Below are 55383 nucleotides of genomic sequence, written 5' to 3' on the forward strand. Positions count from 1 at the left end.
CCGGGCCGAGCAGCGCGAAGGGCGCGAAGCCCGCGACGAGGCCGGTGCCGACACCGATGTGGTACTGGGCCGCCAGCACGTCGCGGACGGCACCGAGCTGTCCGTGCGTGTAGACGACGCCCTTCGCCGGTCCGGTCGACCCGGAGGTGAACAGGATCGCGGCCGGGGCGTCGGGCGCCGGCACCGTGGGCAGCACGGAACCGTGCGCCAGCCGACGGGCACCCCGCCGGGCGACGTCGACGAGCGTGTGCTCGACGCGCAGTGCACGCCGTGCGGGCGCGGGCAGCAGGACGGTCGCGATGCGCCGCCCCGGCCAGCCGAGTGCACGAGCGGCTCCGAGTCCGGGCAGCGCACCGATGATCCAGTCCGGCCGGGCTCCCCGCACCGCACGGGTCAGGCCACGCAGACCGAGTCCGGCGTCCGCCACCACGACGACCGCGCCGATCCGCACGCAGGCGTACAGGACGGCCGTCAGGTCGGCTCCCGGCGTGACGAGGAGCGAGACACGGTCACCGCTCCGGACACCGAGCTCGTCCAGCCCGGCGGCGATCTCGTCCACCCGACGTGCGAGCAGGCGCCACGTGATCGTGCGGGGACCGCCGGCCGCGGCCATCTCGACCAGGGCGGGCTCGTCGCTGTCGCGCAGGTCCTCGAGCGCGGCGCCGAGCGGGCGGCTCACGCTGCTCGTGTGCTGCACTCCGGCCGGGAGGCCCGTGGTGACCGACGCAGGCACGTGTCCGTCCGGCAGGCGGTCGCCGATCCAGTCGAACACCGCGCCCGCCACGTCGGCGTCGTCGGGCAGCAGGTGGCCGGCACCCTCGAACCGGTGCACGTCGGCCTGTGGCAGCCGCTCGGACAGGTCGTCGAGGTAGCGCTCCAGGAACACCGGGTCGCGGGGACCCCAGAGCAGCAGCGCCGGGACGTCGAGCGCAGCGACCCCGGCCGCGATCCGGTCGAGCTCCGGCGCACTCCGGTGCCGGGCGTCGACGGGGATGTCCGCCACGAACCCGCCGATGCCACCACGACGTGCCGCACCGCGGTAGGGGGCACGGTAGCCGTCGGCCACGGCGCGGTCGAGCTTCGGGTGCGCGATGCCGAGTGTCGTCTCGAGGAACGCCGGCGTCACGACGGTCGCACGGCCGAGCAGCCCCGGCCCCAGGGCGAGCCGCAGCGGCGCCGGGATCGGGGCGTCGTCGGGCTGGTGCACGGCGGTGTTGCACGTCATCACGGCAGCCAGGACACCGGGGTGGTCGACCGCCCAGCCGAGCGACACCACGCCGCCCCAGTCGTGGCCGAGGGTGACGACCGGGCCGGTCAGCCCGAGTTCGTCGGTCAGGGCTCCGAGGTCTGCGACGCGCTGCGGCAGCCCCCGTTCCACCCCGGTGCGCTCCGAGAAGCCCATGTCGAGCTGGTCGACGGCGACCACGCGCCAGGCCGGGCCACCGGCCCGTGCGACCTCGAGCGAGGTGCGGAGCACCGACCGCCACAGGTACGACCACGTGGGGTTGCCGTGCACGCACAGGATGGTGCCGACCGGTTCCACGCCGAGCGCGGCCAGGGACCCGGCCGTGTCGAGGAGGTGCCAGGTGCGCGCGGCGCGATCTGTTCCTCTTGTCCGCTCTGCAGACCACGCGGGGACCGTGACCAGGCGCGACCAGGCCGGGTCGAGTCCGGGCAGGGAGGGCGGCTGCGTCGCCGGAGCCGTGCTCGCGGCGACGCGGGGCAGCCGGGACCTCACCAGTGCAGTTCCATCATCGCCGTGTTGATGCCGGAACCGACGCCGCCCAGGAACACGCGGTCACCGCGACGGATGCCGCCGGACTCGACCTCGTCGGCCAGGGTGATCGGGATCGACGCCGGGCCGACGTTGCCGAAGCGCTGGTAGGTGGTGGGGACCTTGTCGCGCGGGATGCCGATGGCCTCGACGAACGCGTTGGTGTGCACGTCGGAGACCTGGTGCAGCACGTAGCGGTCCATGTCGGCCCAGTCGAAGTGGGCGCGGGCCTCGGTCCAGGCCGCGACGACGAGCTCCATGCCGCCCTTGAGCAGCATCTTGGCGTCCGTGAACATGCCGTCCACGCTGCCGACGCACAGGTCGTACCACTGGGTCGCCGCGCGGGTGACGCCGCCGACGATCCGGTGGCCTTCGGGGTGCAGGTCCGCCGGGCCGAGCACGGCGGCCGCGGCGCCGGACCCGAGGGTCAGGCTCGCGAACTCGCTCATGAAGTCCTTGCGGTTCCGGCCACCCTGGTTCAGGCGGTCGATGGTGTTGAGCTGCACCTGGTCGGCGTCCTCGCCGTCGACGACGAGCGCGTACTTGATCTGCCCGGAGTCGATCATGCCCGCGGCGACGCTCATCGCGTTGACGAATCCCAGGCACGCGTTCGCGATGTCGAAGTTGATCGCGGACGACGGCAGACCGAGCCCGTGGTGCAGGCGCACGGCGACCGACGGCTCGAGGTGCGGACGGGTCACCGAGGTGTTGATGAGCAGCCCGATCTCGTCCGGACGCACCCCCGCCTCGGCCATGGCACGACGGCCGGCGTCGATGGCGGCGTCCTGGAAGGTCTGGCCCTCACCCCAGTTGCGGCGCTCGATCACACCGGCGACCCGCTCGAGCAGTCCCATCGGCAGACGGAGGCGGCGGAGCACGCCGCGCAGCCGCGCTTCGATGTCCGCAGAGGTCGTCACGCGTTCGGCGGTCGTCGTCGCCACGGACAGCAGCGAGACGTTGTGGTGCTTCGCCGTGGCGTTGCCGGGCTGCTCGGGTTCGCTGCTCGGCGTCCGTTCACTGCCTGCACGTTCACCGCTCGCTGCCCGGTCGACCGGCCGTTCCGTCATGATCGTCACCGATACATACTTCCCCATCCGGGCTGTGTGTGCGATCCGGATACGCCGAATCGCACCCGCCGCGCCGCAACGTACTGCACATCGAGCTCGACTCGCCCTTGCACGACGGCAGCCACGACCTCGAGATTGTGGTCGAGGACAAGGCCGGCAACGAACCTGACCACTGCGCCGAGCTCGGCGGTTGGCTCGTCGCAGCGCTGAGTGCTCTCGGCCTGGGTGTCGTCCTGCGGCTGCTCGGGCGTCGCCGCCGCGAACGCGACGTGCGCGGCGACTGAACCGAGGCCAGAGACGGAAGGCCCGGCTCGCGCTCCCCTCGCGGGGGACGCGGGCCGGGCCTCCCGTCCGTCAGCTCTCCGACTGGAGCGGCTCCTTGGGAAGCTTCCGCAGCTTCGCCCGACGCTTCCGGCGTTCGGGGATCATGGAGCGCATCTCCTCGAGTTTGCCGAAGCACAGCAGGCGGTCGCCGGGTTCGAGAGCGACGCCGCTGCGCGGGTTCGGGATGACGTTCGAGCCGCGGTGCAGGGTGAGCACCGTGATGTCGCGGTCCCAGAGTCCGGACTCCTTGATGGTCTTGCCGACCAGATCGGCGTTCGTGTGCACGAGGAGCTCGGCGACCCCGTACCCCGTCGACACCGACAGGCGCTGCCGGACGTCGATCTCCGGGAACGCGACCTGGTTCGCCATGAAGTCGATGATCGCGCCCGCGATGTCGAGACCGGTCGCGCGCTCGACTCCCTCGAGCCCCGGTGACGAGTTGACCTCCATCACCAGCGGCCCGTCGTTGCCCTCGAGCATGTCGACGCCCGCGACCTTGAGGCCCATGATCTGCGCCGAGCGCACGGCCACGGCCTCGTACTCGGGCGACAGCGTGACCTTCTCGACGGTGCCGCCGCGGTGCACGTTCGACCGGAACTCGTCGCCGGACGCCGTCCGGCGCATCGCGGCCACGACGCGGTCGCCGACGACGAGCGCACGGATGTCCCGGCCGCGGCTCTCCGAGATGAACGACTGGATCAGGACGTTCTGCTTGGTGGAGTGCAGGGTCTCGACGATCGACTCGGCGACCTTCGCCTCCGGTGCCAGGATCACGCCGATGCCCTGCGTGCCCTCGAGGAGCTTGATGACGACGGGCGCGCCACCGACCCGTTCGATCGCCCCGCGCACGTCGTTGCGGCCGGCCACGAAGGTCGTCGCCGGCATGCCGATGTCGTGTCGTGACAGGATCTGGTTCGCACGGAGCTTGTCGCGCGAGTTCGTGATGCCGTTCGCGGTGTTCGGCGTGTACACGTCCATCTGCTCGAACTGCCGCACGACGGCGGTGCCGTAGTAGGTGATCGAGTTGCCGATCCGGGGCAGCACTGCGTCGTAGTCGGACAGGAGCTTGCCGCGGTAGAGCAGGTCCGGGTCGTCGCCGGACAGGTCGATCGCGAAGCGCAGGGTGTTCAGGACCTTGACGTCGTGGCCGCGGTCGAGCGCTGCGGCACGGAGGCGCTGGGTCGAGTACGCCTGCGGGGCGCGGGACAGGATGGCGAGTTTCATCGAGGGGTTCTCCGCGGGGTGGGATCGACGGCGACGGTCCATCCAAGCACGCGAACACCGCTCTCGGGCGTACGACAAGATGGGGCCATGGCCCGTGCTCCGAAGTCCCCCGACGGCGGGCTCGTCGTCGCCGGCTGGCGCGAGTGGGCCGGCCTGCCGGACCTCGGCCTGCCGTGGATCAAGGTCAAGCTCGACACCGGTGCACGCAGCTCGGCACTGCACGCGTTCGACCTCGAGGAACTGCCCGGCGACCGGGTCCGGTTCTCGGTGCACCCCTGGCAGGACACCGATGCCGACGCCGTCACGATCGAGTGCGACGTGCACGACCGGCGCATCATCCGCAGCTCGACCGGGCACACCCAGGAGCGCATCGTCGTGCTCACCACGATCGCCCTGGCCGGGCGCGCGGTCGTGTCCGAGGTCACCCTGAGCAACCGCGACCAGATGGGGTTCCGGATGCTCGTCGGGCGCGAGGCCCTGCGGCAGGGCTTCCTCGTCGATCCTGCGAGGTCCTTCATGGCTGGTCGGGCGCCGAAGGAGATCCGGCGCCGCAACCGCGGGCGAGCCTGATCGCTGCTCGCCTCGCGGCACGGGCCGTGGACGCGACCGGTCGACGGTCTGGAGGCGCGGTGCGGGGCCGCCACGGGCCTCCCGTCCGTCTCGGCGACCGCCCATGGCGCGGGCTGGGTCAGCGACCGAGGTGACGGCCGAGGAAGGCGAGCTGCTGCGGCGCCAGGCGGCGCCAGTAGCCGTGCGTGTGGGCGCCGGGCTCGAAGCCCCCGGCGGGCGGCGTCGCGAAACCGTCGACGTAGGCGTGGGCCGCAGGAGCGAACCCGTCACCGTTGCCGCAGTCGACACGGACCGCGATGCCGTCCAGCGCGCGCTGCCGACCGAGGACGGTGTTCGCGCGGAAGTCGGCCGCGTCGTCGAAGGCTCCGCGCGCGGTGTCCGCAGCCGATGTCCAGAGCGCCGGGCTGATCGCCGACACCGCGCGGACGCGGGATGCACCGAGCACCCCGCCGAGCCGGAGCGCACCGAACCCGCCCATCGAGTACCCGGTCAGCGCGAGCCGGTCGGTGTCGAACCCGCGCCGTGCGATCCGGGGCAGGAACTCGTCGACCACCATCGCCGCAGGGTCGTCCCCGTCCGAGCGGTGGTGCCAGTACCGGTTGCCGCCGTCGATCGAGGCGATCGCGAAGGGCGCCCCACCGTCTGCGATGTGCGCCGCGAGGAACCGGTCCCAGCCGAGCTCCCGCCCGAAGAACGCCGCGTGGTCGTCGCCGTAGCCGTGCAGTGCGACGGCCACCGGCAGCGGGGTGTCCGACTCCGGAGCGGCGATGGTCCAGCCGACCGTGCGCCCCGCGCGGGCCGCCGACACAAAGGTGCCGGAGACCGAGGGGACCGGGTCGACGTCGGGGATCGTGCCGTCGGCACCGTTGAGCCCGAGCACGCGGTACATCGTCGACCGGCCGGGCAGGAGGTCGAGGTCCACCGCCTCGGCGGCTGCACCCGCGGCGACGATGCCGACTCCCCGATCAGCAGCGACCGACGGGTGATCGTCGACGCACGCGAACGGGTCATCCGAGGGGCACCGTTCCGTCAGAGGTCACGCGCTGCATGACGAGGGTCGAGGAGAGTCGCTGCACACCGGGCAAGATACCCAGCGTGGCGTCGGAGAACCCGGGACGCTGACAAGCGGTCAGGCTGCTGCGACGAGCGCGGCGGCGACCGTGCGCGCCGTCGCCGTGCCGACCGACGGATCGCGCAGACGCATCGCGAGGTACCCGGAGACGACGAGCAGCAGCTGGTCGGCCAGGGCGCCGGCGCGCTCGCCGACGACGGGTGCGGCACGTTCGGTCAACCGGCTCCGGAGCGCACCGGTCTCGCGGTCGAGCACCTCGTGCACCTCGGCGGGGGCGTCCGCGTACTCGGCAGCGGTCCCGAGGAACGCGCACCAACGCGAGCCGGCGGCGGTCGACCGGTAGTCGTCGAGCGCGTCGAACACCGCGAGCAGGCGCCCACGATCGTCCGGAGCGGCCTCGACCGCGCGGTCCCACGTGGCGAGCCAGTCGTCGTGCCGGCGGTCGAGGGCCGCGGCGACCAGGGCTTCCTTGCTCGCGTAGCCGCGGTAGAGCGTGGCGCTCGAGATCCCGGCGCGGTCGAGCACGGCGTCGATCGGGGTGGCGGCGATGCCGCACGTGAAGAAGAGCTCCTCGGCCGCGTCGAGCAGCCGCTGCTCGGTTCCTGGACGCATCGCCATGCAAGCACCCTAGGCTCTCAAAAGTGAAACGATCGTTTTCGTTACGACAGTGGGTCCTCCTCGGCAGCGGGCTGGCCCTGATCGCCGCGACGTACGGGCTGGTACGCCTGGCGTTCGGCCTCTTCCTGCCCGACGTCCAACGCGACCTCGGCCTGCGCCCGGACGCTGCTGGGTGGGTCTCCTCGGGGGCCTCGGCGATGTACTGCATCGGCGCGGTGGTCGGGTTCCTGGTCGCCGCACGCGTTCCCCGGGTGCTCGTCGCCGCAGCCGCCGCGGTCGCCGGGGTCGGTGCGCTCACGATGGCAGCGGCGCCGGGGCCGTGGCCCTTCGGGATCGCCGCCGTGGTCGCCTCCACCGGGGCCGGGCTCGCCTCCCCGGCCCTCGTGCAGCTCGTGTCACGCGTGGTGCCCGGTTCCGCGCAGGGAACGGCGCAGGCGGTCGTCAACTCGGGGACCGGTCCGGGGCTGGTCGCCGCCGGGGCGCTCGCACTCGTGCTCCTGCCGGACTGGCGGACGGCCTGGACGTGGTCCGGGGTCTTCGCGCTCGTCGTCGGCATCGTGCTGCTCACGGTGTCCCGTCGGAGCGGGTCCGGCGGCGACCGGCCAGCCGCACCGGGGACGGCGTGGTTCGCAGCACACCGACGGGTCATCGCGCTCGCGCTGCTCTTCGGCGCCGGGTCGGCGGTCGTGTGGACGTACGGCCGCTCCGCGCTGGTCGACGCGGGCGCGCCCGTCGTGGTGTCGGTGTCGGCGTGGATCGCGCTCGGGTTCGGCGGTGCTGCGGTCGCCGTGACGGCACGGTGGACGAGCGGACTCCGCGCACGGACGCTCTGGGCGCTGACCGCGGGCGCCGTGGCGGTGGCGGTCGTCGCACTCGGTACCGCGCCGCAGTCCACGGCGCTGGCAATGCTGGCGTGTGCGGTGTTCGGTTGGGGCTACACGGCCGCGACCGGCGCGTTGATCGCCTGGACGACCGAACTCGACGCTGCGCGGTCGTCGGCCGGGACGTCGATGCTCTTCGTCGCGCTCGTGCTCGGGCAGGCCGTGGGAGCGGCGGCAGCGGGAGCGCTCGTCAGTACGGCGGGCTACGCGGCGACGTTCCTGGTCGGGGCGGGCGTCACCGCGGCGAGCGCCGTGCCCGCCGCGGTCGGCAGGCGCGGAGGCCCTCCGCACGGTGACGCCGCCGTCACAGGAGCGGACGCAGCTCGATCTTCCGGTTGCACGCCTGCGACGCCTCGTACGCCACACGGAGCGCGGTCTCGGCGTCCGGCAGCTCCATGACCCAGAACCCCGCGACGAACTCGGAGCTGTCGGCCACCAGTCCGGGCGTGGTGTCCGAACCGCCACCGCGGGCGTCGACGACGGTGCCGTCGGCGGGCGCGGACACCCCGGCGGCGAACACGACGGCGTCACCCAGGCGTTCGTTCAGGGCGTCGACCGCAGTGGCCTCGGCCTCGGTGGCGGACTCCGTCCGACCGGCGGCGACGGCCTGCCCGTCGTCGAAGACGTTGACGAGGAACTGCACGGTGACTCCCCTGCTCGTTGGCGGGAGGCTACTCCCCGACCACCCGCTTCCGTGACGCTCCGTGACGGGCGACCGGACCGCGAACCCTGGGACGTGCCTACGCTCCCTCCGACGGCGACCCGGCCGCCCAGGACCACGGAGTACCCGATGCCCCACGACACCATCGCTCGTCGAGTCGACGAGTTCAACGCCGGCTTCACCGCGCAGATCGGCCCCGAGCTCAGCGCCGTGTTCGACCGGGAACAGGCCGACCTGCGTGCCGACGGCGTCCCCGACGGCGTCCTCGCCGTCGGGGACGACGCGCCGGATGCTCCGCTGCTGGACGCGACGGGCGCCGCCACCTCGCTGGGCGCCGCGCGTTCTGACACGCCGACCGTGCTGGTGTTCTACCGCGGCGCCTGGTGCCCGTACTGCAACCTCACGCTCCGCACCTACCAGCAGGAGCTGCTCCCCGCACTGCGGGGACGCGGGGCACGCCTCGTCGCCGTCTCGCCGCAGACCCCCGAGGGCACCGAGCTGTCGATCGCGAACGGCGAGCTGGCGTTCCCGGTCCTGTCCGACCCGGAGAACGTGCTCGCCGGTCGGTTCGGCGTCGTCACGGCACCGAGCCCGGAGGCTCGAGCAGCCCACACGGAGCTCGGGTTCGACGTCGCCGACAGCAACGCCGACAGAACCGCCGCGATCCCGTTCCCCTCGGTCTTCGTCATCGACGAACACGGTGTGGTCCGGTTCGTGGACGTGCACGTCGACTACACGACGCGCACCGAGGTCGCGACGGTCCTCGAGGCCCTCGACGGCCTGGACGAGGGCGGCACCCGCTAGCGTTCTCTGCATGGGGACGACGACGGAGTGGTCGCGGCTGCCCGTGGGGCGCCGCGAGCACCGGCAGGACGCCGTGCTCGCGCTCGTGCTCGCCGCGGGCCTGGCCGTCACCACGGTCCTGTACGGGTCGGCCGGGACCTACGGCGACGACCAGGCGGCCTGGTGGGTCTCGGCGCTGATGATCGTCGCGAACGCCGTCCCGATCGCGTTCCGCCGCCGGTTCCCGATGTCGGCCGCCGTGGTGTCCGCGCTGGCGTTCGCGGCCACGCAGCTGCTGCAGGTGCCCGAGGTGTTCCTGGTCAACTTCACCCTGTTCATCTCGCTGTACTCGGTCGGCGCGTGGTGCTCCGACCGGATGCGTGCCGAGGCGGTCCGGTGGGTCGTCATCGGCGGGATGTTCGCGTGGCTGTTCATCGCGATCTCGTTCGGGTGGGCGGTGCCGAACGCGCTGCCGAACGACGAGGGTTCCCTCATCCCGCCGTACATCGCGTACTCGCTGCTGAACATCGTGATCAACGTCATCTACTTCGGTGCCGCCTGGTACGCGGGCAACCGGGCGTGGGCCTCGGCGGTTGCCCGGCACCAGCTCGACGAACGCACCGCGGAGCTCGCGGCCGAACGGGAGCGCAGCGCCGCCCAGGCCGTGACGATCGAGCGCGTCCGGATCGCCCGCGAACTGCACGACGTCGTCGCCCACCACGTGTCCCTGATGGGCGTGCAGGCCGGCGCTGCCCGACGGGTCATCGACCGTGATCCCGCCCAGGCGACGGCGTCGCTCGGCGTGGTCGAGGAGAGCGCGCGCACGGCAGTGGAGGAGCTCCGGCGGATGCTCGGCACCCTGCGGTCGGCAGACGAACCGGGGGCCGGCGACCATGGTGTCGGGGACGCTCCGAGCACCGAGGGCATCGCACGCATCGCCGAGCTCGCCGAGTCCGCCAGGGTCGCCGGTCACCCGACGGAGTACGTGGTCGTGGGCGACGAGCGTCCCGTGCCGCCGACGGTCGCCGCCGTGGCGTACCGGATCGTGCAGGAGGCCGTGACGAACGTCCTCAAGCACGCCGGCCCCACCGCCCGCGCGGACGTCCGGCTCCGGTACCTCGACGACGGCGTCGAGGTCGAGGTCACCGACGACGGGCACGGCGACCGTGCTGCGCGGAACCCGTCGGGCAGCGGCCTCGGGCACATCGGCATGCGGGAGCGGGTCGCCGCGGTGGACGGACGGATCGAGATCGGGCCACGCGCCCGGGGAGGCTACCTGGTGCGGGCATGGCTGCCGACGACCTGACGATCGTGCTCGCGGACGACCAGGAGCTCGTGCGCGCCGGGTTCCGCGTGATCCTGGAGTCCGAGCCGGGGTTGCGGGTGATCGGCGAAGCCCCGACGGAGCCCGTGCGGTCGAGGCCGTCCGGACCCTGCGCCCCGACGTGGTGTGCCTCGACGTGCAGATGCCCGGCGTCGACGGGCTCGAGGCCGCTCGGCGGATCGCGGCGTTGCCGGACCCGCCGGCGGTGCTCATCCTGACGACGTTCGACAGCGACGACGCGCTCTTCCAGGCGCTCGAGGCGGGTGCCAGCGGCTTCCTGCTGAAGAACGCCTCCCCGAACGGCTGATCGACGCCGTCCGGACCGTCGCCGCCGGGGACGCCCTGCTCGCCCCCGACGTCACGCGCCGGGTGATCAGCCGGGCGACGGCGGCCCCGGCTGCGAGCGGCCGTGCCCCCGACCGCTCCGGCGACGCCGCCCTGGCAGCAGCCGGGCTCACCGAGCGCGAGACCGAGGTGCTCCGGCTGCTCGCCCGGGGGCTCAGCAACGCCGAGATCGCCGCCGAGCTGTACGTCGGTGACGCCACCGTGAAGACCCACGTGTCGAACGTGCTCCAGAAGCTCGCGCTGCGGGACCGGATCCAGGCCGTCGTCTGGGCGTTCGAGCACGGCGTCGCCGGCTGACCGAGGCCGACCGATCCGGCACCTGCAGGACAAGTCCGCACGGTGCCGCGCTCGCACCGTGCTCGCACCACGCCCGCACCGTGCGCCCTCGCTCACCCCGTGCGGCGTTGACCGCACCGTGCCCCGCCACGACGACGCACCGAGCAACCAGAGCCCCACCGGCCGAACAGCCCAGCACCGTGCCCGCCGCCCACCGCCCGCCGCCCACCGCCCGCTGCCCGCCGCGCCCGCCGGCTCCCCGTGCGGTGGAGCCGACCACCCGCCCGAGTCCCGCCGGATGGCGGAGGCGCCCCGGGCCTCCCGGCCAATAGCGTCGACGCAGGCGGCGCAGGCCGTCGCGAGAGGGGTACGACATGCTCACCATCGAAGGGGTGACCAAGCACTTCGGCGACCGCCGGGTGCTCGACGACGTGGGGTTCACGGTCGGTAACGGCCGCCTCACCGGGTTCGTCGGCGGCAACGGCGCCGGCAAGACGACCACCATGCGCATCATGCTCGGTGTGCTGCAGGCCGACGCGGGATCCGTCTCGATCGACGGCACCGTGGTCCGGCCCGCCGACCGCCGCCGCTTCGGCTACATGCCCGAGGAACGCGGGCTGTACCCGAAGATGCCGGTGGCCGAGCAGATCACCTACATGGCCCGGTTGCACGGCGTCGACAAGCGCGCGGCGACCACGCGGACCACCGAGCTGCTCGAACGGCTCGAGCTGACCGGCCACGCCGACGACGCCGTCGAGAAGCTGTCGCTCGGCAACCAGCAGCGGGTGCAGATCGCCGCGGCCCTCGCCCACGATCCCGAGGTGCTGGTGCTCGACGAACCGTTCTCGGGCCTCGACCCGATGGCGGTCGACACGGTGCTGGGCGTCCTGCGCGAGACCGCGGCGCGCGGGGTCCCGGTGCTGTTCTCGAGCCACCAGCTGGACGTCGTCGAACGGCTCTGCGACGACGTCGTCGTGATCGCGGGCGGCACCATCCGTGCCGCCGGCCCGCAGGACGAACTCCGCAAGCAAGCAGGGCCCGCCGCCTGGGAGCTGCTGGTCGACGGCGACGTCGCCTGGCTCCGCGACGAGCCCGGCGTGACGGTCCGCGAGTTCGACGGCGGCTACGCCGTCTTCGAGGCCGACTCGTCCACCGCCCAACACGTCCTGCAGCGGGCCGTCCAGCAGGGCACCGTCGGCTCGTTCGCCCCGCGGGTCCCGCGGCTCAGCGAGGTCTTCCGGGAGGTCATCCGATGAACGACTCCTTCGTGCAGGCCGTGCGGCTCGTCTCCGCACGCGAGATCCAGGCACGCATCCGCAGCAAGGCCTTCGTGGTCTCCGCCCTCATCCTGATCGGCATGGTCGTCGCGTCCATCGTGGTCGGCGGGATCGTCGGCAAGGCCACCGCCGACGACACCACGCCGGTCGCCGTGGTCGACGGTGTCTCCCTACCCACCACGAGCGGACTCGACGTCACGAAGTCCGGTTCCGTGGCCGACGCCGAACGGCTCGTGCGGGACGGCGACGTCGACGCGGCGGTCGTGCCGTCCGACGACCCGCTCGGCTACAAGGTCGTCGGACTCGACGAGGCCCCGACCGACGTCGTCTCCGCGCTGAGCGTCACACCACGGATCGAACTGCTCGACCCGGACGCGCTGCCCGGCGGACTCGTCTACCTCATCGCCATCGCGTTCGGCGTCGTGTACTTCGCCTCGGCCGTGACCTTCGGCCAGTCGATCGCGCAGAGCGTGGTCGAGGAGAAGTCGACCAGGGTCGTCGAGATCCTGATGTCCGCGATCTCGGCCAGGGCGCTGCTCGCCGGCAAGGTCCTCGGCAACAGCGTGATGGCGTTCGCGCAGATCGTCGCCGTGGCCATCGCCGCGGTCGTCACCCTGGCGGTGACCGGGCAGGACAACATGTTCTCGATGCTCGGCCCGAGCATCCTGTGGTTCGTCGGGTTCTTCGCCGTCGGCTTCGTGCTCATCGCGTCGCTGTTCGCCGCGGCGGCCGTGCTGGTGTCGCGCCAGGAGGACGTCGGCAGCGTCACCACGCCGGTGATGATGCTCGTGATGATCCCGTACATCCTGATCATCGTCGCGTACAACAACCCGACGGTGCTCGGCATCATGTCGTACGTGCCGTTCAGCGCACCGATCGGCATGCCGATGCGGATCTTCCTCGGCACGGCCGAGTGGTGGGAGCCGATCCTGTCGCTCCTGATCGTGGTCGCCGCGGTGGTCGTGGTCGTCCTGGTGGGCGCTCGCGTCTACGAGAACGCGCTGCTGCGGACGGGCAGTCGCGTGAAGCTGACGGAGGCGCTGCGCGGCTGACGCCGCGGTTTGTTCGGGAGGCCCGGATCACGTGAGCAGGTCAGCTCACGTGATCCGGGCCGGTTCTGACATGCTGAGCGCATGTCAATTCTTGCATCAGGGGTGGACCCTACGGCGCTTCCACCCTTCTTCTCTGCATTCGCCGCCGGCGCCTCCGCTGTCGTCGCCGGCCTCAGCTTCTGGATGGCGCGGTCGAACAAGGAGCGCGACGAGGCCCTCATCGCGGGGCAGCACACCCGCGGGCGTCGGAAGGCGATGACCGACGTGCATCTTCAGATGACCTCCGGCGAGGTCGCAGCGGCACGACACCTGGCGGGCACGCTCGAAGCAGCGTCCCACGAGCAACGACCAGTGTTCGCGCGTGACCGCCGCGAGGACCTGACCAAGGCGTTCTACACCCTCTGCTGGACGATCGAGTACGTGGACAACGTCCGCGAGATGTGGTTACAGCACGAGAAGGGCAAGGGGCCGAGCTGGTACCTGAAGTGGAACGAAGAGGCGATCTACCTGGGCGCGAAGAGCATCCGGACGGCTCTCACGGGCATCGACAGCGCGTTCGAGCAGAGCACGCAGCTGGTCTGGCGTTCCGTGCACGACGTCGCGCGGTCCCGCGGATTCGCCTGACCCAGGACGGTCACCCGATCGGTCAGCCGAGCAAGCCGAACACCGCCTGCGCCGCGAGGCTCGTGCCCGCCACCAACACCCAGAGCGCGATACCGAGCAGCATCGGACGGAAGCCGGCACGTCGCAGCGCCGCGAAGTCCGTCGAGCACCCGATCGCCGCCAGGGCCACCGTGATGAGGAACGACGCCGCGGTCGAGAGCTCCGGGGCAGCGTCAGCCGGCAGCACCCCGACGGTCCGGAGCAGCACCACCACGAGGAACCCGATCAGGAACCACGGGACCAACCGGAACACACGGAAGCCGCTGCGCGACCCCGTGTCGGGCGCGAGCTGCTCGCGGGAGGCGCGTCGGGCCTCCAGTCCGGCCAGCCCGATGACGATCGGGATGATCATCAGGGTGCGCACCAGCTTCACGACGACTGCCGTGTCGGTCGCCTGGCGACCGTAGACCGTCGCCGTGGCGACGACGGACGACGTGTCGTTCACCGCCGTCCCCGCGAAGACGCCGAAGGCGTGCTGGCTGAGGCCGAGGGCATGGCCGAGCAGGGGGAAGGCGAACACCGCGGCGATGTTGCAGAGGAAGATCGTCGACATCGCGTAGGCGACGTCCGCGCTGACCGCACCGATGACGGGCGTGACGGCCGCGATCGCGGACGCACCGCAGATGCCGGTCCCCACGCCGATCAGGGTGCGGAGGGCGCCCGACACCCGGAGCAGTCGGCCGATCCCCCACGCTGCTCCGAGACACACGACGAGCGTCGTGAGCATCACCGGCAGGGTCTCACCGCCGATGCGCAGGACCTCGCCGATCGACAGCTGCGCGCCGAGCAGGACCACCGCGAACTGCAGCACACGGCTCGACGAGAACTTCACGCCGGGGGCGAGTGCCGCCAGGTCGCCGCCGGTCCGACGGCGGACGAGCCAGCCGAGCACCGCGCCGATCAGGACGGCGGGGACGGGTCCGCCCACGACGGGGACGGCCGTGCCGATCAGGGTCGCGACGAGGCCGATCGCGACGGCGACGGCGACGCCGGGCACGGCGGTGCGGGCGAACTGCATGAGAACAGCATCTCGTGCTCGCGGCCGTGGTGCGGTCCAGCCGGGCAGGATGGTGCGGTGGAGTACTCGGGCGAGCGGTGGGTGCAGCGGCTGCGTGACGGCGAGATGCCGAAGCGGTGGCCGGTCCTGCTCGTGGCCGCGGTGACGACGGCCGCGGGGATCGGCGTGCTCGTCGCCGAGTTCGCGTCGCCGGACTTCCTGCGCGGTCTCGACAGCGCCCGCACACAGGCCAACTTGATCCTGTGGCCGCTGTTCGTCGCCGGGTTCGGCCTGCTGCTGGCGGTGGTGACCTGGAGCGCCGGTCGGACCGATCGCCGCACCCTGGCACGGATCCGGGAACGCCGCGCGCCCCGGTTCCACCTGCCGGTCTCCGCGTCGGGGTTGCGGGCGACCGACGACCTGCCGGGCCCCCGACCCGAGATCTGGACCGTCGACGCGTCCGGTCTGCACGCGTGGGCGCCGTCGCGGGCGGAGCCGGTGTTCGACCTGCCCTGGACCCACATCCGGAAGTTCTCCGTCGCCACGAAGGACGCACGCGGACAACGGGTCGACTTCGGCGTCTGGATCAGCACGACGGTCGGCGAAGACGTCGTGGTGGAGCCACGACCAGCACTCGGACGCGGGTTCGAGGGCGGCCCGGACAAGCTCGCGACGATCGTTCGGGTCCTCCGCGCTCTGCAGCGCGAGCTCGGCGGTCGAGGCGCTGCCGCCGATCAGCCCTGAGCGGGCGGGACCTCGCCGGTCATGTCGACGCGCTCGGTGCCGTCGTTCCAGATGTACGTCGCGGTGGTGCGACCGGATGCGTCAGCGTTCGCCTCGTTCGCCTTCGCGTACGTGTAGGTGACCTTGATCGAGGCGTCGGCCAACCGCTCGATGGCCGGCTCGAACGCGTACTGCTCGGAGGTCGCGGTGCCGAGGTACCGGCCCTGGTGGAAGAGCAGGATCGCGTACGGCGACCCGGCGGTGCCGAACTCGGGCGCGACGACGGACCAGGACAGTGAGGCGCAGGCGTCGTAGCCGGTGTAGTCGGCGTTCGCAGCGTCCCACTCGGTGTCCTCGAGGCCGGCGGGCGAGGGCAGCGCAGCGATCCCGGCGGCTGCTGCCTCGGAGCCGGTCGCGGGACCACAGGTCGGGGTGGGGGTCGGCGTCGGTGTCGGCGTGCTCGTCGGCGACGGGGTGGCTGCCGTGTCCGTCGGCGCCGCGGTCACGGTCTCGGTGACGGTCGGGGTCGCGTCGCCACCGTCCCCGCCACCGGAACAGCCGGTCAGCAGGGCGACCACGGCGGCGCCGGTCAGGAACAGAGCAGTCTTCGAGGTGCGCACCACTCCACGGTGCACCGACGGCAGTGTCGGCGCTCGCATCGTTACCGGCCCGTAGTCTGCTGGCATGCGGGGAGAGGGCATCGGGGCATCGGCGGACGTCGTGGACGACCACGTCGTGGGTCCGCACGGACCGGTCCCGATCCGGCGCTACCGCCCGCAGGACCCCGCAGCCGCTCCGACGCTGGTCTGGCTGCACGGGGGTGGGTTCTTCCGCGGCGACCTGGACCTGCCCGAGTCGGACGCCGTGGCCCGGGCACTCAGCGCCCGCGGCATCCCGGTGATCACCGTCGACTACCGCCTCGGTCCGCTGCCCGGCATGCCCTGGTTCGGGCGGACGGGTCCACGAGCACGCCGACGTGCACCGCACGCGCGGGACGAGGTCGTAGCGGTGCTCCGCTCGCTCGCGGAGGAGTGCCCGGCCGGCCTGGTGCTCGGTGGCGCGAGTGCCGGCGCATGCCTCGCGGCGTCGGCGGTCGCTGCTGGCCCGCCCCTGGCCGGCACCGTGCTCGCGTACGGGTCCTTCCACGCGCGGATCCCCCGCGACCCAGCGGTGCAGCGTCTCGTGCGCGGGCACCGGCGGATCACGCACGCTCCACTGTTGCTCGACGCCGCGAACCGCACCTACGCCGGGCCGCTCGGCGCCGGAGCGTTCCCGGCACCGGAGGACCTCGGCACGTTCCCGCGCACCCTGGTGCTCGACGCCGAGCGGGACACGATGCGCGCATCCGGCGACCGGTTCGCACGGCAACTCGGTGCCGCGGGGGTCGATCTCGAACGTCACGTCCTGCCCGACAGCCGGCACGCCTTCCTCAACCGACCGGGCAGCATCGACTTCGCGGCTGCCGTCGACCTGATCGCTTCGTGGGTGGTCCGCCGACCCGACTGAGCGTTCGAGCGTGTGCGACCGTCGGACATTCCGGTGACGCCACGGCGAACCGGACGTATTCTGCTGTCGGAAGCAACGGCGGTTCCGAACACCCTTCGCCACGTTCACCGTCGTGGCGTCCCGCCTCTGCGACGAAGAGTCCAACCGTGACCGAACACCTCATCGAGTACGTCGCCCGTGACCGCACGGGCATCACCGCCGTCGTGACGACCACCAGCGTCATCGACGTCGACACCGTGATCCAGCACATCAGCTCCGGCCACACCGGCTACTACGTGGCTGCCGACTCCTGGAAGCGCACGCCGGTCCGGAGCATGTCGTTCATCGGCGGCACCTACCTGTTCGCGAACTGGGACGGCTCGAAGCGGAACATGCTGCACGACCTGGCGTTCCGGTCGCCGACGCGCGCGGTCCGGACAGAGGAGCCGACGGAGACCCGCTTCGCGCGCTTCCTCAGCGCGGTATTCGGCCGCCGACTGCCGCAGCCCTGACCCCCGCCTACCCTGCCGCCGCCGCTCCGCACGTCCGTGAGAGCATGACGGGCATGCAGAAGGGGAGCACATGCTCGCGAAGGACGTGTCCGACAAGCGGTTCCGACCGACCAAGTGGCGGGAGGGCTACGACCAGGGTGAGGTCGATGCGTTCCTCGACCGGATCCAGACCACCCTCGCCGGGTACGAGCAGGGGCGGCCGGTGGATCCGCTCACGCCGGATGACGTGACCGCCGTGCGGTTCCAACCGACGAAGTTCCGCGAGGGCTACGACCAAGACCAGGTCGACGACTTCCTCGACCAGGTCGTCGTGGCACTCCGCTCGCACGCAGCTCGCTGAGACCGGCGCCGACGCCGACGCGGAACGACATCCCCGTCGTCGTACGACGTCGGGGATGTCGTTCCGGGTCGATCCCGCCAGTCGAGCGAGCCCTCAGACCTGCGCGCCCTCCAGCGTCGCCGCGAGCGGGTCGAAGTCCTCGGGCAACGACGCGATCGGTGCGACGGTCGACTCGACCTCGATGAACGAGCGGGCGGCGATCGACTCCTCGACCGCGACCATGGTGTCGAGCACGTGGTACCCGACCTCGCCGGTCGCGATGTGCGAGCCACCGCCGCGGATGGCCCGCGCCATGTCGAGCACGCCGAGCCCACGGCCGACGGTGGGCTCCTCGTCGAGCAGCACGTCCCACTCCTGCGAGAAGGGGAACGTCGCGTCCGCGGTCAGCGGCCGCGCGATCCGGATCGGGTGCCCACCACCGAACGTGTTCGGGTCGGGCAGGACGATCGTGCCCTCGGTCCCGTTGACCTCGAACACGCCGTGGCGGAACAGCGGGGTGTCGAAGGACAGCAGCGACTGTGCGTTGCCGCCCTGCTCGAACGAGGTCAGGACGGAGACGTGGGTCGGCACCTCGACGGGGAACGAGTCGCCCGCGTTCGGTCCGACGACCAACTGCCGCGTCGACCGCGACTGAGACCCCGTCGCGACGACGGAGTCGATCGGTCCGAGCAGGTGCACGAGCGCCGTGAAGTAGTACGGGCCGATGTCGAACAGCGGGCCCGCACCCTTGGCGTAGAGGAACGACGCGTTCGGGTGGAACACGTCCGGCCCCTGCCACTGCATGCTCGTGACCGCGGTGAGCGGGGTGCCGATCACACCGGCCTCGATCGCTCGCTTGGCGGTCTGCCAGCCCGGGCCGAGCACGGTGTCGGGGGCGATGCCGAGCTTCAGGCCGAGGGAGTCGGCGAGTTCGACGAGCGATGCGGCCGAGGCACGGTCCACGCCGATCGGCTTCTCGCTCCACACGTGCTTGCCGGCACGCAGTGCGTCCATCGAGACGGCGACGTGCGTGGCGGGGAGCGTCAGGTTGATGACGATCTCGACGTCGGGGTCGGCGAGCACGGATGCGCCGTCGCCCGAGGCCGCGACACCCCACTTCGAAGCCGACGCCGCGGCGCGCTCCGTGTCGATGTCGCCGATCCGGACGACCTCGACGTCGGGGAACGTCGTGAGGTTCGCCAGGTACTGCTCGCTGATCATGCCGGCGCCGATGAAGCCGATGCCGACGCGTCCGGTGCGGGTCATGCGGACACCTCCGATGCGGACGACGAACCGGCCGGCGCGAGCTGTGCCGCGAGCCACTCGTACGACTGCTGCACACCGTCGAAGACGTCCCCGTCGAACCCGTCGAACTCGATGACGGCGTACTCGAGCGCCGTCGCCGCACGCAGCGCCTCGGCGAGCCGGACGTCGCCCTGGCCGGCCGGGGTCTGGTCCGTGGGGATCGTCGCGGTGGAGATGTCGTCGCGCATCGGACCGTCCTTGACGTGCACGGCGACGATGCGGTCGCCGAGCTCCTCGATGAACGCGACGACGTCGATGCCCGCGGCCGATGCCCAGTAGAGGTCGAGCTCGAGCACCACGGCCGGGTCGAGCAGCGACGCGAGCACCTGCAGCGCGGGCTGCCCGTCGATCTGCGGTCGGAGCTCGTGGTCGTGGTTGTGGTAGCCGACGCGCAGACCGTGCTCGGCGGCCTCGACGGCGGCGGCGTTCAGTCGTGCGGCGACGCGCTCGACGCCCTCGCGGGTCGTCCACGCGTCGGGCCCGACGAACGGGTCGATGACGATCTCGAGGCCGAGTTCCTTCGCCGCGGCGAACGTGTCGGCGTGCGACGGAGCGGTCATCACGGTGCCGTCGGGCAGCGGGATGGTCTCCTCGACCAGGAACGCGTGGCCGGTCTTCGCGGTGATGCCGTGGGCGTCGAACGCGGACTTGAGCTGCGGTGCTCGGTCCACGAACGCGAACGCCTCGACGGTGTCGAAGCCGATCTCGGCAAGGCGGCGGACGCCGCCGTCGAGGTCGGGCTCCAGCGCGGCGTTCACCGTGTAGAGCTGCAGGGAGATGGCGGGAGCCATGTCGGGTCCTTTCCGGGGTGGTACAGGTGACTGCCTGGAGGCGCGACTCGCGTTGCGGACGCGAGTCGCGCCTCCCGGCTGGTTGCGTTGGTCAGCGGACCGACTTGATCGGCAGGATCACGAGGGCACCGAGGATGACGGCGACGCCGGCACCCCAGAGCATGAGCGTGTAGTTCTGACCACCGCCGATGCCGAGCAGGAACAGGCCGACGGCCGGAGCGAGCGACTGCGGCAGCGCGTTCGCGATGTTGATGACGCCGAGGTCCTTGCCGGGGCGTTCCGGGTCGGGCAGCACGTCGACGATCAGGGCGGTGTCGATGGCGGCGTAGATGCCGAAGGCGAAGCCGAGGACGATCTCGGCGAAGTAGAAGCCGCCGACGGTGTCGACGTGGGCCAGGATCACGAGGCCGACCGCGGTCAGTGCGGTGGAGCCCCAGACGAAGACCTTCCGGCGCTGGACGCGGTCCGACACCCAGCCGGAGACGGCGGCGCTGACGAGCAGGGCGACCGTGTACAGCAGGACGCCGAACGCGACGACCCCGACGGCCTCGGCCTGTGGCAGACCGATGCGGTCCTGCATGTAGAGCAGGCGGTACGTCGTGAACATGAACGTGCCGAAGGTGATGAGGAAGCGACCCCACCATGCCAGGCCGAAGTCCGGGTGCTTGATCGGGTTGGTCCAGAACGAGCTGATCAGGTTGATCCAGCTGAACGGCTTGACCGGCGTCGTCGGCAGGTCGTCGCGGGCCACGAAGCAGTAGACGAGGATCGCGATGATCGCCAGGACACCCGGGGCGATGAAGAGGACCGGCAGGTTCCCGACCAGGTACACGGCCAGGTACAGACCGGCGAGGATGGCGGTGTTCTGCGCGAGGGCGATGACGCTCGAGGCCTTGCCGCGCTGGAACTCCGGCACGTTGTCGGCGAAGCTCGCGGTCAGCGTGGCGAGGACGGCGTTCGCCGTGACCTGCGCGAGGACCCAGGCCAGCGTGAGCTGCAGGACGTTCGGCGAGAACGCGAGCCAGGCGAGCGAACCGACGAAGACGATGACGCCGCCGAGCATCCACGGGCGTCGGCGTCCCCACCGGCTGCGGGTGCGGTCGGAGATCGCACCGAACAGCGGGTTGGCGAACAGCGCGCCGAGGGCACCGAACGGCAGGACGGAGCCCACCACGGTCTCGGGGCTCGTGGGGTTGAGCTCGGTCGCCTTGATCGACATGCTCACGAAGACCGGCGTGAGCAGGGCGACGAACAGGCCGAACTGGGCGAAGCTGAGGCCCCAGAGGTAGCCACGGCCCACACGCATCGTGCTGACGGACTGCGTGATCCCCTCGACCGAGAACGCTCGGGGCGCCGCGGCGTCCGAGGCGGTGGCACCGGCGGCTGCGGTGACCGCTGGTGATGCGGTCCCGGCGATGCCGCGGGTGGGTTCTTCCTTCGACGTCGGTGTCGACATGACTCCTCCTCGAGTCATAGGGGGCTTCGGGGCCCTCGAATACCTAGTGCTGCTAGGTGATCGGGACTGTAGCACCGGAAACCTCCGACCGGAAGTTTTTGCGCCGATTGTTGCGCCGGTACATTGGCACCTGTGACCTCCAACGATGGAATCGGCACCAGGGGCCCCTACGCCAAGGGCGTGCAGCGTCGGCGGGAGATCCTCGACCAGACGCTCGACGTCGTCGCCTCGCGCGGGATCGACGGCACCTCGCTGCGCGCCATCGGCGATGCGATCGGGGTCTCGCACGCGGCGCTGAAGCACTACTTCTCGTCACGCGAAGCGCTGCTGGTCGAGGTCCTGCGGGAACGCGATGCCGCCTCGGACCGGGCTCTCGGCGACACCGCGGGCGTCTTCACCAGGCTGTCGTTCGTCGCCGACCGGAACGTCAGCGAGCCGGCACTCGTGACCCTCTACACGACCCTGCTCGGGGCATCGGTGGAGGCCGGCAACGAGACGGCGCGGGAGTTCTTCGCCGCACGGTTCGACGAGGCACGGGGGAACCTGGTCGCCCAGCTGCGCGACGAGCTCGCGGCGTCGGGGCGGCACTCGGACGCCGACCTCGAGCAGGTGGCGTCGCTCATCATCGCGGCGTTCGACGGACTGCAGGTGCAGTGGCTGCTGGACCGGAACGTGGACATCGCGGGGACGCTGCGGTTGCTGGAGCGGGTGTTGTAGGGGGCGTGCCACGTGTCGACGTGGAACGACGTCCTCGTCGTCGTACGACAACGAGGACGTCGTTCCGAGTCGACGAACGACCCTACTCCTCGCCGTCCTCTTCCGGGTTGAAGTGCGAGTCGTCCCCGACGTGCCCAGCGGCCAGGCCGTCCGGGTCGTTGGGGATGGTGTTGTCGTCGCCGAGCCCACCCGGCTTCTCGGTGCCCTCGGAGTCGTTCACGGGGGCCTTGGCGTCGTCGTCGTGCGTGTTGCTGCTGTCGGTCATGGTCTGCTCCAGTGCAGTGGTCGAACCGAGGGCGACGCCCCCGGCAGGTGCTGACCTCGGACGCTACGTGCCGCTGCTCGGAATCCACCCACCAGCCGCGTGCCCCGACCGGTCGACAGCGGGGTCGCCGCTCGGTAGATTGTTCAACAACCCGCGACGACAGGGAGTCCCCGTGACGACGATCGACCTGAACAGCGACCTCGGCGAGGGGTTCGGCGCCTGGACGATGGGCGACGACGCCGCGATGCTCGACGTCGTGTCGAGCGCCAACATCGCCTGCGGATTCCACGCCGGCGACCCGACGATCATGCTCGTTACCGCCCGCGCCGCCGCCGAGCGCGGGGTCGCCATCGGAGCACACGTCGCCTACCGCGACCTCGCCGGCTTCGGTCGCCGTCCGGTGCACGTCACCCCGGACGAACTCCACGCCGACGTCGTGCACCAGCTCGGCGCGATGGCCGCCACCGCGCGGGCCGCCGGCACCGCTGTCACCTACGTCAAGCCACACGGCGCCCTCTACAACACCGCCTGCGCCGACCCGGTCCAGGCCGAAGCCGTGGTCCGGGCGGTCGCCGACGTCGACAGCGCGCTCGCGGTGCTCGCGCTGCCGGGTTCCGAACTCCTGCTCGCTGCCGAACGCCACGGGCTCCGCGCGGTCGCCGAGTCCTTCGCCGACCGTGCCTACGAACCCGACGGCGCCCTGGTGTCCCGCAGCACGCCGGGATCGGTGCTGCACGATCCGGACGAGGTCGCGGCTCGCGTCCTCCGCATGGTCACCGACGGGGTCGCGACCGCCGTCGACGGCTCCGAGCTGCGGGTCAGCGCCGACTCCGTCTGCGTGCACGGCGACTCCCCGGGTGCCGTCGCGATGGCGCGCGCGATCCGATCACTGCTGACCGAGCACGGCGTCACGATCGCGCCGTTCGCGCCGTGACCGTCCTCGACCTCCGGCCCGCTGGGCGCGCGGCCTTGCTCGCCACGTTCGACTCGCTGCCGCAGGTCGTCGCGTTCCGCGCCGGGCTGACCGCGGCTCGGCTGCCCGGCCTCACCGAGGTCGTGTCCGGCGCGCGGACCCTGCTGCTCCGTTACGACCCGGCGTCGACCGACGCCGCGAGACTCCGCAGCGCACTCGAACGGGTCGTCCCGTCCGTCGACGCCGAAGCGGCGAGCGCCGCGGACCCGCTCGTCATCCCGGTGGTCTACGACGGCGAGGACCTCGACCAGGTCGTCGCCCTGACGGGCATGCGCCGCGACCGCGTGATCGCGTGGCACACCGGCCAGCTCTGGACGAGCGCCTTCTGCGGCTTCGCCCCGGGCTTCAGCTACCTCACCGGCACCGAGCCGTCACTCGACCTTCCACGCCGGAGCACGTCGCGCACCGCCGTCCCGAGTGGCGCCGTCGCGCTGGCGGGCGAGTTCAGCGCCGTCTACCCCCGCGTCTCTCCCGGCGGCTGGCAGCTCATCGGCCGCACCGACGTGCCGATGTGGTCGCTCGACCGGGAGCCGCCGGCGCTGGCACCCGCCGGCACACGGGTCCGGTTCGTCGACGCGGGTGCGGCATGAGCGGGCTGACCGTCCTGCAGGTCGGCTTCGGCGTCGCCACGCAGGACCTGGGGCGCCCCGGCTTCAGTGACATGGGCCTCGGCGCGGCGGGCGCCGCCGACCGCGGATCCGCGGCGCTGGCCAACCGGCTGGTCGGCAACCGTCCCGATGCGGCCGTCCTGGAGGCCCTGCTCGGTTCCGTCACCCTGCGGACCGACGCGTACGTGGTCGCCGCCACCGCCGGGGCCGCCTGCCCGGTCGAGATCGAGCGGGCAGACGGGCGGGTCCGCGGTGCGGCCTCGCACGAGGTCCTGATGCTCGCCCCGGGCGACACGCTCCGGATCGGTACGGCCACCGCCGGGCTGCGCTCCTACATCGCGGTCCTCGGCGGGTTCGCGGTCGAGCCCGTGCTCGGCAGTCGCTCGTGGGACTCGCTCGCACGCCTCGGGCCTCCGCCGTCGTCACCGGGTGACGTCCTGCCGATCGGCGACGCGCGCGCTTCGTGGCCGATCGTCGACGCCGTGCCGCAACCCGACGAGCGCTGGCCGGACGACCCGGTGGTCCTCGACGTCGCCGCCGGCCCCCGTGACGACTGGTTCACGCAGGGCTGGCGCGACACCCTGACCGGTCAGGACTTCACCGTCGGGTCGGACAGCGACCGCGTGGGGGTCCGCACCACGGCTCCGCAGCCGCTCGTCCGCGCCGTGACGCACGAGCTGCCGAGCGAAGGCGTCGAGACCGGGTCGCTGCAGGTCCCGCCGGAGGGCTTCCCGGTGCTGTTCCTCGCCGACCACCCGGTCACCGGCGGCTACCCCGTCGTGGCGGTCCTCACGCCGGAGTCGGTCGACCGGGCGGCGCAGCTCCGGCCGGGCGACACCATCCGCTTCCGGCTCGTCCACTGACGACCGGCCGGCTGACCGATCCGGAACAGGTCGGTGCCGCCGCCGGTTGAGTCGGACACTACCGACGAAAGGTGCACCACATGTCGATCACCGTCCTGCTCGAAGTCCAGTTCCAGAGCGACGTCCCCGCTGACACCGTCGAGGCGGCGATCCGCGAGACGCTCGCGCAGACCCGCGCCTTCGACGGCTGCGAGTCCCTCGAGGTGCTGGTCGACGACGCCGACCCGACACGCATGGTCGTCGTCGAGTCCTGGACGAGCGGGGCCGCCCACGACGCCTACGAGGCATGGCGGGCGACCCCGGACGGTGCCGCAGCGATCGGACCGATCGTCGCCGCACCGCCCGTCGCGCGGACGTTCGCACGGACGATCGCGATCGGCTGACCTGCTGCGGGTCAGCCCGTGTACTCGTAGGTGCTGACCCAGTCGATGTCGAGGTGCCCGGCGGCGCCCCAGTTCCCGACCTGGAACATGTACCGGTGCGCGGTCGTCGGCACGTTCGACGCCACCGTCTTGATGACCTTGCCGTCGAGCAGGTACTGCACCGACTTGCCGGGGATCCACTCGACCGAGTAGACGTGCCAGCTGCGCCAGGTCACCCCGGTGCTCATGCTCGTCGAGTTCGCTTCCTGCCCGGCGACCATCGAGTGGTGGTGGAGCATCGGCGATCCCTCGAAGTTCGCCTCCGGGTAGTCGATCTCGCCGTCCGACCAGACGTTCGACGACGGCCACAGCATGAACGCTGCACCGTTCCCGCTGCCGCCGGTGGCCTTGGCACGGACGCTGAACTTGCCGCCCACGTGCGACCACGCGCCGTTCGGGGTCCCGAAGGTCCCCGCGGCTCCGTGCTTGCCGTCGAGCTTGACGTCCATGTAGCCGTCGCGGGCGCTGACCTGTGAGCCCGACCAGTACGTGCCGGCCGTCCCGTCCGGGTAGGGCTGCCACGAGTTCGCGTAGGTCTTCGCGAACTGGCCGTTCGCCGAGGCCGTCGTGCTGAAGTTCTCGACGAAGGTCTGCTTGAACTTGCCGACGTTGCCGACCGGGGCGGTGACCCCCGCGTAGGCAACGGTTCCCGCTCCGAGCGGTGCCGCCACGACGACGGCTCCGATGAGTGCGGCGATGAGTGCTGTCCGCCTGATCCTGCGGTGCTGCATGTGTCACTCCCTGGTGTGACTGGTGGCACCCGTTCCCTCGGGCACCCAGCCGGATCTCGGCTGCGCACCGAGGGTAGGTGCATCCTGCAACCGATGCAGGGGGTTGACAGCAGCAGGCCGGACCGGCGACCATGTCCCTCGTTCGAGGGTCAGCGCGCGGCGTGCTCCCGCGCTTCCATGGCATCCCAGGCGAAGCTCGCGAGCCAGTGCGTGGAGTAGTACTCCTCGCCGACACTGGCGGCCAACCCCGAGGCCAACAGCCGGTCGGCCGCCTCGTCGAGCAGGGTCGCGAGCCCGTCGTCGTCGAACGCACCGGCGCGCAGGGCGTCCGCGATGCGCCGGGCCGAGCCCGCTCGCGACAGGTCGAGCCCGAACAGGTGCACCTGCTGCGGGTCGTTCTCGTCGCGGACCACCGTCGACTGCAGGATCGCGTCACCCGACCGCACCTGGGCGAAGAAGCCGTCCGACCACGTCGCGAACTCGGCCGGGGTCAGCACAGCCCGCATCAGGTCGGCCTCGGCCAGTCCGGCGGACAGGAAGTCGTGCCCGCTGCGCTCCCAGGCGAACGGCCACCCGGCGTCCTCGCCGAACCACTCGCGCGCCGCCCGCTCCACCGTCGCGGCGAGTTCGTCGCGACCGAGCGACCGTGCGGCCTCGAGCACGAGCAGCAGCCCGAACGCGGAGTTCGAGTGCACCCCGTGCCGCACCGGGTGGGCAGCGCCGTCGACCCACCGGGTGACGAGGTCCTCGAGCACGTCGACGACGGGCGCGAACCCGGGGGCGAGCTGCCGGATGGCTGGCACCTCGGACGCGGAGACCTCGGCGGCGAGCTTCGCGAGCCAGGCCCACCCGTAGGGGCGCTCGTAGTGCGGCGTCGTGTGGAAGTAGGCGGCTTCCGTCGCCAGGTGATCCGCGCTCAGGTGGGCCTGCAGGATCGTGGTGAGCCGGGCCTCCTGGTCGGCCGGCAGGCCGTGCGCGACCAGACGCGCTGCGAGCCAGTGCATGTGCACGGACGAGTGCCAGTCGTAGGACGTCGCGAAGGCGGGGTGCAGCTCGACCGGCAGCGCTCGGTCGTCCGGGCCGGACGTCGTGTGGTGCGCCGCGTACGGGTACTCGCGCGAGGTGTTCTCGGCGGCGACGGCCGCGAAGCGGTCGGCCCACGCGGCCCGGGTCAGGTCGAGCGGGGCACCATCAGAAAGCGACAAGGTACATGACTCCCATGTTGACGACGAGCAGGATGGCGGCGGTCGGGATCTGCGCCTTGATCGGACCGTACTTGTCCCGCATCTCGAGCAGGGCGGCCGGCACCAGGTTGAAGTTCGCGGCCATCGGCGTGACCAGCGTTCCGCAGAAGCCGGCGAGCATGCCGATGGCGAAGACCGCGGCGGGGTTGCCGTCGAAGCCCTGCACCAGGACGGGCCAGCCGATCGCGGCCGTCATGATCGGGAAGGCGGCGAACGCGTTGCCCATGATGATCGTGAAGAGCGCCATGCCGAGGCAGTAGACGACCACCGCGGCGATCAGCGAACCACCGGGCAGGATCGACTTGATGATCGTGCCGACGGCGTCGCCGACACCGGCCTGGGTGAACACGATGCCGAGGGTGGAGAGCATCTGCGGCAGCAGCGCCGCCCACCCGATGGCCTGCAGCAGTCGGCCGCCCTCGCGGATGGGCGTGGCGATCCTCGGCGGGCGCAGGACGAACACCGCGACGACCACGGCCAGCACCGAGCCGATGCCCAGGCCGGTCAGGGTCGCGCTGCCCTCGGCGAGCAGCGGTTCGCCACTGATCGAGACGAGCGGACCGAGCGTCGCCACGAGGACGGCGACCACGGGCACGACCAGCGCCGGGATGAAGAGCTTGTTGCCGAACCGGGTGGCGAACGCCGCACGCTCGTCCGGGCTGGTCGTCGCGAGGACACTCGTGCTGGCGGACGGTTTCGTCGCGGCAGCGGTTGGCTCGGCCGGGCCGGTCTCGGCACCCGTGCCGGCGCCGGGGATGCTGGCGACCCGCGAGCGACTGGTGGTCCCGGTGAACCCGAGTCCGGCGAGCGCGACCATCACCAGGACGGCGATGCCGAGCACCCACGACGGCGCGGTCTTCGCGGCGACGAAGGTGCCGTAGAAGAACGAGACCCCGAGGATCCCCCAGAACGCCGCGTTGCCGAGTCGCTTCGCGTGCGCGGTGTCCGTGACGATGAGTACGGCCACCGCGATGAAGAACGCACCGATGAGCCAGTAGAGCCATTCGCTGGTGATCACGCTGCGGCTCCCTGCGTCGGGGCGTCGACGCGTGCGTCGGCGGCCATCTTGTCGAGCGTGCGGTCGAACAGCAGCAGCCGCGTGCCGTGGACGAGGAGCGCGGCGATGCCGGTCGGGATCGCCCACAGCGCCAGGTCGATGGGTTCGAGCGACAGACCGTAGGTGGCGTCGACGAAGGTCGTGATGAGCAGGATCGAGCCGACCGCGACGAACACGTCCTCGCCGAAGAAGACCCCGACGGTGTCCGACGACGCCGAGTAGCCCTTGATCTTCTCGCGCATCCGCTCGTCGATCCGGCCGTACTTCTTGATCGCCGCCCCTTCGGCCATCGGGTGCACGAGCGGCCGCACGGTCTGCGCCGGCCCGCCGATGCTGGTGAGGCCGACCGCGGCCGTGACCTGCCGGATGGCCAGGTACCCGGCCAGCAGACGACCCGTCGTGAGCCTGTCGAGCTTCGCGATCAGGCGCTTGGCCTGGTCCTGCAGCCCGTAGCGCTCGATCAGGCCGATGACGGGCAGGACGAGCGCGAAGGTCGTGACGGACCGGCTCGACGCGAAGCCGTCGCCGAACGCGGTGAGGATGCCGACGGGACCGATCCCGCCGATGGCCGCGGTGACGATGCCCGCGACGGTCACGACGAGCAGCGCGTTGATGCGCAACGCGAACCCGATGATGACGACGGCGACGCCGATGAGGACGAACATGCGGGACAGTCTGGACCGCATTGTTCAACAATCGCAAGGGGGTGTTCTGCTCTGTAACACGACGGTCACACGGTGCGGGGTTCGCACCCTCGATGCCCGAGGCCGTGTCAGGATCGGGACATGACCCGAACCGTCAGTGGTGCCGACTCGACGGCCGAGCGGCTGCGCACCCTGATCGCGGCGGGCGAGTTCTCCCCGGGGCGCAGCTGTCCGAGGAACGGTTGAGCGACCAGCTCGGGGTGTCGCGGAACACGCTGCGCGAGGCCTTCCGGCTGCTCGCACGCGACCGGCTCGTCGAGCACGTGTTCAACCGCGGGGTCTTCGTGCGACGACTCTCCGCCGAGGACGTCGCCGACCTGTACGCCGCCCGGCGGGTGCTCGAGGAAGCCGCGGTGCGTGCGTGCTCACCGACGGCACCGGCACTCGATGCAGCCGCGGCGGCCGTCACGGCTGCACGGGACGCTGCTGTCGCGGGCGACTGGGGCGCCGTGGGCACCGCGGACATCCGGTTCCACTCCGAACTCGTCCGCGCGGTCCCGAGCGCTCGGATCCACGGGCTGATGGACGGGCTGCTCGCCGAGATGCGGCTGGCGTTCCTGACGACCGACGACCCGGGGTCGTTCCACGCCGAGTTCGTGGAGCGGAACGACGCGATCGTCGTGGCGCTGCGCGCCGGCGACCAGGCCGGGGCATCGGCGCTGCTGGCGGACTACCTCGACGATGCGGAGCGGACGCTGCGGGTGGCCGCGGGCGCGGCAGGCTGACGGGAGGCCCGGTGCGGGTCCTGCCGACGCGCTCGGACCGCCTCGACTAGCGCTGGTACCGGCCGAGGCCGCGCTTCCTGTCGCGGAGCGCGACGGCGAGCATGCTGCCACCGAGCACCAGCCACAGGACGGCCATGATCGTTCGGAACGTGCTCGGCTCGACGATCGCCAGGACGCCCCAGACCACCCCGACCGCGAGCCACACCACGCCGACCCAGACGAGCGGCCGCCCGAAGGCCGCGCGGAAGAACCGGTTGTCGCTGCTCATGGGCCGAACCCTACGCCCGGCCGTGCGCCGCGTCAGCCCCCGACGAGCGCCTTGACCGCGTCGATCACGATCTGCCGACGCCGCGCGGGTGCGACCGCCGCGACCAACGAGCCGTACTCGGGAGAACTCGAGCTCCAGAACGCAGCGAGGTGCATCACCAGGCCCAGCAGCACCGCGGGCCGGTAGCTGCGCGGCAGGACCCCGGCGCGCTGTGCGTGCTCGACCGCGGCGACGGCCTCGGCGTTGCTCGCGATGACGGCTTCGAGCGCACCGTCGCTCCCCGCTCGAGGCGGTGCCACGTCGCGAGCCGTTCGGCCCAGGGCCGCTGGACGTACGAGTCGTGCAGGCGAGCCGCCCACTCGGCGAGGTCGTCGGTGTCGACGGGGACCTCGTCGAACGTCTCGGCGACGGTCTGGGCGAGCAGAGCGTCGAACAGCCCCTCCTTGCTGCCGAAGTAGTGGAAGATCTGCGCCTTGTTGCTCGACGCCGCCGCGGCGATCCGCTCGACCTTGGCGCCGACGAGCCCGGCCGCGGCGAACTCGTCGCGTGCTGCGAGCAGGAGTCGTGCGCGCATCGCGTCGGCGGCTGGGGGCGTGAAGCGTGCCATGCAGACAACCGTACTGACGCAATGGCAACTCGTCGCAACATTTCATTGTCACACCGGTGATACTGACACTTTGCTACCGTCGAACGTGTACGAACGGGCGCCGGACCAGGCACGGTCCGACGCCCTTGTTGATCGCGAAGGAGCAATCATGCATCTCCGTAAGCGACGAAACTGGACCTCGACCGGGGTCGTGGCCTGCATCACGGCGGCGGCCGTCTTCGGAACCGCGGTGCCAGCCAACGCCACGGCACCCCTTACGTCCGCGCTGACATCCGAGTCCGCGTCCGCGACCGCGTCGAGCACCACGGTCCGAACTGTTCAGACTGACGTCCGCGCCGCGACCGGAGCCGTTGCGCCCTCCGGGCCAGGGGCCGTTGGCGCGACGACTTCTGGTCACGACGGTGACAGTGCGCGGAGTTGGTCAACGATCGTCCGGACCGCGGTCAACGCCCTGAAGAAGATCCCCGCGCTCTGGAAGAAGCTCTCCGACGGCGTCAAGAAGTCCTACGCAACCTTCCAGCGGACGGCGTGGCCGGCGATCAAGACGGTCGTGAAGACCATCAGCGCCCTCATCACTGCCTGGGACATCTGGAAGTTCTTCAACTGATCCATCGCCGGAAGGGGTGGCCTCCGCCGCCCCTTCCGGCGCACGAAGAAGGAGGGTCCGTGCCCGTCAAACACTCTCGTCTGCGCCACATGGTCAGCACCGGGCTCGCAGTGAGTGCGGTCCTGCTCGGGACAACCTGTGTCGTGCTCGTCGCCAGCGGCTGGCCGCTGTCGGTCGCAGCCGGAGCAGCCGGGCTGACCGCCTCGGGCTTTGCAGGCACCGTCGATCCGAAGAGCAAGGCCGCCCCGGCCGCCTTCCTGATCTGCGTTGCAGCAATCGGCACGGCGTTGGTTGTCCATCAGGTGGTCTCGTGAGCGACCCGATCGAACTGCGCGGGGTCCGCAAGGCCTACGGAAAGCACGTCGCCCTCGACGATGTGTCCTTCACCTGCCCGCAGGGGACGATCACAGCGTTCTGCGGACCGAACGGCGCCGGCAAGTCCACCGCGCTTCGGATCCTGACCGGGATCACCCGAGCGGACGTCGGCACTGCGATGGTGAACGGTCAGGAACTCCAGGAGCTGCCCGCTCCGGCCAGGTTCCTCGGTTCCCTTCTCGACGCGTCAGCGTTCCACCCAGGTCTGTCGGTTCGCGAGACGCTCCGACTCACCGCCTTCACCATCGGTGAGCCCAGGCAACGAGTCGACGAGTGCCTCGAGACCGTCGGGTTGCAGTCGGTGGCCGCGAGGCGAGTCGGCAAGCTCTCCCTCGGCATGCGGCAACGACTCGGGCTTGCGCATGCACTACTCGGACGCCCTCGGGTGCTCGTCCTGGATGAGCCCTCCAACGGTCTGGATCCCGAAGGAATGCAGTGGCTCGACAGGATGCTTCGCCAATTCGCTGATCAGGGCGGGACGGTGTTGGTCTCCACACATCAGCTCGCGGCGGTGGAGCGGACTGCGGATCGCATCGTTGCGATCTCGCGCGGACGGGTCGTCGACCAGGTTCGGCTTGAGGAGCTGCGCGCACGAACCGGGCGGAGTTTCCTCGTGGCCGAGGATCAACCGCGCTTCGCGCATGCTCTGCGGCTCGTCGGGGCGCACCCATCTCCGATGGCAGAAGGCTTGCTCGTGGACCTCGAACCCGTGGACGTCGGGCGGCTTGCCAGAGATTCGGGCATCGCGCTCTCCGCACTCCGCGCAGAGGACGTCCGGCTTGATTCCTACTTGTCCTCCATCACTGAGACCGAATACGAGGGGAAGTCGATGTGATCCGATTAGTTCTCGTCGAACTGCGACGCGCGGTCGATACGCGCGGGCCGCGCTGGGCCTTCGCGGCGGCGGCCGTCAGCGGTGTCCTGTTGTCCTTTGTCGTTGCGCGAGATGCGACGACGTTCGCGGCGTTCGTCGCCGGACTCAGCCTTGCGCTTCCGCTGCTCATGGGCCTTCTGGCTGTCATGGCGTTCACGGCGGAATGGAGCACGCGCGCTGCGTTGACGACGTTCGCTGTCACGCCACGCCGACAACGAATACTCGGTGCCCGTTACGCCGCAATCCTGCTCCTCGCTGCCTCGACTCTCGTTGCCATCCATCTCCTCGCAGCCGTCGGCTTCGTTGTCAGCAGGCCCGGTTCTGTCGGTTCCGTCTTCGACGTTGCCGTTCTGGCGCAGTTCTGGCAGATGCTCGCGACAACGGTCGCGGCAACCCTCACGGCAATCGCCGTTGCGAGCCTCGTGCTGCGAACGGCGCTCGCCCTGCTCATCGCCGTGTTCGGACCTCTTCTCCTGACCATCGGGCTCGCGTTCACACCCGGCCTGGTCGACTGGCTGAACCCGTACGGCTTCGCGTCTTGGCTCGCGGAGCCGCAACTGTCCTGGACCATCACGTCGGAGACCACTGTCGGACTCGGGCCCGCGGTGACGTCATTCGCGGTCTGGACCGCACTCCCGCTTGCGCTCGGGTGGGTCCGACAACTCCGCGCGGAGCCTCGCTGATGCTTGGTCCGACCGCGGGCAAGGCAAGCGGGCGCCCTGCGAGACATCGGGTACCCCCGGGCGGGCCGGGACCACGCCGATCCCCCAGGGAGCATCGCCGGACCCTGCGGCAGTGCGGCGATGGCGCGCAGAGCACCCGAGCTCGACCATCAGCGAGGCGATCGCCGCCGTCACCAAGTCATAGCTGCTGACGCTCTCCCGAGCCTGCGCCGGCGAAACGTTGCGCGCCGAACGGCATCGCGTGCGCGGAGAGTGCCCCGGCGCACGAAACCCCCACGGATGGGCAAGAATGCGTCCCCCGATCCTCCCTAGGCTCATGACAAGCGCACCACCACGCCGCAGATCCGCGGCCAGCCCAATGACGGGAGGTTCGACATGTCACAGTTCGTCCAGGAGTTCACGCAGGGCGCCATCGTCGGAGAACCCGAGGTCGTCGAGGACCGCCCGTCGGTGCGCGAGGTCGCCGAGCATCCCGCGTGGACGCGGCTGAAAGCCGCTGTCGTGTCGTTCCGTGCGCTGCAGACGGCCGACGGCTCGATACCCGACCAGTCGGACCACGCGACCGCTTCGGAGCACCTGGCCACGATCCTCCCGGCAGTTGCCGAACTCGCCCCGTTCTTCCCGCACGATGCGGCGTACCTCGCTGCACTGCAGCGCGACTTCGCACGCTGGGAACGCGACGGTTTCGGCGTTCCCGACTTCCTCGACGCACTGAACGCATTCCAGCCGCAACAGCACCGCATCGACGGACTCGGCCACCTGGTCGTCTTCCCGATGGTGACGCAGAACGGCAGTTCCTCGCGGTTCGTCGAAGCCGTCCTGGTCGAGGTCATCTGGCCGGAGTTCATCGCGGAACTCGAAGCGGGCGACTACAGCAACCAGCTCTTTGTCGCACTGCGGTTCGTCGACTTCACGCCCGGGTACGACACGAACTCGGCGGTGCTGTTCCCCGAGACGGTCGCGATGCGCGAGATCCCGACGTTCACGTGGGGTGCGATCTTCCAGGACCGCGAAGCCGCTCGCTACCGCCGAGTCGTCCGTGCCGCTGCGGAGATCACCAAACTGGAGTTGCCGGACGACGCTGCAGCGATGCTCGACGACCAGGAGCTGACGGAACGGGTCTTCGTGATGTGGGACATCATCCACGACCGATCGCACATGCGCGGCGACCTGCCGTTCGACCCGTTCATGATCAAGCAGCGGATGCCGTTCTTCCTCTACTCGCTGGAAGAACTCCGCTGCGACCTGACGGCGTTCCGGGAATCCGTGCGGCTCGAACGCGCGCTTTCCGCGGTACCGGATGCAGATCTCGACGAGGCGCAACGCGCGATCCGCGACCACGCCCGCCTGGTGCAGTACGCCGTCGTGTTCGACCGCATCTTCCGGTTCGCGATCACCGGCAGCCGCGTCCGGAACTACGACGGGCTCGGCGGGCAGTTGTTGTTCGCGTGGATGCACCAGCACGATGTCCTGCACTGGACCGACACACGACTCACGATCGACTGGGATGCCGTTCCCGATGTGATCATCGCGCTCAGCGATCAGATCAACGAGTTGTACCGGCGCTCGATCGACCGGCCGAAATCGGCACACTGGCTCGCTGCGTACGAGATGCTGACCCGGACGCTCACGCCGCACCCGGCCTCGAAGTGGGCGCGGGGACTGCCGGAAGAAACACTCGCCGGAATGCCGAAGGGCTACACCGACGCCGTGCTCGACGACGAATTCCCACTGTCGATGTTCTACGAGGCGCTGAACAAGAAGATGGCTGCGGTCATCGCTTCGACGGCTGGCATCACCGGCTCGTCGGCAGTTGCTCCCTCCGCTGTTCCGTCCGTTCCGGACGTCGCCGCGTGAGCGCTGGATCCCTGTCCGGTCGCACGGTGCTGGTCGCGGGCGCGACCAGCACCAGCGGCACGGCCGTCGCGCGCGCACTCACCTCCGCCGGGGCGGCCGTCGTCGCGGTCGGCACCAGACCAGACGCGCTGGAGGCCCTGCGCGCCTCCGTCCCGGGCGTCACGACCCACACGTGCGACCTCGCAGACCTCGGGGCGGTCACCGCGCTCGCGGCTGCGGTCCGCGAGACGGCGGGACCGGTCGATGGACTGGTCCACCTGGTCGGTGGGTGGCGCGGGGGCGGGGGCATCGCCGGCCAGTCGGACGACGACTGGGACTTCTTCGACCGGGCGTTCCGCACCCTGCGGAACACCACGCGCGTCTTCTACGACGACCTGGTGGCGTCCCCGGCCGGACGACTCACGTTCGTCTCCTCCACCGCCGTCGACTCCCCCACCGCCGGTGCCGCGAACTACGCAGCCGCCAAGGCCGCTTCCGAAGCGTGGGTCCGTGCCGTCGCCCAGGGCCTCCGGAAGGACGCACCGGACTCGGCGGCAGCCACCGTCTTCGTCGTCGGCGCTCTGGCCGGTCTGGAGGACCGCCTCGGCGACGAGGTCGTACGGCTCGGGACGGCACCGCCGGCCGACGTGAACGGCGCCCGTCTCCCGCTCCCGCTCTCCTTAGGATGAACCAGTGACCCTTCGACTCCACGACCTGGACCTGCGGGGCTTCGCCTCGGACAACTACGCCGGTGTCCACCCCGAGATCCTCGACGCGATCGCCGCGGCCAACGACGGCCACCAGATCGCCTACGGCGAGGACGTCTACACGGCCCGCCTCAACGAGGTGATCGGCGACCACTTCGGCGCGCAGGCGCAGGCGTTCCCGGTGTTCAACGGCACCGGCGCCAACGTCGTCGGGCTGCAGTCGATGCTGCCGCGGTGGGGCGCCGTCGTGTGCACCACGACCGCACACATCCACACCGACGAAGCGGGTGCTCCCGAGCGCATCGGCGGGATCAAGCTGCTGCCGGTCGAGACCCCCGACGGCAAGCTCACCCCCGAGCTCATCGACAAGGAGGCCTGGGGATGGGGTGACGAGCACCGTGCCCAGCCGCTCGTGGTCTCGATCACGCAGACCACCGAACTCGGCACCGCCTACACCGTCGACGAGATCCGGGCGATCGCGGACCACGTCCACCCGCTCGGCATGACGCTGCACATGGACGGCGCACGCATCTCCAACGCCGCCGCGACCCTCGGCCTGCCCCTGCGCGACTTCACCACCGATGCCGGCGTGGACGTGCTGAGCTTCGGCGGCACGAAGAACGGCATGCTCTACGGCGAGGCGATCGTCGTGCTCAACCCCGACGCCTCAGAGGGACTGCACTACCTGCGCAAGATGAACATGCAGCTGTCGTCGAAGATGCGGTTCGTCTCCGCGCAGCTCATCGCGCTGCTGTCCGACGACCTGTACCTGCGCTCCGCCGGGCACGCCAACGCCATGGCCGCCCGGCTCCGCGGCGCACTCGAGGCCCGGATCGCAGACGGCAGCATCCAGGGCGTCGGGTTCAGCCAGGAGACCCAGGCGAACGGAGTGTTCGCGACACTGCCCGCGGGTGTGGCCGAGCGGCTGCGCAAGCACTTCCGGTTCTACGACTGGGACGCCAGCCGCAACGAGGTGCGGTGGATGTGCGCGTACGACACCTCGGAGCAGGACATCGACGACTTCGTGGCGGCGTTGACGCGGGAGCTCGACGCGGCCTGATCCAACGTAGAATCCCGTGTGATCTCCGAGCACCCCGAACCCAGCGGCATCCTCCCCGAGGACCTCGACGCCACACTCCGGGTGCTCGAGCAGATGAGCGACATCGACGAGACGCACCCGGACTTCGTACGGGTGCGTCAGGCCACGGCGAAGATGTTCAAGGCCGTGAAGCGGGCCCACCGCCTCGAGAAGCGCGCGGTCATCGCCGAGGCCGACCGCCGCGTGATCGCCGCCACCGCGACCGGAGCAGCCGACCGCATCGACGACGAGACCCGCGGGGTGCCGATCAGCACCTCGACCACGGCGTCCACCGCAGGCACCCTGCTGAAGTCACGCCCCTGCTACATGTGCAAGCAGCAGTACACGGTCGTCGACGCGTTCTACCACCAGCTGTGCCCGTCGTGCGCGGCGATGAGCCACGCGAAGCGCGATGCCCGGACCGACCTGAGTGGCAAGCGGGCCCTGCTGACCGGCGGCCGCGCGAAGATCGGCATGTACATCGCGCTCCGCCTGCTGCGCGACGGCGCCCACACGACCATCACGACGCGGTTCCCCCGCGACGCCGTGCGCCGGTTCACGAGCCTCCCCGACTCGGCCGACTGGATCTCGCGCCTCAAGGTCGTCGGCATCGACCTGCGCGACCCGGCCCAGGTCATCGGTCTCGCCGAGGACGTCGCCGCTGCTGGCCCGCTCGACATCCTGATCAACAACGCCACGCAGACGGTCCGCCGGTCGCCCGGCGCGTACCAGCCCCTCGTCGACGCCGAACTCGCGCCGCTGCCGGACGGCCCGCTGCCCGAGCTCGTGACCTTCGGGCACACGAACGACCAGCACCCGCAGGCGCTCGCCCGCTCGGTGACGGCGCACCCGATCCTCGCGGCCGCCGCAGCCCGCGCCGACGAGCTGACCGAGCAGGCCATGGCTCCGGGGTCGAGCTCGCTCGAGCGCCTCGCCATGGGCACCGCGATCGACGCCGGTGGTCTCGTGCCCGACCTGCACGACGTCAACTCGTGGACGCAGGCCGTCGACGAGGTCGACCCGCTCGAGATGCTCGAGGTCCAACTCGCGAACACCACGGCGCCCTTCATCCTCATCTCCAAGCTCCGCCCCGCGATGGCGGCGAGCGCGGCGCACCGCACCTACGTGGTGAACGTCAGCGCGATGGAAGGGGTGTTCGGCCGCGCCTACAAGGGACCGGGGCACCCGCACACGAACATGGCGAAGGCCGCCGTGAACATGCTCACCCGCACGAGTGCGCAGGAGATGTTCGAGACCGACCGCATCCTGATGACGAGCGTCGACACCGGGTGGATCACCGACGAGCGACCGCACCCGACGAAGGTCCGGCTGGCGGAGGAGGGCTTCCACGCGCCGCTCGACCTCGTCGACGGGGCTGCCCGCGTGTACGACCCGATCGTTCGGGGCGAGGCGGGCGAGGACGTGTTCGGCGTGTTCCTGAAGGACTACAAGCCGAGTTCCTGGTGAGGTCCACGGCCCGTCCGCCGGTCAGCCACCCTCGTGCGCAGCCAGGGTGGCGAGGACGAGCTTCGTGATCCGACGCTGCCCCTCGTCGTTGGGGTGGATGCCGTCCGTCGAGTAGATCCCCGTCCCGGAAGTGTCGGCCTCGGGGAAGGTGTCAGCCATGCTGACGTACGCGGCTCCGCCCTTCGCTGTGGCACGCTTGATCTCGGCGAGGTAGTTCGACCACGGCTCCGCCATGCCGTCCGTCATGCTCGAGGCCGGGGTGAACTCGCCGATCACGAGCAGCGAGGGCTTCGTGGGCAGCGCCGCGAGCGTCTCGAGGAACGCCACGTACTGGGCGCCGAGCTCGTCGGGTGTGAGGTTCGCCGCGTCGTTGCCACCCAGCGTGATGGTGATGAGGTCCGGAGCAGCACGACGCATCGCCGTCAGGAAGCCCTCTTGGTCCTTCGTGAACGTCGCGATCGTCGATCCCGAGTGCGCGGAGTCGTAGCGGTGGATCCCCTTGTCCCGGTCACCGTCGTAGATCGTGAACCCCAGCAGTGAGAACCGCGCGACGGCAGTGATGGTCACCGTGTGCTCCCCGCTCGACAATCCGTCCACCGTCGTGATCGTCCCGGTACTGGCAGTCCCGGTCGTGGCGACGGTCGTCGGTGCGGCTCCGTCGACGCTGTAGGTGAAGTCACCGGACCCGGGGTAGCGCGCCCACCAGATGTCGATCCCGGTGCCCGTGAAGCCGTAGCTCCGCGAGGCGCCCGCCTGCATGGCGACCGATCGGTAGCCGAGGTCGGGGGCGGTGACGTCGAACTGACTCTCCCCAGTGCGCGCCGTCGCCCAGTCACCCCAGGTCGAGTCCGGTGCGTACACGGCGAACTGCGCCGGCAGGTACCCGGCCCCTCCGGTGACCCCGTCCGTCGGGTGCTCCGTGCGCAGCTGGTCGAGCGTGAGGTCCATCCACCGTGTGGAGCGGGACGAGGCGCCCTGCCCCTCGGTGATCGAGTCTCCCAGGGCAACCCAGTTCGCGGGCGCCTCGGTCCGGTCGGCCACGGCAGCGTTCCAGGTCGCGAGCGGCTCGGCGGCCTCCGGGGGCTTCGCCGCGGAGCACCCCGTCACGACGATCGACACGAGTGCGACGACCAGTCCGGCGACGAGCCGGGGCGCCCCTCGACGCCGTCCGCGATCGGTGGTGCGCTCGTGGCCGTTCACGTTGTCTCCCTTGGGTGGGATGGGATCCGCGACCGGGCGTCGGGGCGGCAATGCTATCCGCGCAACCCTGGTGAACTACCGTCGTGTCCGTGCCCTCCTCCACCGGAACTCCGGACCCGACCGCCGGTCCAGCGACTGCACCGCACCTCGTCAGACGGACCATCGCGGTCGGTCTGGCGGTCGTCGTGTCGGCAGCAGCCCTGGTCGGCATCGGTGCGGTCGCGGGATCAGCGGACACTGCGGCGTCGCCGGTGACGGTCACCAAGGTCACCGCGGCGTCCACCGTCACCTCGACCGGCAGCGCCGTGCGCACCACGCTGCAGGTGCAGAACACCACCTCGGTGCGGAAGCCGGCTTCCTCCGCTTGGCTGTACCTGTCCGCCGGCACCAAGCGGTACACCCTCGGCCGGGTCGCGGTGCGGGCACTCGCCGCGGGCTCGAGCACGACGGTCAGCGCAGTCCGCACGACGCCTTCCCGAGCCGCGGCCGGGAAGTACTCGGTCCTCGCCTGCTCGGGTGCGTACTCCGCGCAGCACTGCCGCACGTCGACGGCGACCGTCACCACCAAGCCTTCGAAGCGCGCACGTCCCGAGACCGGTGTGATGCTCGACGTCGCCCGTGCCTACTACCCCGTGGCGCTGATCAAGCGGTACATCGACATGCTCGCCGGCAACGGCGGCCGCTTCCTGCACCTGCACCTCACCGATGACCAGAACGTCGGGATCGAGAGCACGGTCCTCGGCCAGACGCTCGCGAACGCTGATCTCGACCACGGCGTCTACACGAGCCGCGTGACCGGCCGGCCGTTCCTCAGCGCCGCGCAGGCACGCACGATCGCCGACTACGCGGCGAAGCAGGGCGTGGGGATCGTGCCCGAGGTCGACACTCCCGGCCACATGGCTGCCGCCTTCGCCCTGCTCGAGGCGCAGCACGGCACGAAGTGGGTCGACCGCATCCGTTCGGGCGAGAGTGAGCTCGACCCGTCGGCGCCCGGCAGTCTCGCGCTGGCGACGAAGCTCTACGCCGAGGTGCAGCGAACCTTCCCGTCCAGCCGCACCGTGCACATCGGTGGAGACGAATGGGGCGGCGACGTCACGGCCGACGGGCGCGTCGCGTGGCTGAACGCGATGGCCGCCGCGCTCGGCAACCGCGAGGTGTGGGCCTGGAACGACGGGATCGATCGGGCTGCCGTCGGGCGACTGGATCCGCGCATCCGCATCACCTACTGGAGCTTCGACGGTGACACCGAGGACGCAGCGGAGCGCAGCGAACGCCGAGCACGACGGGCGAGCGCGGTCGACCTCCAGAAGGCCGGGATCGACCTGCTCAACTACAACTCGTACTACCTCTACGAAGTGCCGACCGACCTCGACCCGGCCGACAGCGAGTACACCGTCGCCGACCTCCGCGAGCACTGGTCGCTCCGGACGTGGGACGGCGACTCCGGAGCACGTCTCGCTGCTCCGATGTCCGGCGCGGCCGTCGCGATCTGGGGCGAGGACCTCGACAGTCCACCTGCTGACGCCCTCCTGCGGTGGAGCGCGCCGCACGTGAAGGCGATGATCGAGACCGCAGCCTCCTGACGGACGCGGGACGGGCCTCCAGGCCGACCGCCGGATCCGCCGGACCCGCCGGACCCGCCGGACCCGCCGCCCGCCTATCCGAGCGGCTCGACGCCGTAGCTGGTGACCACCGCGCGCAACTCGTCCAGGTACGTCTGCGCCTGCACGGTGAGGGGAACCGAGGCGTGCGCGATCCAGCCGATCTCGATGCGTTCGTCGACGTCGAGGGGGATGGCGACGATCTCGGGGTCGAGGTCGTCGCTGATCAGGCCCGTCGAGATCGTGTACCCGCCGAGGCCGATCATGAGGTTGAAGATCGTCGCCCGGTCCGACACCCGGATCTCCCGCTTGCTCGACATCGTCGACAGGATCTCCTCGGCCAGGTAGAAGGAGTTGTTCGCGCCCTGGTCGAACGTCAGCCGCGGCAGGTCGGCCAGGTCCTCGAGGGTTGCCCGCTCCCGTGACGCGATCGGGTTCCGACGGGCCACGAAGATGTGCGGCTGCGCGACGAACAGCGGCGTGAAGACGACCCCGGCGTCCCGCAGCAGCTTGCCGAGCACCTGCTTGTTGAAGTCGTTGCGGTAGAGGATGCCCACTTCGCTCCGCAGCGTGCGGACGTCCTCGATGATGTCCCAGGTGCGTGTCTCGCGGAGCGAGAACTCGTACTCGTCCGCAGCGGCTGCTTCGACCATGCGGACGAAGGCCTCCACCGCGAACGAGTAGTGCTGGGCGGACACCCCGAGCAGCCGACGCGACGACTGTCCACCGACGTAGCGCTGTTCGAGCAGGGACACCTGCTCGACGACCTGCCGGGCGTACCCGAGGAACTCGACACCGTCGACGGTGAGCACGACCCCTCGGGCCGAGCGGGTGAAGAGCGGGCGTCCGATCCGCGTCTCGAGGTCCTTCATCGCCGCGGACATGGTCGGCTGCGACACGTAGAGCAGGTCGGCGGCGGCGCTGATCGAGCCCTCCGTCGCGACCTCGATGAAGTACCGGAGCTGCTGCAGGGTGATGTCGTTCGAAACGCGGGCCATAGGCGCAGGCTATACCGGTGCATAGCGTCTCGGTATTACCTGATGGCTTATGGTTCCCGCCATCATCGGAGTACTCCTTCCCCAGTGCCTTCGGGTGCTCGACGAACAGATTGCCGACCATGGCGAACGACCTCACCTTCAGCATCACCCGGACCCGCTTCGACGAGGACTACTCCCCGCGGACAGCTCCCGGCTGACCACGAACTTCGCCAACCTGGCGCGCGGCGAGCACCGTCAGCAGAACCTCCGCGCTGCGCTGGCGATGATCGACGGACGCGCGAACGACCTCTTGCTTGCCGGCGATCGCTACCGCCTGCAGCTCGACATCGTCTCGGCCTCACTGGCGTTCTCCGACGGTGGATCGGACGCGGAGTTCCCGCTGCTCGAGATGCTCGACGTCACGATCGTCGACCAGCACACCGGCGAGCACCACCGCGGCATCCTCGGCAACAACTTCTCGTCGTACCTGCGCGACTACGACTTCTCGGTGCTGCTGCCGTCATCGTCGGGCTTGCCGTCTGACTTCGGGGCGCTGCACGGGGCCCTCTTCCAGCGGTTCCTTTCGTCGCCGGCATTCCGCGACGGGTTCGGTGGCGAGCCCGTCGTCTGCATCAGCGTCTCGACGAGCCAGACCTACCGCCAGACCGGGTACGTCCACCCCGTCCTCGGCGCCGAGTACGAGCACGAGCACTCATCGCTCACCGACGACTACTTCGGTCGGATGGGCATGCGGGTCCGGTACTTCCAGCCCGCCGGAGCGTCGGCCCCGCTCGCGTTCTACACGCGCGGCGACCTGACCGGGGACTACACGGACCTGCAGCTCATCGGCACGATCGCCACCATGGAGACCTTCCAGAAGATCTACCGCCCGGAGATCTACGCCGCGAACACCCCGGCCGGCAGCACCTACCGCCCCACCCTCGACCACACCGACTTCACGCCCACCCCGGTCACCTACGACCGCGAGGAGCGCAGCCGCCTCGGGATCACCCAGGGCCGGTGGACCGAGGAGCACCTCGTGACGCCGCACCGCGCACTCCTCTCGCGGTTCGCTGCCGACGCCGCCATTCCTTCTCTCTGATCGTTAGGACTCGCACCCGCATGAGCACTCTCCTGCCCACCTCGATCGTCGGCAGCCTGCCGAAACCGTCCTGGCTCGCCGAGCCCGAGAAGCTCTGGTCCCCCTGGAACCTGCAGGGCGCAGCGCTCACCGAGGGCAAGCAGGACGCACTCCGCTCCGCCGTCCACGAGCAGGAGCGCCGCGGCATCGACATCGTCAGCGACGGCGAGCAGACCCGCCAGCACTTCGTCACGACGTTCATCGAGCACCTGGACGGCGTCGACCTCGAGCGCAAGGAGACCGTCCGGATCCGTGACCGGTACGACGCGGCCGTCCCGACCGTCGTCGGTGCCGTCAGCCGACGCGCACCCGTGTTCGTGGACGACGCCCGCTTCCTCCGCGCCCAGACCGACCGGCCGATCAAGTGGGCGCTCCCCGGCCCGATGACGATGATCGACACGCTCTCCGACCAGCACTACAAGAGCCGCGAGAAGCTGGCGTGGGAGTTCGCCACGATCCTCAACCAGGAAGCGCGCGAGCTCGAGGCTGTCGGCGTCGACATCATCCAGTTCGATGAGCCCGCCTTCACCGTGTTCCACGACGAGGTACAGGACTGGGGCGTGGCCGCACTCGAACGCGCCACCGAGGGCCTGCGCGCCGAGACCGCCGTGCACATCTGTTACGGCTACGGCATCGAGGCGAACAACAAGTGGAAGGAGACGCTCGGCGCCGAGTGGCGCCAGTACGAGCAGTCCTTCCCGCTGCTGCAGCAGTCGTCGATCGACATCGTCTCGCTCGAGTGCATCCACTCGCACGTGCCGCTCGACCTCGTGGAGCTGATCCGCGGGAAGAAGGTCATGCTCGGGGCGATCGACGTCGCGACCGAGGTCGTGGAGACCCCGGAGGAGGTCGCGGAAGTGCTGCGGCGGGCGCTCGAGTTCGTCGACGCCGACAAGCTCATCCCCAGCTCGAACTGCGGGATGGCTCCCCTTGCGCGTGGGGCAGCGCTCGACAAGCTCGGTGCGCTGTCCGCTGGAGCGGACATCGTGCGGGCTGAGCTCGTCGGTACGGCGGTCCCGTCGGCGCGCTGACCACTGCGAGACACCGCGGCGGCTTTCTTCCGGATGGAGGAGAGCCGCCGTTCGTGTTGCGTCCGCCGCGTGCGCGGCTCTCGATCTGGCCGGGAGGCGCGGCTTCCGTCCGGCTGACAGGTTGCGTTGGCAACGCCCGCACCCTCTACTGTCCCTCGACCCCGGTCACGGCCTCAGCGATCCGCTTTCAGTCCCTCGCCGGGGAAGCAGCCACAACGGAACAACGGCCCACGCGGGCGCCGCCGCGAGAAGCCACCAAGCCGTCGGACTCAACGTCGAAGACGCCAATCCCACGATGATCAGCCAGCTCATCGCGAGCGCCGCGACGAACCCTGCGGTGACCGCACATGAGATGCGCCCTCTGCGCCGGTCACGAGCGAAGGCGGACACGACAGCCGCCACGAGGGACAGCGCCTGTATCGCCGCGAGCAGGATCGCGGTTCCCAACGGTGTTCCGTACCCGCTCGGGCTCCCGTCCGGACCGAACGACGTCGCGATCCGTTCGGGTAACCGATCCCACCAGGCGCTGGTGAGCACAACCTCGACGACGACGGGGAACGCAGCGGCGATGGCTGCGAAAGGCCCCTCGCGCGTGCGCCGACCGCGGGCGCTGGGCATCGGTGCGATCATCAACCGTTGCATGTCTCCCGCACCTCCTGCTCGATGAGCGCCGTGGCGATCGCGTCGGCCGCGCGCGGGGCCTTCGCGAGCGTGTGCACCACCGCCGTGAACCCTGCCGCGTTGGCGATGATCGCTCCCGCCGCTCGCACCTCTCCGTTGATCCAGGTCGATGCCCCTTCCCGCTGCCAGCTCACCGTGCGGGAGCGCCCGGTTCGAGCGCCCAGTCGGCGTAGCGACAGAGATCGTCGAACGTCGACCAGACGCCGCCTGCCGCCGCGAACGACGATCCTCCGAGCGCCCACGGCTGAATCGTGCGACCGAAGAGCTTCGCCACCACCCGGTCTGCTGGAAGAGGCTCGAGCGTGGCAGAGCTGATCCCCGCCGGCTCGAGGACGTGCTGGCGCACAGCGGTGAACCAGTCGCCGTGCACCTCGTCGAGTACCGCACCGAGGAGGGCGTATCCCAGGTTCGAGTACACGAACTGGCCTCGGGGCGTGACCGGCCCCGCAGCTGCCAGGTCCAGAGGAACCCCGACAGCCTCTCGATACGGGTCGCCGAACAGTCGGTCGCGCATCGTGGCCGGAAGCCGTGGCAAACCCGAGGTGTGGTGCACGAGGTCAGCAACGGTCATGTCAGCGTCGGGCACACCGGGGAGGTAGTACACGACCGGCCGCTCGACCTCGAGTGTGAGCCAAGCCGTCGTGCCCACGATTCCCTTCGTGATGCTCCCCCACTGGAGCATCGAAGCGGTTGCGTACGGCCCTCGGGACTCACGGACCGTTCGCCAGCCGTCAGCCGCGCGAAGACTCGCGCGCCAGTGTCCAGATGGCGTCCGTGAATCTCGCGCGACGGCTCCGACCACTACGAGCCGAACCCAGCACCGTTGGCTTCGGTCGACCGCTCGCGGCGCCGTGCTACGAACCACGTTGCCGGTCCGATGATCGGGATGAAGAGGACGACGAGGGTCCATGCGATCAAGCGACGGCCGGAGGTCGACCCGGATCGCATCAACGAGAGGAGCGCTGCGAGCGCGAGGAACAGAGCGACGAGTGACACGGTCATCAGCACTCCGTCGAGCGCTGTCGGAACGAGCGGGTTCATGGTCTATTCCTCCGTCCAAGACGTCAATTCGTTCACTCCCAGCGGTTGTAGGTGATCGCGCCGTTGCCCTTGGCGCTGAGCCCCTGGACCGCGGAGTACGTGCTCCACGCAATCGTTCCCCATGGGGTCGGCACGCCACGCTTCACGACGACCTTGCACTTCGCGGTGGCCTGTCCGCCACTGATGTAGCCGCTGCTCTTGGAGGTCGCCACCTGCGTGAACGGCTGCACGTTCCTGACGACCGTGCACGAGTATCCGAGCATCTTCCTCGCCGTGGTACCGCTGTACTCGTACGACATCGAGACCTTCGTCTCGGTGAGCCTGATTCCAGCGAAGGCGAACCACTGTGTGCCCCAAGACGACCGCGATGCCGCCCTGGTCCCCACCCCGACGCCATCTTCGTTTCGCTCGGCCCCCGACGGTTCCACCTCACCCCACTCAAAGTCCCCGCTCGTGCGAACGGTCTTCGGGCCAAGCACTCTCTCGTCGGAGGCGGCAGTTGCGGCAGACGCAACAGCCGGATCCAAGAAGTACGAGGCGAGCTCGTGTCGCTGTTCAGCGTTGAGGTGGTCGAAGGCCGCGACGTCAGACGAAGCTCCGGAAGCAACGAGGTCGGCGCGGATAGCCGACAACACTGCAGACGGCGTTCGCGGAGCGGCAACGTCACCGGCGCCGGGCGGTGTGGCCGCGGCGTTGGCTGGCGCGGCACCAATGATGGAGGTGGCGACGACGGCGCACGCTGCGCCGATCGAGACGATCCGTCCGTAGGTCGACTGCTTCATGAAACTTCCCCTCACTCTCCGGCGCCAACGCCGAATCTCGTCGTCGGCAGCGTTGCCAACAATGAGCAGTCAACTCACCAATACATCAGATATGCAACTTCAGAAGCAATCCGGGCGTGTCGTCTCTGGACTTGGGGAGGGGCCTGCGGAGGCGGACGATCCTCAACCAGGAAGCGCGCGAACTCGAAGCCGCCGGCGTCGACATCATCCAGTTCGACGAGCCCGCCTTCACCGTCTTCCACGACGAGGTGCAGGACTGGGGCGTGGCCGCACTCGAACGCGCAACCGAGGGCCTGCGCGCCGAGACCGCCGTGCACATCTGTTACGGCTACGGGATCGAGGCCAACAACAAGTGGAAGGAGACGCTCGGCGCCGAGTGGCGGCAGTACGAGCAGTCGTTCCCGCTCCTGCAGCAGTCGTCGATCGACATCGTGTCGCTGGAGTGCATCCACTCCCACGTGCCGCTCGACCTCGTCGAACTGATCCGCGGGAAGAAGGTCATGCTCGGGGCGATCGACGTCGCGACCGAGACCGTGGAGACCCCGGAAGAGGTCGCGGAAGTGCTGCGGCGGGCGCTCGAGTTCGTCGACGCCGACAAGCTCATCCCCAGCTCGAACTGCGGGATGGCGCCGCTGGCTCGTGGGGCCGCGCTGGACAAGCTCGGTGCGCTGTCGGCTGGTGCAGACATCGTGCGGGCTGAGCTCGCCAGCACGGCGGTGCCGTCGGCGCGCTGACCACTGCGAGACATCACGGCGGCTCTCTTCCGGAAGGAGGAGGGCCGCCGTTCGTGTTGCGTCCGCCGCGTGCGCGGCTCTCGATCCGGCCTGGAGGCGCGGCTTCCGTCCGGCTGACAGGTCGCGTTGGTACTGCCGGCACCCTTCACCGCCTGCACCGGCTCGGTCATCAGCCGTCGCATTCCGACCGCACCTCCTGCTCGATGAGCGCTGTGGCGATCGCGTCGGCCGCGTGTGGGGCCTTCGCCAGCGTGTGCACCACCGCGGTGAGCCCTGCCGCGCTGGCGATGACCGCTCCTGCGGCTCGCACCTCTCCGTTGATCCAGATCGATGCTCCTTCCCGCTGCCAGCTCACCGTGCGGGAGGGCCCGGCGCCGGGCTCGAGCGCCCAGTCGGCGTAGCGACAGAGATCGTCGAACGTGGACCAGACGCCACCGGCCGCCGCGAACGACGATCCTCCGAGCGCCCACGGCCGGATCGCGCGACCGAAGAGCTTCGGCACCACGCGGTCTGCATCCGCTGGCACGAGGGCCGCAGAGCTGATCCCCGCCGGGTCGAGGACGTGCTGGCGCACGGCGGCGAACCAGTCGCCGTGCACCTCGTCGAGCACTGCGCCGAGGAGCGCGTACCCCAGGTTCGAGTACGCGAACTGGCCTCGCGGCGTGACCGGCACCGCAGCTGCCAGATCCAGAGAAACCCCGACGGACTCTCGGTACGGGTCACCGAACATTCGGTCGCGCATCGTGGCCGGAAGCCGGGGCAGACCCGAGGTGTGGTGGACGAGATCAGCAACCGTCATCTCGGCATCGGGCATCCCGGGGAGGTAGAGCGCGACCGGCCGCTCGACCTCGAGCGTGAGCCAGGCCGTCGTGCCCACGAGTCCCTTCGTGATGCTCCCCCACTCGAGCATCGAGGCGGTGGCGTACGGCCCACGGGGCCCACGAACGGCGCGCCAGCCATCGCCTGCGCGAAGACTCGCGCGCCAGTGCCCAGAGGCTTCAAGCGGGTTCCGCACCGGGCCCATCCTCTCCGAAGGGTCCATCAAGCGGGCGGCAGCCCTCACTGGGCATCGTCGGCCTCCATTTGCGCTGGGCTTGCGATCGACGGGAGAACCGCCGGGGATGCGCCCGCGGCAACAATTCCAATAATGTGTGCGACATGTCAAGCATCGGGGGCGCATAGATTGCTCGTCGCGCGAATCATCGTCTTCATCGCCCTGGCCTACGGCGGAGCCTGGGCTCTCCTCACACCGGCGCTCCTGTCGAGCGCTGACCTCGCGGATCCGGTGGGCAGCCCGGGGGCGTATCTCGCCACAGTTGCGATGATGTTCACCCCTGCGGCGAGCGCACTGCTCGTCGCTGTCGCCCTGGAGCGGCACCGCGGCCGCTCAGTCCTCCGCGGCGTCGGCCTCGACGCCTTCTTCACCCGGCGTGGTTGGCGTATCGGGCTCTGGGCGACGGCGGCATCGGCGGCTCTTGTGGTGGGGAGCTGGGCGCTGGGCCTGTGTTTCGGATGGCTCGAAATGGACCCGGAACGATCCCCGCTCAAGACCCTGTTCGTGCAACTCACCGGCGAGGAGCCGCCGCTACCGATGGCCGCTCTCGCCGTCCTCCAGCTCGTGAACCTCCCCGTCGGTCTTGCCGTGACGAGCGTCGCGGTGGCAGGAGAAGAGGTCGGTTGGCGCGGCTGGCTCCTGCCCCGTCTCGTGGAGCTTGCACCACGGTGGGCGCTCCCGCTCAGCGGACTCATCTGGGGCGTCTGGCACACGCCTGCGATCCTGCTCGGCCTCAACTACGACCAGCGCGATCTGCTCGGCGTCTGCATGATGACGGTGGCGTGCACAGGCGTCGGAGTACTCATCGGTTGGTTGCGGCTGCACAGCCGATCACTGCTGCCGTGTGTCCTCGCCCATGCAGGGCTCAACGTCTTCACCACCTACCAATCAGCGCTCTTCCCACCCTTCGACCAGCGCCTGGTCGGCCCCCTCTCAGTGACGGGGTGGATCGTCATCGCGGCGATGCTCGTCTGGCTCGGAGTCGCTCGGCGGCGACAAGGCGGTGCGTTCGGCCGAGGAACCTCGGAACCGCCAACTCCGAGCTGCAGTGTTCCGGATCGTCGGCTCGACGTGTGAACCGACATGGCGCTGCCCGCATCGCTGGACCGGAGGCGCGGCGCCAACCGGCACCGCGCCTCCAGTCCGGAAAGCCGCCTCCAGCTACCGCCCCGGCTCCTCCACATCGTCCACGTCCCGCCAGTTCCCGATCACCGGGAACTCCGTCACCCGCAGCCGCGCCGACGCGTACGGCACGAGGCGCAGGTCGTCATCGGACCCGTGGTCGAGCACCGGACTCGCCGGGGGAACGTCGGCCTGCGCGCCCGCCATCCGCCACTCGGTCGCTCGGGCGCCCGGCGCGTGCAGCACGACCGCAGCGCTCCGCCGGTCCCGGAGCGACCACGGCGCCGCCGGAACAGTTCCGCGGGTGACCCGCCACGAAGCGGCTGATCCGACCTGGTCCAGCGCCCAGTTCCACGACCCGCGCGGGTAGATCTCCCACTCCCCGATGCCCGGCGCGCCCTCGTGCTCCACCCAGCGCTCCCCGGCGAGTACACCATCGTCAGCGGCCCGAGCCGCACCGATGCCGCCTGCCGCTCGCGTCGCGTCACGCGCGCCCGCATCGGCAGCACGAGCACGACGTCACCGGCCGTCGACCAGTCGCGTTCCAGGGTCACGTAGCCGTCCTCGGCCTGGAGTCGCGACTCACCGGCGAGCGCCACCGGGGCACCGCCGACCGTCAGCCGGGCGCCGTCGGCCCACTCCGGGATGCGGAGTCGGAGCGCGAACGGTGCCGTCCGCTCGGTCTCCACACGGATGGTGACGGTCTCGTCGAACGGGTACGCCGTGTCGACCTCGATCGCCACGGGGTCGGGTCCGACGGACGTCCGCAGCGACACGGGCGCGTACGCGACGACCCGCAGCCCGTCGTCATCACGCAACCAGGAGTTCGCGACGAACTTCGGCCATCCCTGGTGCAGGTTCGCGGTGCAGCAGCCGAAGTGCGGCTCGAGGCCGAAGATCCCGGCGTCGTCCGACGAGAAGCTCCACTCGCGGCGGGCGACGGACACCTCGACCTGGTTCGCCTGCTGGTGGTACTGGTGTCCGCGCATCTCGGGGTCGCTCGACGCCGGCAGAAGGTTGTACGCGAGGTGCTCGAGCCGATCGCCGTCGATCGCCCGGCCGTACACCTGCGCGTGGACCTCCTGGGTGAACATCATCTCGACGACCTGGCACGTCTCGACACCCGCCGTCGCGGACGGTCCCCCGAGCCACTCATCGCCGGAGAACCATCCGTGGGCCTGCCCGTGCCACCGATCGAGGTTCCCGAACGCCAACTCTGTACGGGCGGCGTGTCCGGTGAGGTCGCGGTCACGGAGGGCGTCTACCGCGCCGGTCTTCAGCCCCATCGCGACGTTCGGTCCGTGGGTGCGGTGCGAGAACACCCGTGCGGCGCCGGTGATGAGGTCACCGGTCAGGTACTCGTCCCACCGGATCGTCTGTGCCGCGAGTACGTCAACGAGGTCGAGCAGCCACTCCTCGCTCGTCTGCTCGTGCAGCCACCACACCGACAGCGCAGCGTCCGCTCCGCGTGCACGACCCCACGAGGTGAGCGGGCGTCCGGGCAGGTGCTCGAGCTGGTGCCGGAAGTACCGCGCCAGGAAGGGTGCGACGCGCTCGTCCCCGGTGGCGTCGGCGTGCTGCGTGAGCACCTTGCACGCGACCATCCGTGGCCACCAGTCGTCGTTGCCGGTCGGTCCGAAGAACCCGTCCTCGCGCTGCGAGCCGAGGATCCACTCGATCCACGGCGTCGCGAGCGCCAACAGTCTGTCATCGTGCAGCACGTGTGCGAGCGGCACGAGTCCGTCCAGGTAGTACGGCCCGCGTTCCCAGTTCTCACCTGCTCCGCCGCGCCAGCCGCTGTCCGGTCCGACGTCGGGCCAGAGCGCCTCGAGCTGCCCGGTGATGTTGTCGGCCTGCAGCCGGAGCTGGTCCAGCAGCCAGCCGCCGGGTGTGATGCTCCCGAGCGGCAGGGGCCGGTGCGGCCGACCGCTGGGGGTGGGAGCGTCGGCAGCGGTGCCGGTGGTCGGGCTGTCCGTGATGGTCATTTGATGGATCCTCCGATGAGACCTCTGGTGTAGTACCGCTGCAGTGCGAGGAACAGCACGACCACCGGGACGGTCGCCACGCAGGCGACGGCGGTGAGGAGCCCCGGGTCGATCACCGGCACGCCGGGGATCTTGAAGGACGTGCTGATGCTCGACAGCGCGAGCGGGAGTGTGTACTTGCTGTCGGTCGACAGGAACGTGACCGAGCTGAGCAGGTCGTTCCAGCCGGCCATGAAGCCGAACAGTGCGGTGGTGACGAGTCCCGGCCACGCGAGCGGCAGCATCACCGAGCGAAGGATCCGCCCGGTGCCGGCGCCGTCGATGGCGGCCGCGTCCTCGAGCTCCGAGGGGATGCCGTCGAACGTGTTCCGCATGACGAACACCGAGAACGGCAGCTGGAGCGTCACGAGCACCAGCACCACGCCGGCGAGCGAGTCGAGCAGCCCGAGCTTGCCGAGCACGATCGACAGCGGCGTGAGCAGGCCCTGGAACGGCACAACGAGCGGCGCCAGCAGGAGCACGAACACGATCGTCGACCCGCGGAACCGGATCTTCGACAACGCGTACGCGGCGAGCGTGGACACGATGGCGACGAGCACGGCGACCGAGATCGCGACGACGAACGAGTTGACGATGTTCTGTCGCAGGTCGACCGAGGGGTCGAACACCTTCGTGTAGTTCCGGAGCGTGAGCGTCGCGATCGACTCGAACCCGATCCCTCGGGCGTCGGCGTCCGCCGGCAGGAACGACCGGAACAGGATGTACAGGACCGGCGCGATGAACAGCAACGCCAGCACTGTCCCCACGACGACGTACGCGACGCCGCTCGCGTGCACCCGACGCCGACGCGGCGGGGTCACGCCCGGCAGGTCGGTCCGGCCCGGAGTGCCCGGCGAACCCGGCCTGGAGGCGCGGCTCGCGTCGCGTCGGGACGCTGCGGTCGTCCGTCTGGTCACGTCGGTCGCGCTCATCGCTCGTCCTCCTGTCCGGTGGAGCGCAGGGCCCGGAGCTGGACGATCGCGATGACGAGGATGATCACGGTGAGGATCATCGACAGGGCGGCGCCGTAGCCGAGGTCGTAGCGGACGAACGACTGCTGGTACGTGTACATCACGGTCGTCGTGGTCGACCCGCTCGGGCCGCCCTTGGTCAGCACGTAGAACTGGTCGAACACCAGGATCGACCCCGACACCGCGAGCAGCATGCACAGCGCGAACTGCCGTCGGACGAGCGGGAAGACCACCGAGCCCTCACGGCGCCACCACCCGGCACCGTCGATCTTCGCCGCCTCGATCACCTCGGTCGGCACGGCCTGCATGCCCGCCATCAGCAGGATCATCGCAACGCCCATCGACTTCCACACCGTCAGGACGATGACCGCCCAGAACGCCGTGTCGGGCGACGTGAACCACGCCGTGTCGCCGTTGGTCAGGCCGACCGAACGCAGCAGGACGTTGATCACGCCCGTCCCCGGCACGAGGAGCACGTTCGCCATGTACGCGGCGGCGGTGAACCCGATGACGACGGGCATGAAGAACGCCGTCCGGACGAAGGAGACGAGTCGGCCCTCGCCACGGACCATCGTCGCGGCGGCGTCAGCTCGCGGCCATCCCGAGCGGCACCGACACCGCCGTGAAGAGCAGCGAGAAGCCGAGGGAGCGCCAGAACGCGGTGTCCTGGAACGCCTGCGCGTAGTTCGCGACCCCGGCGACGCTGACCTTGCCGAGCAGGGGCCAGTTCGAGAACGACATCCCGACGAGCAGCACCATCGGCACGACGAAGAACACGACCGCGAGGACGAGCGCCGGCGCCACGAGCACCCACGCAAGGGTCTGGCGACGACGGCTCGCGGAGCGCGGACGGGAGCGCTTCGCCCCGTCCGCGACCCCGGCGAGTGCCGAGGAGGTGACGGCTGTCACTGCCCGACCTGGCTGTACGCCTGCTCGATGAGCGAGTTGGCCTGCTTCTCGGCGCTCGCCAGCGCGGTCTTCGCGTCGGCGCCCTGGAAGATGACCTTCTGGGACTGCTGCGCCCACGGACCGTTCGGGTCGTTGATCACCGCGTTGTAGGCGATGCTCTTCGGGAGCTTGCCGATCGCGAGCGTGTCGACGATGTCCTTCGACCAGTCGTCCGTCGCGAGGCTCTTCGCCACCGTGAGGTCCGGCGCGATCCAGCCCTGCGACAGGTCGATCTCGGCGGCCTTCTTCGAGCTGACGAGCCACTTCATGAGGGACCACGCGCCGTCGGCGTTCTTCGCGCCGGCCGTCATGCCGATCTCGTCACCACCGAGGAACGAGCCGGAGCCGCCCTCCACGCCGGGGATCCCGACCGCGCTGCCGAAATCCGCCTTCTTCGCGGTGAGGGTGTTCGCGCCGCCGAACAGGATGCCGACCTTGCCGTTCAGGGCGTTCTCCTGCCCGACGTTGCCCGGGTCCTGGTTCGGCTGGTCGGTCTTCTGCATGAGCCCGGACTTCCACATGTCCTGGTACCAGTCGACCATCCCGACGAGCTCAGGGCTGGTGAACTCCGCCTTCTGGCTCTTGCCCGCCGCCGTCAGGACGCTGCCGCTCTTCGCCCACGAGCTCGGGAACCCGGTCCACGCCTGTCCGACTCCGCCGAGGGTCGAGAACCCGGTGACGCCTCCCCGAGTGCTTGGATCTTCTCGGCCGCGGCCTTCACCTCGGCGAGGGACGTCGGCGGCTTGGTCGGGTCGAGGCCGGCCTTCGTGAACAGCGACTTGTTCCAGAACATCTGGGAGCCGGTGAGCGCCACGGGCAGGGCGTAGCTCTTGCCGTCGAGCGTGCCGATCTCGACACCGGCCGGCGCGAGGTCGCCCTTGTTCGGCAGGCTCTTCACCTTGTCGGTGACGTCGGCGAGCAGTCCCTGGGTCGCGAGCAGCGGCGTGTTGACGATGTCGTAGCTGACGAGGTCCGGCACCGACCCCGCACGAGCGGAGTTCGCGAGCTTCGTGAGGTACTGGTCGGCCTGGATCGTGGAGAGCTTCACCGTGATGCCGGGGTTCGCCTTCTCGTAGGCCTTCACCTGGTCGGTCAGGTCGACGCCACCGTCGCGCTGCCAGAGCGTCACCGTGCCCTTCGCGGAACCTCCGCTGTCGGCCGTCCCGCTCGAGGAGCACCCGGCCAACCCGAGTGCCGCGACCGTGAGGGCGGCGGCCAGGGTCGCGGTCCGCCGGATCGTGGATGTCTTCATCGTCATCTCCAAATCGCTCCTTGCCGCATCGTTGCGGCAAGCTTTGCTGTGTTTGCCGACGCTAGAGTGCACCACGAGCCGTGTCAATGCTTGACGTCTCAATCGTCATGCGGCAAGGTTTGCCGAGTGCCGTTTGCTCGCATCGCAAGGAGGACGCCGTGGTCAACCGACGTGAGGTGACGCTCGCCGACGTCGCCGCCCAGACCGGCGTCTCTGTCGGGACCGTCTCCAAGGTCCTCAACGGGCGGGGGCAGATCGCCGAGGGGACGCGGCAACGCGTCGCTGCAGCGGCGACCGAGCTGGGACTGAGCGTGCGCGCCGAGACGCGAGCCGTGCCTCCAGGCCGGTCCTTCCTGGTCGGAGTGCTCTCCACCGACGCCTACGGACGGTTCACCATCCCGATCCTCACCGGAGCCGAGGACACCTTCGGACCGGGCGAGGTGTCGATGCTGCTCGCCGAGAGCCGCGGCGACCCCATCCGCGAGGCGCACTACGTGCAGACGTTCCTGAACCA

General features: G+C 70.3%; 60 protein-coding genes and 6 pseudogenes (2 of these 66 running past the window's edge). 34 read left to right on the forward strand and 32 right to left on the reverse strand.

The genetic code is table 11. The features are described 5' to 3' along the window. Positions 1 to 1738 carry the 5' portion of an alpha/beta fold hydrolase gene (locus JN350_RS18150; protein ID WP_240347424.1) on the reverse strand. 977 nt of this gene lie to the left of the window's left edge, so the window shows 1738 of its 2715 coding nt (coding positions 1–1738); its start codon is at positions 1736 to 1738; the stop codon falls past the left edge of the window. Beyond that, positions 1735 to 2841, reverse strand: a complete 1107-nt coding sequence (locus JN350_RS18155) for a 3-oxoacyl-ACP synthase III (protein ID WP_240347756.1) — start codon at positions 2839 to 2841, stop codon at positions 1735 to 1737. The genes JN350_RS18150 and JN350_RS18155 overlap by 4 nt, the downstream gene beginning before the upstream one ends. Before the next feature lie 107 nt (positions 2842 to 2948). Here JN350_RS18155 and JN350_RS18160 point away from each other — a divergent pair, with 107 nt between their 5' ends. Continuing rightward, positions 2949 to 3125, forward strand: a complete 177-nt coding sequence (locus tag JN350_RS18160) for a hypothetical protein (RefSeq protein ID WP_205463074.1) — start codon at positions 2949 to 2951, stop codon at positions 3123 to 3125. Between the two features lie 70 nt (positions 3126 to 3195). On the opposite strand, the gene JN350_RS18165 is transcribed toward JN350_RS18160, so the two are convergent. Then, the gene (locus JN350_RS18165) at positions 3196 to 4389 is read right to left on the reverse strand and encodes a RimK family alpha-L-glutamate ligase (RefSeq protein WP_205463075.1); all 1194 of its coding nucleotides are present in this window, start codon (positions 4387 to 4389) and stop codon (positions 3196 to 3198) included. 87 nt (positions 4390 to 4476) lie between these two features. Between JN350_RS18165 and JN350_RS18170 the strand changes: the two genes are divergently transcribed. Further along, the gene (locus JN350_RS18170; RefSeq protein WP_205463076.1) at positions 4477 to 4959 is read left to right on the forward strand and encodes an ATP-dependent zinc protease family protein; all 483 of its coding nucleotides are present in this window, start codon (positions 4477 to 4479) and stop codon (positions 4957 to 4959) included. Positions 4960 to 5077: 118 nt separating this feature from the next. Here the strand turns inward: JN350_RS18170 and JN350_RS18175 are convergent, their stop codons facing one another. Beyond that, a complete protein-coding gene (locus JN350_RS18175; protein WP_205463077.1) occupies positions 5078 to 5881 on the reverse strand; it encodes an alpha/beta hydrolase in 804 nt (267 codons plus the stop codon). 207 nt (positions 5882 to 6088) lie between these two features. After that, positions 6089 to 6649, reverse strand: a complete 561-nt coding sequence (locus JN350_RS18180) for a TetR/AcrR family transcriptional regulator (RefSeq protein ID WP_205463078.1) — start codon at positions 6647 to 6649, stop codon at positions 6089 to 6091. Between the two features lie 23 nt (positions 6650 to 6672). Here JN350_RS18180 and JN350_RS18185 point away from each other — a divergent pair, with 23 nt between their 5' ends. Next, positions 6673 to 7929 (forward strand): MFS transporter, encoded by a 1257-nt coding sequence (locus JN350_RS18185; RefSeq protein WP_205463079.1) that lies wholly within the window; start codon positions 6673 to 6675, stop codon positions 7927 to 7929. Here JN350_RS18185 and JN350_RS18190 read toward each other — a convergent pair. Then, complete coding sequence (locus JN350_RS18190; RefSeq protein WP_205463080.1) at positions 7835 to 8173, reverse strand: YciI family protein; 339 nt, start codon at positions 8171 to 8173, stop codon at positions 7835 to 7837. The genes JN350_RS18185 and JN350_RS18190 overlap by 95 nt on opposite strands. 147 nt (positions 8174 to 8320) lie before the next feature. Here JN350_RS18190 and JN350_RS18195 point away from each other — a divergent pair, with 147 nt between their 5' ends. The 6 genes and pseudogenes from JN350_RS18195 (at position 8321) to JN350_RS18220 (ending at position 13872) form a co-directional block, all read left to right on the forward strand. Next, positions 8321 to 8995 carry a peroxiredoxin-like family protein gene (locus JN350_RS18195; RefSeq protein WP_205463081.1) on the forward strand — a complete coding sequence of 225 codons (675 nt, stop codon included), beginning with the start codon at positions 8321 to 8323 and terminating at the stop codon, positions 8993 to 8995. 10 nt (positions 8996 to 9005) lie between these two features. Then, the gene (locus JN350_RS18200) at positions 9006 to 10280 is read left to right on the forward strand and encodes a sensor histidine kinase (protein WP_240347425.1); all 1275 of its coding nucleotides are present in this window, start codon (positions 9006 to 9008) and stop codon (positions 10278 to 10280) included. After that, positions 10262 to 10940: pseudogene (locus tag JN350_RS18205) on the forward strand (response regulator). The gene JN350_RS18200 and the pseudogene JN350_RS18205 overlap by 19 nt, the downstream one beginning before the upstream one ends. Before the next feature lie 353 nt (positions 10941 to 11293). Further along, on the forward strand, positions 11294 to 12175 hold the full coding sequence (locus tag JN350_RS18210) for an ABC transporter ATP-binding protein (RefSeq protein WP_205463082.1): 882 nt from the start codon (positions 11294 to 11296) through the stop codon (positions 12173 to 12175). Further along, positions 12172 to 13248, forward strand: coding sequence for an ABC transporter permease (locus JN350_RS18215; protein ID WP_205463083.1), 1077 nt, complete (start codon positions 12172 to 12174; stop codon positions 13246 to 13248). Before JN350_RS18210 ends, JN350_RS18215 begins: the two co-directional genes overlap by 4 nt. Positions 13249 to 13329: 81 nt before the next feature. Beyond that, the gene (locus tag JN350_RS18220; protein WP_205463084.1) at positions 13330 to 13872 is read left to right on the forward strand and encodes a hypothetical protein; all 543 of its coding nucleotides are present in this window, start codon (positions 13330 to 13332) and stop codon (positions 13870 to 13872) included. Positions 13873 to 13894: 22 nt separating this feature from the next. Here JN350_RS18220 and JN350_RS18225 read toward each other — a convergent pair whose 3' ends face one another. Next, entirely contained in the window at positions 13895 to 14929 is a 1035-nt protein-coding gene (locus JN350_RS18225) for a YeiH family protein (protein ID WP_205463085.1), read from the reverse strand. Between the two features lie 57 nt (positions 14930 to 14986). Between JN350_RS18225 and JN350_RS18230 the strand changes: the two genes are divergently transcribed. Further along, positions 14987 to 15652, forward strand: a complete 666-nt coding sequence (locus tag JN350_RS18230) for a hypothetical protein (RefSeq protein ID WP_205463086.1) — start codon at positions 14987 to 14989, stop codon at positions 15650 to 15652. Here JN350_RS18230 and JN350_RS18235 read toward each other — a convergent pair. Next, complete coding sequence (locus JN350_RS18235; RefSeq protein ID WP_205463087.1) at positions 15643 to 16251, reverse strand: LppP/LprE family lipoprotein; 609 nt, start codon at positions 16249 to 16251, stop codon at positions 15643 to 15645. The two genes, JN350_RS18230 and JN350_RS18235, sit on opposite strands and share 10 nt — an antisense overlap. 64 nt (positions 16252 to 16315) lie before the next feature. Here JN350_RS18235 and JN350_RS18240 point away from each other — a divergent pair, with 64 nt between their 5' ends. The 4 genes and pseudogenes from JN350_RS18240 to JN350_RS18255 all read left to right on the forward strand — a co-directional run. Continuing rightward, entirely contained in the window at positions 16316 to 17137 is an 822-nt protein-coding gene (locus tag JN350_RS18240) for an alpha/beta hydrolase (protein ID WP_205463088.1), read from the forward strand. Between the two features lie 146 nt (positions 17138 to 17283). Further along, positions 17284 to 17628 carry a hypothetical protein gene (locus JN350_RS18245; RefSeq protein ID WP_205463089.1) on the forward strand — a complete coding sequence of 115 codons (345 nt, stop codon included), beginning with the start codon at positions 17284 to 17286 and terminating at the stop codon, positions 17626 to 17628. A gap of 70 nt (positions 17629 to 17698) precedes the next feature. After that, positions 17699 to 17791: pseudogene (locus JN350_RS18250) on the forward strand (DivIVA domain-containing protein); the annotation flags it as partial. Positions 17792 to 17830: 39 nt separating this feature from the next. After that, positions 17831 to 17950, forward strand: a pseudogene (locus JN350_RS18255) (DivIVA domain-containing protein); the annotation flags it as partial. Between the two features lie 111 nt (positions 17951 to 18061). On the opposite strand, the gene JN350_RS18260 reads toward JN350_RS18255, so the two are convergent. The 3 genes from JN350_RS18260 to JN350_RS18270 form a co-directional block, all read right to left on the reverse strand. Continuing rightward, positions 18062 to 19213, reverse strand: a complete 1152-nt coding sequence (locus tag JN350_RS18260) for a Gfo/Idh/MocA family protein (RefSeq protein WP_205463090.1) — start codon at positions 19211 to 19213, stop codon at positions 18062 to 18064. Beyond that, entirely contained in the window at positions 19210 to 20043 is an 834-nt protein-coding gene (locus JN350_RS18265) for a sugar phosphate isomerase/epimerase family protein (RefSeq protein WP_111086653.1), read from the reverse strand. The genes JN350_RS18260 and JN350_RS18265 overlap by 4 nt, the downstream gene beginning before the upstream one ends. Positions 20044 to 20134: 91 nt before the next feature. Continuing rightward, positions 20135 to 21499, reverse strand: a complete 1365-nt coding sequence (locus tag JN350_RS18270) for an MFS transporter (protein ID WP_194646996.1) — start codon at positions 21497 to 21499, stop codon at positions 20135 to 20137. A gap of 132 nt (positions 21500 to 21631) precedes the next feature. Here JN350_RS18270 and JN350_RS18275 point away from each other — a divergent pair, with 132 nt between their 5' ends. Next, positions 21632 to 22216 carry a TetR/AcrR family transcriptional regulator gene (locus tag JN350_RS18275; RefSeq protein WP_240347426.1) on the forward strand — a complete coding sequence of 195 codons (585 nt, stop codon included), beginning with the start codon at positions 21632 to 21634 and terminating at the stop codon, positions 22214 to 22216. Between the two features lie 82 nt (positions 22217 to 22298). On the opposite strand, the gene JN350_RS18280 is transcribed toward JN350_RS18275, so the two are convergent. Beyond that, positions 22299 to 22481, reverse strand: a complete 183-nt coding sequence (locus JN350_RS18280; protein WP_123939346.1) for a hypothetical protein — start codon at positions 22479 to 22481, stop codon at positions 22299 to 22301. Positions 22482 to 22653: 172 nt separating this feature from the next. On the opposite strand from JN350_RS18280, the gene JN350_RS18285 reads away from it, so the two are divergent. From JN350_RS18285 to JN350_RS18300, 4 genes are all read left to right on the forward strand, one after another. Further along, a complete protein-coding gene (locus tag JN350_RS18285; protein WP_205463092.1) occupies positions 22654 to 23415 on the forward strand; it encodes a LamB/YcsF family protein in 762 nt (253 codons plus the stop codon). Then, complete coding sequence (locus tag JN350_RS18290) at positions 23412 to 24044, forward strand: 5-oxoprolinase subunit B family protein (protein ID WP_205463093.1); 633 nt, start codon at positions 23412 to 23414, stop codon at positions 24042 to 24044. The genes JN350_RS18285 and JN350_RS18290 overlap by 4 nt, the downstream gene beginning before the upstream one ends. Beyond that, positions 24041 to 24925 (forward strand): 5-oxoprolinase subunit C family protein, encoded by an 885-nt coding sequence (locus JN350_RS18295; protein WP_205463094.1) that lies wholly within the window; start codon positions 24041 to 24043, stop codon positions 24923 to 24925. Before JN350_RS18290 ends, JN350_RS18295 begins: the two co-directional genes overlap by 4 nt. Positions 24926 to 25005: 80 nt before the next feature. Then, positions 25006 to 25308, forward strand: coding sequence for a putative quinol monooxygenase (locus tag JN350_RS18300; protein ID WP_205463095.1), 303 nt, complete (start codon positions 25006 to 25008; stop codon positions 25306 to 25308). An 11-nt stretch (positions 25309 to 25319) separates the two neighbouring features. Here JN350_RS18300 and JN350_RS18305 read toward each other — a convergent pair whose 3' ends face one another. The 4 genes from JN350_RS18305 to JN350_RS18320 all read right to left on the reverse strand — a co-directional run bounded on the left by JN350_RS18305 (position 25320) and on the right by JN350_RS18320 (position 29044). After that, complete coding sequence (locus JN350_RS18305; RefSeq protein ID WP_205463096.1) at positions 25320 to 26078, reverse strand: glycoside hydrolase family 16 protein; 759 nt, start codon at positions 26076 to 26078, stop codon at positions 25320 to 25322. Between the two features lie 149 nt (positions 26079 to 26227). Then, positions 26228 to 27283: a DUF2891 family protein gene (locus JN350_RS18310; RefSeq protein ID WP_240347427.1), complete on the reverse strand. Its 1056-nt coding sequence runs from the start codon at positions 27281 to 27283 to the stop codon at positions 26228 to 26230. After that, entirely contained in the window at positions 27270 to 28340 is a 1071-nt protein-coding gene (locus tag JN350_RS18315; protein ID WP_205463097.1) for a DUF979 domain-containing protein, read from the reverse strand. Before JN350_RS18315 ends, JN350_RS18310 begins: the two co-directional genes overlap by 14 nt. Next, on the reverse strand, positions 28337 to 29044 hold the full coding sequence (locus JN350_RS18320) for a DUF969 domain-containing protein (protein WP_205463098.1): 708 nt from the start codon (positions 29042 to 29044) through the stop codon (positions 28337 to 28339). The genes JN350_RS18315 and JN350_RS18320 overlap by 4 nt, the downstream gene beginning before the upstream one ends. A 221-nt stretch (positions 29045 to 29265) precedes the next feature. Here JN350_RS18320 and JN350_RS18325 point away from each other — a divergent pair, with 221 nt between their 5' ends. Beyond that, on the forward strand, positions 29266 to 29808 hold the full coding sequence (locus JN350_RS18325; RefSeq protein ID WP_240347428.1) for a GntR family transcriptional regulator: 543 nt from the start codon (positions 29266 to 29268) through the stop codon (positions 29806 to 29808). Positions 29809 to 29854: 46 nt separating this feature from the next. Here the strand turns inward: JN350_RS18325 and JN350_RS18330 are convergent, their stop codons facing one another. After that, positions 29855 to 30076, reverse strand: a complete 222-nt coding sequence (locus JN350_RS18330) for a hypothetical protein (RefSeq protein ID WP_205463100.1) — start codon at positions 30074 to 30076, stop codon at positions 29855 to 29857. 32 nt (positions 30077 to 30108) lie between these two features. Beyond that, positions 30109 to 30683: pseudogene (locus JN350_RS19960) on the reverse strand (TetR family transcriptional regulator). A gap of 148 nt (positions 30684 to 30831) precedes the next feature. Here JN350_RS19960 and JN350_RS18345 point away from each other — a divergent pair. From JN350_RS18345 to JN350_RS18380, 8 genes are all read left to right on the forward strand, one after another. After that, the gene (locus tag JN350_RS18345; protein WP_205463102.1) at positions 30832 to 31290 is read left to right on the forward strand and encodes a hypothetical protein; all 459 of its coding nucleotides are present in this window, start codon (positions 30832 to 30834) and stop codon (positions 31288 to 31290) included. Positions 31291 to 31349: 59 nt separating this feature from the next. Beyond that, entirely contained in the window at positions 31350 to 31604 is a 255-nt protein-coding gene (locus tag JN350_RS18350) for a hypothetical protein (RefSeq protein ID WP_131921396.1), read from the forward strand. Then, on the forward strand, positions 31601 to 32500 hold the full coding sequence (locus JN350_RS18355) for an ATP-binding cassette domain-containing protein (protein WP_240347430.1): 900 nt from the start codon (positions 31601 to 31603) through the stop codon (positions 32498 to 32500). Before JN350_RS18350 ends, JN350_RS18355 begins: the two co-directional genes overlap by 4 nt. Then, positions 32497 to 33222 carry a hypothetical protein gene (locus JN350_RS18360; protein ID WP_205463103.1) on the forward strand — a complete coding sequence of 242 codons (726 nt, stop codon included), beginning with the start codon at positions 32497 to 32499 and terminating at the stop codon, positions 33220 to 33222. Before JN350_RS18355 ends, JN350_RS18360 begins: the two co-directional genes overlap by 4 nt. A 375-nt stretch (positions 33223 to 33597) precedes the next feature. Then, entirely contained in the window at positions 33598 to 35079 is a 1482-nt protein-coding gene (locus JN350_RS18365) for a DUF6421 family protein (RefSeq protein ID WP_205463104.1), read from the forward strand. Then, positions 35076 to 35747, forward strand: a complete 672-nt coding sequence (locus JN350_RS18370; protein ID WP_240347431.1) for an SDR family NAD(P)-dependent oxidoreductase — start codon at positions 35076 to 35078, stop codon at positions 35745 to 35747. The genes JN350_RS18365 and JN350_RS18370 overlap by 4 nt, the downstream gene beginning before the upstream one ends. 4 nt (positions 35748 to 35751) lie before the next feature. After that, a complete protein-coding gene (locus tag JN350_RS18375; RefSeq protein ID WP_205463105.1) occupies positions 35752 to 36825 on the forward strand; it encodes a threonine aldolase family protein in 1074 nt (357 codons plus the stop codon). A gap of 18 nt (positions 36826 to 36843) precedes the next feature. Then, complete coding sequence (locus JN350_RS18380; RefSeq protein ID WP_205463106.1) at positions 36844 to 38310, forward strand: SDR family NAD(P)-dependent oxidoreductase; 1467 nt, start codon at positions 36844 to 36846, stop codon at positions 38308 to 38310. Between the two features lie 21 nt (positions 38311 to 38331). Here the strand turns inward: JN350_RS18380 and JN350_RS18385 are convergent, their stop codons facing one another. Beyond that, the gene (locus JN350_RS18385) at positions 38332 to 39510 is read right to left on the reverse strand and encodes a GDSL-type esterase/lipase family protein (protein WP_205463107.1); all 1179 of its coding nucleotides are present in this window, start codon (positions 39508 to 39510) and stop codon (positions 38332 to 38334) included. Between the two features lie 89 nt (positions 39511 to 39599). Between JN350_RS18385 and JN350_RS18390 the strand changes: the two genes are divergently transcribed. After that, complete coding sequence (locus JN350_RS18390) at positions 39600 to 41093, forward strand: family 20 glycosylhydrolase (RefSeq protein ID WP_205463108.1); 1494 nt, start codon at positions 39600 to 39602, stop codon at positions 41091 to 41093. 74 nt (positions 41094 to 41167) lie between these two features. On the opposite strand, the gene JN350_RS18395 is transcribed toward JN350_RS18390, so the two are convergent. Beyond that, positions 41168 to 42109 carry a LysR family transcriptional regulator gene (locus JN350_RS18395; RefSeq protein WP_205463109.1) on the reverse strand — a complete coding sequence of 314 codons (942 nt, stop codon included), beginning with the start codon at positions 42107 to 42109 and terminating at the stop codon, positions 41168 to 41170. Between the two features lie 119 nt (positions 42110 to 42228). Between JN350_RS18395 and JN350_RS18400 the strand changes: the two are divergent. Together JN350_RS18400 and JN350_RS18405 are read left to right on the forward strand one after the other, a co-directional pair. Further along, a pseudogene (locus JN350_RS18400) lies at positions 42229 to 43190 on the forward strand (putative oxygenase MesX). 20 nt (positions 43191 to 43210) lie between these two features. Then, on the forward strand, positions 43211 to 44260 hold the full coding sequence (locus JN350_RS18405) for a methionine synthase (protein ID WP_205463110.1): 1050 nt from the start codon (positions 43211 to 43213) through the stop codon (positions 44258 to 44260). A 165-nt stretch (positions 44261 to 44425) separates the two neighbouring features. Here JN350_RS18405 and JN350_RS18410 read toward each other — a convergent pair whose 3' ends face one another. The 5 genes from JN350_RS18410 to JN350_RS18430 are packed head-to-tail and all read right to left on the reverse strand — an operon-like array spanning position 44426 to position 46764. Next, positions 44426 to 44902 (reverse strand): SdpI family protein, encoded by a 477-nt coding sequence (locus JN350_RS18410; RefSeq protein WP_205463111.1) that lies wholly within the window; start codon positions 44900 to 44902, stop codon positions 44426 to 44428. Continuing rightward, positions 44890 to 45075: a hypothetical protein gene (locus JN350_RS18415; protein ID WP_205463112.1), complete on the reverse strand. Its 186-nt coding sequence runs from the start codon at positions 45073 to 45075 to the stop codon at positions 44890 to 44892. Before JN350_RS18415 ends, JN350_RS18410 begins: the two co-directional genes overlap by 13 nt. Then, the gene (locus JN350_RS18420) at positions 45072 to 45851 is read right to left on the reverse strand and encodes a serine hydrolase domain-containing protein (RefSeq protein ID WP_275898004.1); all 780 of its coding nucleotides are present in this window, start codon (positions 45849 to 45851) and stop codon (positions 45072 to 45074) included. Before JN350_RS18420 ends, JN350_RS18415 begins: the two co-directional genes overlap by 4 nt. Next, entirely contained in the window at positions 45743 to 45982 is a 240-nt protein-coding gene (locus JN350_RS18425; RefSeq protein WP_205463114.1) for a PLD nuclease N-terminal domain-containing protein, read from the reverse strand. The genes JN350_RS18420 and JN350_RS18425 overlap by 109 nt, the downstream gene beginning before the upstream one ends. Positions 45983 to 46014: 32 nt before the next feature. Next, complete coding sequence (locus JN350_RS18430; RefSeq protein ID WP_205463115.1) at positions 46015 to 46764, reverse strand: hypothetical protein; 750 nt, start codon at positions 46762 to 46764, stop codon at positions 46015 to 46017. Between the two features lie 158 nt (positions 46765 to 46922). Here JN350_RS18430 and JN350_RS18435 point away from each other — a divergent pair. Then, positions 46923 to 47498: pseudogene (locus tag JN350_RS18435) on the forward strand (uroporphyrinogen decarboxylase/cobalamine-independent methonine synthase family protein); the annotation flags it as partial. A 169-nt stretch (positions 47499 to 47667) separates the two neighbouring features. Here JN350_RS18435 and JN350_RS18440 read toward each other — a convergent pair. Then, the gene (locus JN350_RS18440) at positions 47668 to 48678 is read right to left on the reverse strand and encodes a serine hydrolase domain-containing protein (protein ID WP_461963343.1); all 1011 of its coding nucleotides are present in this window, start codon (positions 48676 to 48678) and stop codon (positions 47668 to 47670) included. Between the two features lie 3 nt (positions 48679 to 48681). Here JN350_RS18440 and JN350_RS18445 point away from each other — a divergent pair, with 3 nt between their 5' ends. Beyond that, a complete protein-coding gene (locus JN350_RS18445; RefSeq protein ID WP_205463117.1) occupies positions 48682 to 49629 on the forward strand; it encodes a CPBP family intramembrane glutamic endopeptidase in 948 nt (315 codons plus the stop codon). 146 nt (positions 49630 to 49775) lie between these two features. On the opposite strand, the gene JN350_RS18450 is transcribed toward JN350_RS18445, so the two are convergent. The 6 genes from JN350_RS18450 to JN350_RS18475 are packed head-to-tail and all read right to left on the reverse strand — an operon-like array spanning position 49776 to position 54875. Beyond that, entirely contained in the window at positions 49776 to 51659 is a 1884-nt protein-coding gene (locus JN350_RS18450; RefSeq protein ID WP_205463118.1) for a beta-L-arabinofuranosidase domain-containing protein, read from the reverse strand. After that, complete coding sequence (locus JN350_RS18455) at positions 51656 to 52630, reverse strand: carbohydrate ABC transporter permease (RefSeq protein ID WP_205463119.1); 975 nt, start codon at positions 52628 to 52630, stop codon at positions 51656 to 51658. Before JN350_RS18455 ends, JN350_RS18450 begins: the two co-directional genes overlap by 4 nt. Next, positions 52627 to 53241, reverse strand: coding sequence for a carbohydrate ABC transporter permease (locus JN350_RS18460; protein WP_205463120.1), 615 nt, complete (start codon positions 53239 to 53241; stop codon positions 52627 to 52629). Before JN350_RS18460 ends, JN350_RS18455 begins: the two co-directional genes overlap by 4 nt. Positions 53242 to 53254: 13 nt before the next feature. Further along, positions 53255 to 53578, reverse strand: a complete 324-nt coding sequence (locus tag JN350_RS18465) for a sugar ABC transporter permease (RefSeq protein WP_205463121.1) — start codon at positions 53576 to 53578, stop codon at positions 53255 to 53257. Next, positions 53575 to 54159 carry a type 2 periplasmic-binding domain-containing protein gene (locus JN350_RS18470; protein ID WP_205463122.1) on the reverse strand — a complete coding sequence of 195 codons (585 nt, stop codon included), beginning with the start codon at positions 54157 to 54159 and terminating at the stop codon, positions 53575 to 53577. Before JN350_RS18470 ends, JN350_RS18465 begins: the two co-directional genes overlap by 4 nt. 53 nt (positions 54160 to 54212) lie before the next feature. Beyond that, entirely contained in the window at positions 54213 to 54875 is a 663-nt protein-coding gene (locus tag JN350_RS18475) for an ABC transporter substrate-binding protein (protein ID WP_205463123.1), read from the reverse strand. A 152-nt stretch (positions 54876 to 55027) separates the two neighbouring features. On the opposite strand from JN350_RS18475, the gene JN350_RS18480 reads away from it, so the two are divergent. Next, positions 55028 to 55383, forward strand: the start of a protein-coding gene (locus JN350_RS18480) for a LacI family DNA-binding transcriptional regulator (RefSeq protein WP_205463124.1). 643 nt of this gene lie beyond the right edge of the window; only the first 356 of its 999 coding nucleotides appear in the window; it begins with the start codon at positions 55028 to 55030; the stop codon falls past the right edge of the window.

Source organism: Curtobacterium sp. 24E2 (genome assembly GCF_016925595.1).
In the GTDB taxonomy this organism is placed as follows: domain Bacteria; phylum Actinomycetota; class Actinomycetes; order Actinomycetales; family Microbacteriaceae; genus Curtobacterium.

Excerpts from the sequence above, each read along its gene's own strand:
- JN350_RS18155 (WP_240347756.1), bottom strand. The coding sequence starts at position 2,841 with ATGACGGAACGGCCGGTCGACCGGGCAGCGAGCGGTGAACGTGCAGGC.
- JN350_RS18260 (WP_205463090.1), bottom strand. The coding sequence starts at position 19,213 with ATGACCCGCACCGGACGCGTCGGCATCGGCTTCATCGGCGCCGGCATG.
- JN350_RS18460 (WP_205463120.1), bottom strand. The coding sequence starts at position 53,241 with ATGGTCCGTGGCGAGGGCCGACTCGTCTCCTTCGTCCGGACGGCGTTC.
- JN350_RS18170 (WP_205463076.1), top strand. The coding sequence starts at position 4,477 with ATGGCCCGTGCTCCGAAGTCCCCCGACGGCGGGCTCGTCGTCGCCGGC.
- JN350_RS18270 (WP_194646996.1), bottom strand. The coding sequence starts at position 21,499 with ATGTCGACACCGACGTCGAAGGAAGAACCCACCCGCGGCATCGCCGGG.
- JN350_RS18475 (WP_205463123.1), bottom strand. The coding sequence starts at position 54,875 with ATGACGATGAAGACATCCACGATCCGGCGGACCGCGACCCTGGCCGCC.
- JN350_RS18410 (WP_205463111.1), bottom strand. The coding sequence starts at position 44,902 with ATGCAACGGTTGATGATCGCACCGATGCCCAGCGCCCGCGGTCGGCGC.
- JN350_RS18425 (WP_205463114.1), bottom strand. The coding sequence starts at position 45,982 with ATGAACCCGCTCGTTCCGACAGCGCTCGACGGAGTGCTGATGACCGTG.
- JN350_RS18320 (WP_205463098.1), bottom strand. The coding sequence starts at position 29,044 with ATGTTCGTCCTCATCGGCGTCGCCGTCGTCATCATCGGGTTCGCGTTG.
- JN350_RS18450 (WP_205463118.1), bottom strand. The coding sequence starts at position 51,659 with ATGACCATCACGGACAGCCCGACCACCGGCACCGCTGCCGACGCTCCC.
- JN350_RS18300 (WP_205463095.1), top strand. The coding sequence starts at position 25,006 with ATGTCGATCACCGTCCTGCTCGAAGTCCAGTTCCAGAGCGACGTCCCC.
- JN350_RS18420 (WP_275898004.1), bottom strand. The coding sequence starts at position 45,851 with ATGGACCCTCGTCGTCCTCTTCATCCCGATCATCGGACCGGCAACGTG.
- JN350_RS18195 (WP_205463081.1), top strand. The coding sequence starts at position 8,321 with ATGCCCCACGACACCATCGCTCGTCGAGTCGACGAGTTCAACGCCGGC.
- JN350_RS18210 (WP_205463082.1), top strand. The coding sequence starts at position 11,294 with ATGCTCACCATCGAAGGGGTGACCAAGCACTTCGGCGACCGCCGGGTG.
- JN350_RS18215 (WP_205463083.1), top strand. The coding sequence starts at position 12,172 with ATGAACGACTCCTTCGTGCAGGCCGTGCGGCTCGTCTCCGCACGCGAG.
- JN350_RS18220 (WP_205463084.1), top strand. The coding sequence starts at position 13,330 with ATGTCAATTCTTGCATCAGGGGTGGACCCTACGGCGCTTCCACCCTTC.
- JN350_RS18395 (WP_205463109.1), bottom strand. The coding sequence starts at position 42,109 with ATGGCCCGCGTTTCGAACGACATCACCCTGCAGCAGCTCCGGTACTTC.
- JN350_RS18305 (WP_205463096.1), bottom strand. The coding sequence starts at position 26,078 with ATGCAGCACCGCAGGATCAGGCGGACAGCACTCATCGCCGCACTCATC.
- JN350_RS18240 (WP_205463088.1), top strand. The coding sequence starts at position 16,316 with ATGCGGGGAGAGGGCATCGGGGCATCGGCGGACGTCGTGGACGACCAC.
- JN350_RS18165 (WP_205463075.1), bottom strand. The coding sequence starts at position 4,389 with ATGAAACTCGCCATCCTGTCCCGCGCCCCGCAGGCGTACTCGACCCAG.
- JN350_RS18200 (WP_240347425.1), top strand. The coding sequence starts at position 9,006 with ATGGGGACGACGACGGAGTGGTCGCGGCTGCCCGTGGGGCGCCGCGAG.
- JN350_RS18470 (WP_205463122.1), bottom strand. The coding sequence starts at position 54,159 with ATGGTCGACTGGTACCAGGACATGTGGAAGTCCGGGCTCATGCAGAAG.
- JN350_RS18455 (WP_205463119.1), bottom strand. The coding sequence starts at position 52,630 with ATGAGCGCGACCGACGTGACCAGACGGACGACCGCAGCGTCCCGACGC.
- JN350_RS18430 (WP_205463115.1), bottom strand. The coding sequence starts at position 46,764 with ATGAAGCAGTCGACCTACGGACGGATCGTCTCGATCGGCGCAGCGTGC.
- JN350_RS18265 (WP_111086653.1), bottom strand. The coding sequence starts at position 20,043 with ATGGCTCCCGCCATCTCCCTGCAGCTCTACACGGTGAACGCCGCGCTG.
- JN350_RS18405 (WP_205463110.1), top strand. The coding sequence starts at position 43,211 with ATGAGCACTCTCCTGCCCACCTCGATCGTCGGCAGCCTGCCGAAACCG.
- JN350_RS18280 (WP_123939346.1), bottom strand. The coding sequence starts at position 22,481 with ATGACCGACAGCAGCAACACGCACGACGACGACGCCAAGGCCCCCGTG.
- JN350_RS18440 (WP_461963343.1), bottom strand. The coding sequence starts at position 48,678 with ATGCGCCCCCGATGCTTGACATGTCGCACACATTATTGGAATTGTTGC.
- JN350_RS18345 (WP_205463102.1), top strand. The coding sequence starts at position 30,832 with ATGCATCTCCGTAAGCGACGAAACTGGACCTCGACCGGGGTCGTGGCC.
- JN350_RS18225 (WP_205463085.1), bottom strand. The coding sequence starts at position 14,929 with ATGCAGTTCGCCCGCACCGCCGTGCCCGGCGTCGCCGTCGCCGTCGCG.
- JN350_RS18295 (WP_205463094.1), top strand. The coding sequence starts at position 24,041 with ATGAGCGGGCTGACCGTCCTGCAGGTCGGCTTCGGCGTCGCCACGCAG.
- JN350_RS18365 (WP_205463104.1), top strand. The coding sequence starts at position 33,598 with ATGTCACAGTTCGTCCAGGAGTTCACGCAGGGCGCCATCGTCGGAGAA.
- JN350_RS18180 (WP_205463078.1), bottom strand. The coding sequence starts at position 6,649 with ATGGCGATGCGTCCAGGAACCGAGCAGCGGCTGCTCGACGCGGCCGAG.
- JN350_RS18330 (WP_205463100.1), bottom strand. The coding sequence starts at position 30,076 with ATGAGCAGCGACAACCGGTTCTTCCGCGCGGCCTTCGGGCGGCCGCTC.